Origin of the sequence: Mycobacterium sp. D16Q16 (assembly GCF_002013745.1) — a bacterium.
GTDB lineage: Bacteria > Actinomycetota > Actinomycetes > Mycobacteriales > Mycobacteriaceae > Mycobacterium.
On record NZ_MAEY01000004.1, the window covers coordinates 515,950 to 572,859 of the forward strand.

A 56,910-nucleotide genomic window follows, 5' to 3' on the forward strand; every position below is an offset into this window, starting at 1 on the left:
CAGGCCGGATCTTCCACCACCGGAAGGGCCTTCGCCGCCAAACATGCCGAGGTGGTCTTTACCGGGCAAACCGACATCGACCGCGCCAAGAGCTTCTACCGACAGCTCCACGACGAAGCCCGCGCGTCCGGACGGTCCTCTCTGCCCTTGGTCACCCCCTCCCTCGGTGTCGTTGTCGGCTCCACCGAGGCCGAGGCGCGTGCCGTGGAAAGCACCGTCTATGAGCACTTCATCCCGGAATACCAGGCGGGGTGGCTCCTCGAGGTGGATGTCAACGTCATCGGCGCCGACCTGGACGGCCCGGTGCCGGCGTCCGCATTCCCGGAGAGCACCGAAACCCATCAAACCGCGCTCGCCGGATACAAGCACCTTGCCACCGTGGGGAATCCAACCGTTCGGGAGTTCCTCTACCGTACGTTGAACGCGTTCGGTACGAGGTTTGTCGGTTCCGCCGAGCAGGTGGCCGATCAGATCGAGCTGTGGTTCACCGAGGGCGCCGCCGATGGATTCATTCTGAGCACATCGGGGCTACCGGGCCAATTCGAACTCTTCACCGAACACGTGGTGCCAATCCTGGTGCGTCGCGGTATCTTCCGCGCCGAATACACCGGGTCCACACTGCGCGACCACCTGGCCTTGCCCTGGCCGGCTCCGCAACGCGCGCCGGCCCTCCTTGCCCACTAGGCCTCGGCGGCGACCTCACGCAACGTGCCGTCCTTGACGTCGTAGACGAATCCGCGCACGCTGCCCTTCCGCGGAACAAATGGGTTGGCCTTGATCCTCGCCACCGACTGGCGGACGTCCTCGTCCAAATCGGTGAACGCCTCGGCCGACCACGGCGGTTTGATCCCCGTCTCGTCCTGAATCGAACGCTTGAAGGCATCGTCGGTGAATGTCAGCATGCCGCAGTCGGTGTGATGGATGAGAATGATCTCCTCGGTGCCCAGCAGCCGCTGCGAGATGGCCAACGACCGGATCTCATCCTCGGTGATCACTCCGCCCGCATTGCGAATGACGTGCGCGTCACCTTCGTGAAGGCCAAGCAGACCATACGGATTCAGGCGTGCATCCATGCACGCGACAATCGCGACCTTGCGCCCCGGGGGCAACGGCAGATCGCCCTTGTCGAAGCTGGCCGCATAAGCCTGTGCGTTGTTCAGCAGTTCGTCAGTGGTCGACATGGCGCGAAGGTACGCGTGAGCACATGCCAGGTCAACGGTTACGAGCCCGCTGATCCCAGATGTGATCGCACACCTTCAACAAATATTCGCGGACGCAGCCGTGCGGCGGATACCAGCCACCGCTCGACTCGGACTGTGCATCCCGAACCAGCCCACGAACCTCGCCCTCCGAGTCAACGGCAAGGAGCTCGCCGGGCGCCACGGCGAAGGGCACGGCAGAGCTCGAACCCACTACCTGGATCACCGATAGCGGCTCACGCGTTCGAGGTCCGAACATGGCCACACTCTTACGTTCGAGTTCGTCATGGAACTCTTGCGCACTGAGAATTCCTTCCCGCCAACGAGTCCCGTCAAGGATCTGTTCTATGGACAACACCTCACCGATGTAGCTACTGGTCAACCCGTTGGTGGCTGCCAGGAGTTCCCGATGTTCGGGATGTAATGCCGCACCGAGATGCGCTGTCAGCAAGTTCAATTCGGACTGACTGGCACCGGGACGACGCTGCGCAGGAGCCACGGACTTGACAAGCGACGTCAGCTCAGCGAGCTTAGCGACGATCTCGACCATCGTCGGTGGTGACGGACGGATATCGCGTCCCCAGGTTCGCGCGTGAGGGCCCATCTCCTGTTCGGCCAGGTACATGCCCTGCTCAAGATTCTCGTGATGCAGATAGGAGTACAGGTCCGGCCACATCGTGCGCGAATCGATGTCGAGCGGAAACACGCTTCCGGCTCGCGCTTCATCGGACTGCCCGGTGTACAGATAGAGGCAGCCGGCATAGCCGTTGCCGGTATCGGCGATCGGCGCGAATTGGGTCGAATCGTCGGCGACACCCAGGTCATCGGCGGTATCGGTCTCATCAAACCATTGCGCGATCGTGCGAACGGTCTCGTCCCAACGATCGCCGACACCAATATCGCTGGTGCCCAACAAGTTCGTGCTGAAGTGATAGCTCTCCCAGCCATTAGCGACACCGAGGAACTCACGGTACTGCGGATCCAACGGACGGCCGAGCCGTTCCTCGGTAGCGAGAAGTTGTTCCTCGGTGGCACCAGGATTGGGGTGGGTCACCGGGTACAGGCCGTCATCCAGCGAGGCATGCCGTCGCTTGTTGTCGATCATTGCGTCGAGTAGTTGACGCCAAGCGTGAAGTCCAACTGGTTCCGCCACGTTTCCCCCCTTTACCTCCCAGCGGATTACGGCGGGCCCCCCGGCCCCGCGACAGCTCAGAAGTTGATCATGTGCCCCGCGAGTCCGTGGAACGCCTCCTGCAGCGCCTCGGACAACGTCGGGTGCGTGTGCACGTTGCGGGTCAGTTCGTTGACCGTGAGGTCCCACTTCTGCGCGAGCGTCAGCTCGGGCAGCAGCTCGGAAACATCGGGGCCGATGAGGTGTCCGCCGATCAACTCGCCGTACTTGGCATCGGCGATCAGCTTGACGAAACCAGTCGGATCCGCGAGCCCGTGCGCCTTGCCGTTCGCGGTGAACGGGAACTTGGCCACCTTGACGTCGTATCCCTCGGCACGAGCCTGCTCCTCGGTGAGCCCGAAGCTGGCAACCTGCGGCTGGCAGAACGTCGCCCTGGGCATCATCCGGTAGTCGCCGAGCTCCAGCGTCTCGGCGCCGGCGATGGTCTCGGCGGCAACGACGGCCTGCGCCTCCGCGACGTGCGCCAGCTGCAGCTTGGAGGTGACGTCACCAATGGCGTAGATGTGCGGCACGTTGGTGCGCATCCGCTCGTCAATGGCGATGGCGCCGCGATCGGTGAGCGCGACACCCGTCTTGTCCAAGCCGAAGCCCTCGACGTTCGGGGCAAAACCGATGGCCTGCAACACCTTGTCGGCGACGAGCTCGCTCTCCTGCCCGTCCTTACTTACCTTGACGCGAACGGGACCGCTGCCCCCTTCATCCTGGATCGACTCGACCTTGGTGCCCGTCAGAATCTTGACGCCCAGCTTCTTGTACTGCTTCTCGATCTCCTTGGACACCTCGGCGTCCTCATTGGGCAGCGCGCGTGGCAGGAACTCGACGATGGTGACGTCCACGCCGTAGTTCTTGAGGACGTAGGCGAACTCCATACCGATGGCGCCGGCGCCCGCGATGATGATCGACCCGGGCAGCTCGCGGGTCATGATCTGCTTCTCGTAGGTGACCACGTTCTCCGACAGTGCGGTCCCGGGTACCAGCCGCACGCTGCTACCGGTGGCGATGATCACATTGGCGAAGGTCAGGGTCTCTGTCGAGCCGTCGGCCTTCTTCACGGCCAGCGTGTTGGCATCGGTAAAGGTGCCCACGCCCTCGTACTCGGTGATCTTGTTCTTCTTCATCAAGAAGTGCACACCGGCCACGCGCCCCTCGGCGACCTTGCGACTGCGATCGAACGCGGCACCGAAATCGAAGGTGGCCTCACCACTGATGCCGAATGTCTTGGCTTCCTTGGTAAAGATGTGGGCCAGCTCCGCGTTACGCAGCAGCGCCTTGGACGGGATACACCCGACATTGAGGCAAACCCCGCCCCAATACTTCTCCTCGACGATGGCTGTGGTCAGACCCAACTGGGCTGCGCGAATGGCCGCGACATAGCCACCGGGACCTGCTCCGAGAACGACGACGTCATAGTGTGCAGTCACGTACTCCACCCTAGTAGGACGACGTCAGGCGGGGAGCGTCAAGCCCGGTCTCGGTACTGAATACCCCAACTGCGCAGCGGTTCCGGGCACAGTGACTGAACCCCGGGCACCGAGGGTGCGGTGCACGCCACATAGCCATATTTGACTCCGGCGGCCGCCACCGAGATCGCGGGCGCCGTCAACACGGCAAAAGCGAGGGCGACAACTATCGGGCGCGGTTCCACCATGGCCAGCAGTAGCGCGACCACCACACAGACAAACACCCAGATCAGCACGTAGGTGACCGCGAGCGTCCGGTCGTTCGGCAAGAGGGTCTCGAACCAGTGCTGGTAAAGCAGCAGCCCGACCGCCCCGGCCGGAATCCACACCGCCAGCAGCAGCAACAGCAGCACCCAGCGCTTCAGGAAGGCGGGTTCCCGCTCAGCGGGTACCCGTACCGGCTTCGCCGGCTCGTCGGCGACCACCGGCACCGCGCCGGTATAGGGGTCGGGCGTCATCGATTCGGCCGACGTGACCGGCATCGCGCCGGTGTAGTCGCTGCCCACGTCAAACGCCGCGGTGAGCGGCAACGCATCGGTGTCGATGCGGCCGGTGGTTACCAGGTCTTCGTCATCCTTGAACGCCGAGAACGCGGTGAAGGTGGCGGTATCCAAACCGTCTCTACTTCTGCCGTCGTCGATCGGCACGGCCAGGGGATCGGCAAGGTCGCCCTCGACGATGCTCGGCCTCTCTGTGCCGTCCACGAGCTCGGTCTCGGCGCTCGTCTTCTCGACTGTGTTTTCCGCATTTTTGTCAGACACTGTGAATCACCTGTATCGCCGCAAGAATCCCGAACCATCCGGGAGAAACCGCCAGCACGAATGCCGCCAGCGCCGTCATCCATTTACGCGTGGACGCGATCAAGATAAAGAACCCGATCAGGCTGGGTACCGCGACAACAACGCCAATGAATAGGTCGGGCCGCACTGGTTCGTGCGCGATCAGCACGCTAGACATTCCAGCGACAAGTCCAACTGCTATCCCCAGCAGCATCGCGCTAGCTACAACCTGCGCGCGTGGCAGTGGTATCACGAGAAAACTCCTGCTCGGTGTTCTGTCCGCCCCCGGGCCATCTTCGACCATACTGCGATCACTGGCACACTGGCTCAAATGACGTCGGCGCGCCGCTCCCCGGACCCACATCTCTGGCTCGAAGACATTGGCGGAGACGAACCGCTGAACTGGGTACGGGAACGCAACTCGATAACAACCGGCGAGTTTTCCGGTGAGCGTTTTGAGGATATGCGGGCCGAAGCGCTGGCCATTCTCAACACAGACGCACAGATCCCCTACGTGCGGCGGCGGGGCGAATACCTCTATAACTTCTGGCGCGATGCCAACAACGCCCGCGGCCTTTGGCGCCGAACCACTTTGGACCAGTACCGCCGGGAAGATCCCCAATGGGACGTCATCATCGACGTCGACGCACTGGCGGACACCGAAGAAGAAAACTGGGTCTGGGCGGGCGCGACCGCGTTGCGGCCCGAGTTCCGCCGGGCGCTGGTCAGTCTGTCGCGCGGCGGGTCAGATGCCGTGGTGGTGCGCGAATTCGATCTGGAAACAAGACAGTTCGTGACGGACGGTTTTGCGCTACCCGAGGCCAAGACGCAGATCGGGTGGATCGACGCCGACACCGTTTTCGTGGGCACAGATTTTGGGCCCGACAGTCTCACGGACTCGGGGTATCCCCGTCTGGTGAAACGCTGGAAACGCGGGCAATCTCCCGACGAAGCGGAGCTGGTGTTCAGCGGCGAATCCTCAGACGTGATGGTGGGCGCGAGCTTTGACGACACTCCGGGATTCGAACGCACCCTGATCAGCCGGGCCACCGACTTCTTCAACTCCGAAGTACACCAGCTGGGCGTCGACGGAGAGCTGCTGCGCATAGACGTCCCCACCGATGCGTCGGTATCGGTGCACCGTGAATGGCTCCTCGTCGAGCTCAAGTCGCCGTGGCAACTCGATGGCACCGAATATTCGGCCGGGACGCTGCTGGCCGCTCGCTATGCGGACTTCCTCGCCGGCGATCGCACCGTCACCCCGGTATTCGTTCCCGATGAACACGCGAGTCTGCATCACTACGCGTGGACGCGGGAACGGCTTACCGTCGCGATCCTGCGCGATGTGGTTAGCGAGATCCTGGTCTTCACCCCGGGCACCTGGGACTCAGAACCACTAACAGGTGTGCCGGTCAACACCACGACGCAGATCGTCGCGGTCGATGACCTGGGTGATGAGATTCTCCTCGACACATCAGGTTTCACCCAGCCATCGACGCTGCTGCACGGAGAGGTGAGCGCAGCGGCGGCCTCTGTATCCCCCGTCAAGGCGGCGCCATCGTTCTTCGACGATGCCGACTTTGAGGTAACCCAATACTTCACCCAGTCCGACGACGGGACATCGATTCCGTACTTCGTGGTTCGCCCCAAGGGATCCGATGGTGCGGGACCAACTCTGCTCGGCGGCTATGGGGGCTTTGAGGTCGCCCGGACTCCCGGGTACGACGGTGTGCTGGGCAAGCTGTGGCTGTCCCGCGGCGGCACCTACGTGCTGGCCAATATCCGCGGAGGTGGCGAGTACGGCCCGGTGTGGCACACCCAGGCGATGCGTGAGGGCCGCCATCTGGTGTACGAGGACTTCGCTGCTGTCGCGCGCGACCTGGTGACTCGGGGCATCACCACCGCCGCACAGCTGGGCGCACAGGGCGGAAGCAACGGCGGCCTGCTGATGGGGGTGATGCTCACGGCATACCCGGAGCTGTTCGGCGCCTTGGTGTGCCAAGTTCCACTGCTGGATATGCGGCGCTACCACCTGCTGCTGGCCGGTGCCTCGTGGGTTGCGGAGTATGGCGACCCCGACAATCCCGATGATTGGGAGTTCATCTCCAAATACTCTCCTTACCAAAACATTTCGCCCGAGAAGCGTTATCCACCGGTTCTGGTGACCACCTCGACCCGCGATGACCGCGTTCACCCGGGGCACGCGCGCAAGATGACCGCCGCATTGCAAGAGGCCGGGCAACCGGTCTGGTACTACGAGAACATCGAGGGCGGCCATGGCGGCGCGGCCAACAACGAACAGTCGGCATTCAAGGCGGCGCTGGCCATCGAGTTTCTCTGGCGCCAGCTCGCACCCTGACCCGAAATCTCAGGGCAATCCCCGATGCCGTGACACCATCCGCGACGGACAATGGCCGCATGAGCGAATCCAACACCGTTCCACCGTGGATTAACAAGATGGTCAAGGGCCTGCTCCGCAGCCCGCTGCACCCCGTACTCAGCGGCAACATCGCGCTGTTCACCTTCACCGGCCGCAAGAGCGGCAAGGAATACAACGTCGCCGCCACCTACGTTCGTGACGGCGACGTGTTGACCGTCTTCACCGACAGAGCGTGGGCCAAGAATCTGCGCGACGGCCGGCCCGTCACCGCGTTGGTGCGCGGCAAGCGGCTCGATGGCACCGCCGAGCTGTCCACGGGACCGCAGATCGCTGAGCCGTTAGCCGAGCTGCTGCAGAGGGTGCCGCGAGATGCCAAGTATCACAACGTGCGCCGCAACCCGGACGGCAGCTTCAACCAATCCGATATCGACCGGGCGGCGGCCAGTGAGAGCATGGTGACAGTACGTCTGTCATGACGTACGTCACTCCCGATGGAAACAGTCTCGCAAATCACTTCTCCAGGTCAGCCCATCACGCGGTAACGGCATAGTCACACACATGCAGTTTGCTCGACATGTTTTCAGGCCCGCAAATCGCCATTAACTACCCACCACAAAACCGCAGCTCACAGGTGCTAACTGCTGCAAGCACTGTCTGATCCAAATCTTAATATCCCAGTTCAGGGGCACGTCCATATCGCGGGGTGGCCGCGCTGACAACGGGCTCTGTTACCGAAATCGAGACCGATCCGTAACCGTCGCGGGTTGTTGCCATCGGGTGAGCTCGACTACCTTGGTAGTTAGCTGAATTACTGGCCTTGGCAAAGTTGCCTGGCGGGCCGCAGTTATTGACCGACCGTGACGTGAGCGCATTGATGGGCTTCCGGATAGTCGGTAGTTGGAGCCAGATTGCCGTGAGGTGCACGATGAGAAACGACCTGTTTATCGGGTTGAGCGAGAACGGGTGGGACCGTGCTCCGTGGGATACCGAACCGGAGTTTTCACCCACCGAGCTGGACATCCTGTTGGATCGTCGGCTGTCCGTCAGTGACGCCGCTGAACGTGTCGGATGTGTCGAGCATGACGTGCAGCGCATCCGCGATGCACACGCGGCCTAGCGTTCACGTCAGCGCCGCAGCAGGCCGCCCACCAACCCCGCGGCCACTCCGATCACGATCACCAGGCCCCCGGCGGCCATAGTCAGATTCAGCCAGTGGTGGGCATTGCTCACCGCCTGGGTGACCAGTCCGTCGGCCACATCGCGGAGATTGTCGGCGACGCGGTTCAACGGCCGGTCCAGATAGCGTCGACCGATCTCCAGCCCAGCCCACCCGGCCGCGCCTACCAGTAGTGCCGAAATACCCAGCCCGGCAAGGCCCTTGGCGCGGCTGCGGACCGCCAACTGAGTCAAGCCCGCGAGGATGAGGGTGAGACCGAAGGATATCCAGACCGCAAGTTGGCCGAAGCGTGCCACTGGCACTAAGCGTCCCGGTGTCAATCCCGCCAGATTGTCGTCGGTAACCGAGACCTTCAACGTCTCCGGCGCCTTGATGGAAAGGCCCTGCGGCACCAAGCTCTTGACCATGGGAGCCACGTCGATCTGCCAGCTGCCCTGCGAATCACGCTGCGCTGAGCTCGAATTCGTGAACAACCACTGATGTGTCATCCGATTCACCGCCGCGAAGTCCGCGCGGAACTGCGGCCCACTGGTGTACGCGGCGGTCAACTCCGCGACCTGAGTCTCGTTGACCCGCGAACCCTGCTTCTTACCCAGCGACACGATCTGGGTGGTGAGTTCCTCGGCGATCGCGTGCTGGACCCTCGGATCGGCCGCCGCCGGCCCCGTCAATGCCACGTAGCCGTCCTCATTGACGATCCTGGACTGTGTCCAGGCCGCCGTCACTGTGACGGCCAGCACGGCGGTGGTCAGCAGCCACAACAGGACCGCGAACAAGAATCGCATCCCGCCCAGGTTAGTCGGTGAGCGCGCGTCCCAGGATCAGCGGATCGGCCTGACCGACAACGTCGACATCCTTGTCGTCGTAGTCGAACTTGCCCAGGACATGCCGCATCGCGCTGACGCGGGCCCGCTTCTTGTCGTTGCTCTTCACCACGATCCACGGCGCGTGATCGGTATCGGTCAGCGAGAACATCTCTTCCTTGGCGCGGGTGTAAGCGTCCCACTTGTCCAGCGAGGCCACGTCCATCGGCGAGAGCTTCCACTGCCGTACCGGGTCAACCTGCCGGATCGCGAAACGCGTGCGCTGCTCGGCGGACGACACCGAGAACCACAGCTTGGTCAGACTGATGCCGTCATTGACCAGCATCTGCTCGAAAAGTGGTGCCTGGTGGATGAATTCCGAATGCTGCTCGTCGGAACAGAATCCCATGACGCGCTCGACCCCGGCGCGGTTGTACCAGGAGCGGTCGAAGAACACCATCTCCCCGGCCGCCGGCAGATGCGGAACATACCGCTGGAAGTACCACTGGGTGCGTTCCCGTTCGGTCGGCTTCTCCAGCGCGACGACCCGGGCACCACGTGGGTTGAGGTGTTCCATGAACCGCTTGATGGTGCCACCCTTACCCGCGGCGTCGCGCCCCTCGAAGAGGATGACGTGCCGGGCACCGGTGCGCTTGCTCCAGTTCTGAAGCTTCAGAAGCTCGATCTGCAGCAACCGCTTCTCCAGCTCGTACTGCTGACGGCTCATCCGCTCGTCGTACGGGTAGTTTTCCCGCCAGGTATCCACCGCGACGCCGTCAGGCGCAATGAGCACCGGATCGTCGTCGTCATCATCGTCGACGGTGTAGCCCTGCGCGGCGGCGGTAATGGTCTCGGTCACCAGCGGAAACTATCGCCGGTAACCGTCGCCACCATGGACGGCGGGTGAACGGCGGGTGTCAGCGACGGAAGGGGCGCAAGGCCTTATTCGAGAGCTTGGTGAGGCTCTTGAGAGCGACCGGGGCCAGCCAGCTCGGTCCGCTATACCAAAGCGGCTCACTGGGCAGCGTCACCCGGGTATCGACAATGGCTTCGGTGCGGCAGTACTTGAGCAGACCGCTGGCGCCCCCGAAACGCGAGCCCATCCCGGAGCCCTTCCAGCCACCATGCGGCGCGGTGAGACAGGACAGGTTCATGATCACGTCGTTGATGTTGACCGTGCCGCAATCAAGTTGCAGGGCAATGCGTTCAGCGCGCTTTCGGTCTTTGGACCACACGCTGGCGGAGAGCCCGTACTCGCTGTCATTCGCCAGGGCGATCGCCTTGGACTCCTCGGAGAATCGCATGATCGGCAGTGTCGGGCCAAAGGTCTCCTCCCGCATGCAGTCCATCGAGTGGTCCACGTCGACCAGCACGGTCGGAGCGTAGAAGGTGCCGCCACCGGGGACCCGTGCCCCGCCGGTGAGCGCCCGCGCACCCGCCGAGACCGCCTGGCGCACATGCCGGTCCACAATTTCGAGCTGATTTTCGTCGATCATGGCGCCGACGCTGTGGTCCATCCCGGCGCCGATCTCCAAACTCCGCACCTCGTCGACCACCAGATCGACGAACTGCTCGTAGATCGAGTCGTGCACATATACCCGCTCGACGGATACGCAGGTCTGCCCGGCGTTGAACATGGCGCCCCACACCGCCGCGTGCGCGGCGCGTTTGACGTCGGCGTCCGACAGCACCAGCATCGGGTCTTTGCCGCCGAGTTCCAGGCTGACGGGGGTGAGCCGGCGCGCGGCGCGCTCCATGATCTTCTTGCCGGTCGCCGTCGATCCGGTGAACTGGATGAAGTCCACGTTGTCGATCAGCGCCTCGCCTACTTCGCGGGCGCCATGGACGATCTCGAACACCGGCGGCGCCCCGATTTCCTCCCAGCCACGTGCGATGAGTTCGTCGGAGAGCGGCGTCCGCTCCGAGGGCTTGAGCAGCACCGAGCAACCCGCCAACAGTGCCGGAACTACATCCCAATATCCAAGTGCCACAGGGTAATTCCAGGGGGAGATGACACCCACGACCTTGCGGGGCCGCTGATGCAGCGTGATCTTCTTGGTATTCATGGCGATCGACGACGCCGGACGTGACTCAGGTGCCAAGAACTCGGCGGCACGCGGCGCGTAGTACGCGATGATCGCCAGAATCGACGGAATTTCGATGCCCGCGTCGATTTTCGACTTGCCGGTCTCGGCGATCAGTTGGGCCTCGATACGGGGCGTGTTGTCGGTCAGCCACTGCGCGAAGCGGGCCAGTACCTTGCCACGCCCCTCGGGGCCGAGACGTTCCCACGACGGCTGCGCCTTCGCCAGTTGCGCGGTGATTACGGGGATATCCGAGGGATCGGTCCAGTTCACCTGCCCAACGACCTGCCCGTTCGCGGGATTGCGCACGTCGCGGGCGGCGCTGTGGGCGGCAGTGGCGAGATTTTCAGACGTCGTTGTCATTAGAGGAGTCTAGGCACGAGGTGACCCACGTCGCACCCCTACCAGTTGGTTGGGACGATCCCGCGCAGGTAGGCAGCTTGGCCCAGGTGCTGGGCACAGTCGTCGACGATGCTGACCAACCGGGCACTCGCGGTGACCGGCGGGTCCCAATGCCTGTCGACGACGCGTGCGAGTTCGGAATCGGTAAGACTCTCGACATAGCGCAGCGTCATCTCGTGCACGTCCTGGTAGTAGCCGCTGAGTAGATCGACCGTCGCGACGACCTTGGCCACGTCCGCCGGTGTGTGCCCGTAACCGTTGGAATCGGCGGGCAGGTCGAGGCCGAATCGCGGCTCCCAGCCCCGGGCCGTCCACAGCGGCTCGTCCCCCGTGATGGCACAGATCTGCACATCCTGGCATCGGGCCGAATGCCAGATCAGCCAGGCGATGCTGTTCGCATCCGTGGTGGGGCGATACGCCAATGCGGAATGGGGAAGACCGTCGGTCACCTCGCCGACATGTTCGATGATCCGAGTAAAGCTGTCACGCAACAGTTCCCGCGCCGACGCAGCCGCCAGAGTGTCCGTCATGGTTTGACAGTACGCCCGGGCTTGGGCACCGCCTTCGCGGCAGGTGGGCTCATCGTCAACACGCCCGCAGCACAGCCACAGACAAGCACCGCGAAGATCGGCAGCACCAATGCGGTGTTCAGCGAGAGGGCATCGGCCACCCAGCCGATGAGCGCGGGTCCGCCTAGCACTGCGACGTAACCGGTGCCGACAACCCGCGATAGCACCCGGCCCTCGTGTTGTTCATCGATATTGCCGGCGACGGTGAACACCTGCGGGACGCCACCGGCGAGCCCGAGACCCACCGCAGCCCACCCCGCCAACGTCAGCGGCAGCACCGGCGAAGCGATGACGATCAGCATCCCGACGGCCGCCAGGGCGCAACCCCACCGCAGCACCAGAACCCGCCCGATGCGCTCCACGAGTTTGTCGACGGTGAACCGGCCCACCGTCATCGCGAGCATGAACACCCCGAAGGCGAACGCACCCTGGGAATGAGAGGCGCCCAAATGCTCCTGTGCGTGCAGACTGCTCCAGTCTGTTGCCGACCCCTCGGAAAGCATGAGCAGGAACGCCAATAGGCCGAGCATCACCACCTGGCCCCGTCGGCACGTCATGGGTGGCGGCAGGGTGTACGGCACCGTGTCCGGCGCCTCGACCTCGCCCGCCCGCAGCTTGTCGCGCAGCAGCACGGTGGCCGAGCATGTCAGCAGCGCCAGGCACAGCACCGTGACCCCGAGCACCGTCTCCCAGACCTTGATGTGCAGTGCGAATGCGGCCGAACCGATTCCCGCACCCACCACGTTGCCCACGGAGAACACCCCGTGGAACGAGGCCATGATGGGGCGGCCGTGGAAACGTTCGACATCGACCGCCGCGGCGTTCATCGCGACATCGGTGACACCCACGGCGACGCCGCACAGGACGGCACCGAGTCCGGCGACCCATACGGCGTGGGCTGCCAGCGGGATGTTCACGCCGAGGGCCATCGCCGCACCACCCGCGACCGCGATCGGACCACTTCCGAACCGGTCGACGAGCACACCACTGAGCTGCATGCCCAGCAGCGCGCCGACGCCGAGCCCCAACACCACGAAGCCCAGCACCGTAGACGACATGCCCGTGGCCTGCTTCATGGTCGGCAGGTGCACGGCCCAGGTGGCCACCACGAGCCCGAACGATGCGAATACACCGATTACGGCAATCCGCATACGCAGCGGCTTCGTCAAGAAAAAGTCCTCACCTAGGGCATTGAGCCAACGGTCGCGCGCGCCCACCACGACCTCGGCGAGCAGCACTCACCGGTACCTCTTGACCACAGTACTGATCAGCGCTACGCAAGGCCGAGCCGCCACGTGACGGGTGCATACATTCCTTGACATTCATATGATCGTATGGTGATATTAATTCATGGACGCCTTCATGGTGATCGCCGATCCCACCCGCCGCCGGATCATCGACACCCTGCGCGAGGGCTCAGCCGATGTCACGACATTGATCGAACGGCTCGATCTTTCCCAGTCCCTGGTGTCCAAACATCTCGGCGTCCTGCGCGACGCCGGCACGGTTCGGGTGGAAGTCGCCGGAAAACGGCGGGTCTATCACCTAGCCGACGACCCCCTACCCGCCGTGCTGGCCTGGGTGACCCCGTATCACCGCACGTGGGCAAGCGCGTTCGATCGCCTGACATTCCTCATCGACAACGACTCCGGCACCCAGGACAACAAGAAAGAGGACAACCGTGACTAATCCCCTGGCCGCAACCCTCGCACCGTGTGATGACCACGAGGGCAGATGGGTCCTCACCATGTCCCGCGACGTGAGCCACTCCCCCGAGACTGTGTGGCAATGGCTTATCGACCCCGACAAATTGCGCCAGTGGTCGCCCGCCATACCGGATCGCCGCCTCGATTCCGTGGGAGCGGCCCGGGTTCAGGAGACCGCCGCTGATCCCGTGCTCGACGGCGAGGTGCTCGCCGTCGACCCACCCCGCGAGCTGATCCATCGCTGGGGTCCAGATGACACCCTGCGTTGGCGAATCGAACCCACCGAGAATGGATGCCGGTTGACCCTCGAGCATTCGATGTCCGATCGCGGCAACGCCTCGGGAAATGCCGGCGGTTGGCACATCTGCCTCGACACCCTCACCCTCGCGGTCGAGGGGACTCCACGGGGCCGAGTCGTCGGCCTTGATGCCATGACGCATGACTGGCAAAGCCTCAATGACGGGTACGCGACGATGCTCGGCTGAAGTCTCACAGAATTTGCGGGAACCCTCTCTGCCGCCCTGGGGCCCTCCAGTTAATTTGGGTATGAATCCGCGCCAAAATTGGCCGCTGAACAGGGACTACATATGCAGTAGTCAATGTTCGGACATCGGCCGATTTGGCCGGTTCAGCCATTGGCAGAATTGCTTTGCCCAAATTACTCTCATGCCACTGCATTCGGCATCGGCGCCGAACGCACGGGAGGGGTCCTGATGGCTGCGCAGCATTCGGTTTTGGGGAAACGTCGCTCGCTCAAGCGCTCGATAGCCACCGCTGCCGCGGTAGCGGCAACATGCACAGTCCTGGCACCGGTCGCGATGGAGTCACGAACCATCGCCTCAACGCTCGTGTCTTATGTCATCGGAGTCGGCGGCAACAACGACGGCGCCAGTGCCAATATCCCCGCCAAGATCGGCCATAAGTTCGTCACAGGGTCTGACATCTACAAACCAGTGTCGTATCCGGGCGCCGTCTGGCCGGTCAGCGGTATCACCGCACCCACCTTCAAGACATCAGTAACCGAAGGCAGCGCCAACCTCAACGCGGCGATCGATCAAGCCCCTGCCGGACATGTCACCGTCGTCGCCTACTCGCTGGGTGCGGTGGCGGCCAACAAGTCGTATCGACAGCTCGCAGCGAGCAACCCCGACGCCGACATAGATTTTGTGTTCCTGGGCAGCGCCAATACCCCGAATGGCGGAATCTTCGCCCGATTCCCTTGGCTCAAGGTTCCGCTTGTCGACATCGAGTCCGACGGCGCCCTGGAACCCGGACCATTCGCGTCGACGGTGATCAACACCGAGTACGACACCTACGGAGACTTCCCCGCCTACTTCAATCCACTCGCACTCGCGAATTCGATTGCAGCGCTTCAGTATGCGCATCCCGACAAGTACTACGACGAAGTCGATCCCGCTTCGCTCGACGATCCCGACAAAGTGATCAAGACACAGGTCGGCAGCACCACCTACTACCTGGTTCGTGCCGAACATCTCCCGCTGCTGCAACCGCTGCGCGACCTCACTAACCCGATAGGAGCGTCCTTCGTACTCGATGCGATCGAACCCACGCTTCGGCTCTTCATCGACATGGCCTATGACCGCGAAACCAGCCCGGGCACTGTAAAACCGTTCAGCTTCTTCACCCCGCCGAAGAACATCATCGAGGCATTCAAAAAGCTCCCCGGCGCCATCGAGGAAGGCGCCGAGAACGTCCAGAGCGGACTGCCCGGTGCGACGCCGAAGCAACCCGCACCGGCCGACAAACCCGCCAATTCCCCCGCCTCCCAGGCCGATCCCACGAAGGCCACACCGCCAGCACCGGAGGCTCCCAAGGAAGCAGTCCTCACCCTCACCACACCCGGGCCGACCACTCCGCCGGCACCCGCCAGGATCCCCGATCCCACCGCCATCGCGGTCAGCGCCACAAATCCAGCGACACCGGAAATCGTGAGCTCCGCCCCCGCCCAGGTGACCGAAGCAAAGCCGGCGGCCAAACCCCAGCTCACGCCGGAAGCAAAGCCGGACGAGAAGCCCACATTGACCTCCGTCAAGGACACCACGAAGCCCACCCTGCGGCTACCCAAACTTCCCGCGCCACAGCCCGGGACGACACCGAAGACCGCGAAACTTCCGTCGATCAGAGACAGCCTCAAATCGATTCCCGGTCTGGGCATCAGCAAGGCACCCCGCACCACCACCGGTGGCGGCACCGACACTAGTACCACCAAGGGAACGGGCGACGCCGGAAACACCAGTGGCGCTGGATCCGCCAACCCCAGTGACCACTCCACGTCGGCTGACCACTCGAATTCCGACGGCGGCCACGCAGGGAGCAATGCGGCGTGACAGCGCCTGCAGGCATTACCGCCCCGGCGGCTGTGCCCTGCCCTGCACTGTGGTGGGACGTCCCCTAAAGCAGCTCACCGAGTACGGGTAGTCCTGAGTCATCACGTAGTGATAAGTGTCAACGTCCCTGCCGTCCAGATTCACGGTGCTCGTGATGCCATGACATTCGTCGAGATCGTTGGTGGCGAGGCTGTTTCCGTCTCCCACGCCTGCCCCGGTGATGGGAAATCCGTCAAGCGCGTAGCCGACGACCTCAGCGACATGCGCCTTCGCCAGACACGGGCTGGGCGTGTGGTAGTGGTAGCTGCCCGTCACCTCCGGATGCCCTGAACAGTCGTCCTGCACCTCCCACGCCCCCGCATCGCGCCCCGCCGCGTCAAGGGCGCTGAACAACACCACACCCGACAGCATCACGCCCACCTCGTGGCCGATGCACTGCGGCGGGCCATAGGTGGGCTCAGAGGCCAGCACATACGTCAGCTCTTGCGCGGCGATGGCGTTCGGGTTGCGGTCGTACTGATACGCGGTGTCATCGGTCGCGATCGGGAATCGCCCGGTGGTGTGGTTTCGGGGCAGGTCGTTGGTCTTGATCACCCGGGCGGCCCCGGATGTCGTTTCGGCGAACGCGCCGTCGTGTTGCACATGCCCCTGGACATGCGCCTTCCTCGCCGGGTAGTACCACCTGCCGTCTTCGGAGAACCACGGGCCACGGACTTGTGCACCGACGGCCGGCCCGAAGCTGTGCGCGTACCGCGGGCACGCGAACACGTACCCGGGACGTGGGCCAGCTGTCACGATCTTTCCGTCCCCGACGGGCAGCCTGCCATCAGCGAAAGCGTCACCATAGTTATGGGCGATATCGAGCGTCACGGGCTTAGGGTGCACCCCCGGCGGCGCGGAGCAGGCTCCGGGGATCGCCAGACAAATCAGCCAGATCAAAACCCCCGGGTTCCGCACGGCTCCAAGTCAAACATCAGCCCTCGGGATAGAACAGAAAAAGCACGCAACCCTGCTCGGACTGGGGAATGTGCCAGGACTGCGCAGGTGCATGCAGGAAGGTGCCCGCCGGATAGTCATTGACTCCGTCATTGAGCACCCCGGAAACGACGTACACCTCCTCTGGCCCGGGCCGGTGGTGATCTTCGCCAGCCCACACCGCTCCCGGCGCAATGGTCGTAATCAGGGCTTTCGCGCCGTTCTCACCCTCCCAGAGCGGTTGAATCGTCACCCCGGGGAAGAGTTCGATCGGCGCGACGTCGGCGGCGGCCTTCCACGCGTACCCGGGAGCATGAGGACCGAACTGACCCGGATCTCCTGGGGTGCTCGCCATGCGTGGAGCAACCCCACCCGGGGGTGTGGGCATTCCTCATGTGAGCACTCGGCACCGCGTCGCCTAGAATGGGTGAATGCCAGCCAAGACCGAACCAGCCGCGATCGACGACATCGAGCCGCTGGCCGACGAGACTGCCCACCAGGCGCAGCGCGTCGTCGCCGCCTACGCGAACGATGCCGACGAGTGCCGCATGCTGCTCGCGATGCTGGGTATCGGGCCAACCAAGGTCGACGCGTAACTCGATACGTCTCCTCGCGATTGGTCCTGAGAAACACACATGGTGCCTCCATCGGATGACCGATCACCGGTAGAGGCTGTCGCCGGCAGGTCCGACTTCGTCGTCGTCGCCAACCGCCTCCCAATCGACCTGGTGAAGCTGCCCGACGGCTCCACGACGTGGAAACGCAGCCCTGGCGGGCTCGTCACCGCGATGGAGCCGCTGCTGCGTAAGCGTCGCGGCGCCTGGGTGGGCTGGCCCGGAGTTCCCGATGTCGACGTCGCCCCGGTCTCCGAGGATGACATGGTGCTGTACTCGGTCCGCCTCTCTACCGAGGAGGTCGCCGAGTACTACGAGGGCTTCTCCAACGCCACCTTGTGGCCGCTGTATCACGATGTGATCGTCAAGCCGGAATACCACCGCGAGTGGTGGCAGGCATATGTCGACGTGAATCGTAAGTTCGCAGAGGCAACGGCAGCGGTCGCCGCCGAAGGCGCGACGGTATGGGTCCAGGACTACCAACTGCAGTTGGTACCCAAGATGCTGCGCATGCTGCGGCCGGATCTCACGATCGGCTTCTTCCTGCACATTCCGTTCCCGCCTGTGGAGCTGTTCATGCAGATGCCGTGGCGTACCGAAATCGTGGACGGCCTGCTGGGCGCCGACCTCATCGGATTCCACCTGGCCGGCGGCGCACAGAACTTCATGTACCTGGCGCGAAGGTTGGTGGGTGCCAGTACATCTCGGGCATCGATCGGCGTGCGCTCACGGTTCGGTGAGATCCGGGTGGGCTTCCGCACCGTGAAGGTGGGCGCCTTCCCCATCTCCATCGATTCAACACAGCTCGACAGTGTGTCCCGCAGCAAGCAGATTCGCCAGCGCGCCAAGGAGATTCGCGCCGAGCTCGGCGGACCACGCAAGATCCTGCTGGGCGTCGACAGGCTCGACTACACCAAGGGCATCGACATCCGGCTGCGCGCGTACGAGGAACTACTCGCCGAGGGCCGCGCCAGCAGCAGCGACACCGTCTTCATCCAGCTCGCTACGCCCAGTCGCGAACGCGTCGACAGCTACAAGAAGATGCGTGGCGACGTGGAACAGCAGGTGGGCCACATCAACGGCGAATTCGGCGAGGTCGGACACGCGGTGGTGCATTACCTACACCGCCCGGTGCCCCGCGAGGACCTCATCGCCTTCTTCGTCGCCGCCGATGTCATGTTGGTGACACCGTTGCGCGACGGCATGAACCTGGTGGCCAAGGAGTACGTCGCGTGCCGCAGCGATCTGGGCGGTTCGCTGGTGCTCTCCGAATTCACCGGAGCCGCAGCAGAATTGCGTCAATCTTATCTGGTCAATCCGCACGATATCGATGGCGTGAAGGACGGTATCGAGTCGGCGCTCAACCAGACTCCCGAGGAAGGGCGGCGCCGGATGCGGGCACTGCGCCGTCAGGTGCTCGTTCATGACGTGGATCGGTGGGCGCGCGCCTTCCTGGAAGCGCTAGCGACACCAGCCACCGGTGATTCGATCGCACCGGAGCAGCCCGCGGTGTTGGGCGGCGAACCCCTCTAAAGCGGCGTGATGTAGGAGATCAACCATTTGTCGCCGGAGCGCGTGTAGTCCACCTGAATCGATGATGAGTCGTACACCGGGGTGCGCGACTGGTCGGTGATGGTGCGATTCATGTACACCACCACTTGTGCCGAATCTCTATGCGCGGCAATGATCCCGGTGCCCACGACACTGGTCTGGCTGACGATCTTGCGCTGCTTGGCCTGCGGGACGATCTCCCTGTTCGCCTTGTCTTCGAACTCACGGCGGTACTCGGGGGTCAACCCCGCGTACTGCTCGTCGAGGCTGCGCTCGACGGTCTGGTAGTCGTATCCGAAGATGCTTCCCACCTGCTTACCGGCCTGCTTGATCAGTGTCTCACCCGCGGCCCTACTGGCAACCGTGTCAACCCTGTGCCAGTACATGCCGCCGGCCACGGCGGACAAACCGATCACTGCCAGCACCACAGCCGCAACGAAAGTTCTTGTCAACCAGCGCATCAGCTCTGCCCGTCCGGCCAACGCAGGTCATACGCTGTCATGTTTCCTTGCTGATCCTCGGCGACGATCATCCGCATGCGGTACGACTTGGAGGGCTCGTTGACCCCGGAGTCGGCGTTGGTCAGCGTCACACGCGCGGAGATGAGTATCGATGCCTTCTTACTTACTTCGTCGACGCTCTCCAGGCTCGCCTTCTTGATCACCACCTCGGAGCTGGTCCCGGTTTGGTGGTACAGCGCTTTGAGATTGGCGGTGTTGTCCGGGTTGAACGTGCCCCGCAGCGGTCCGCTGGTGCTGTTGACGAACTGGTCGACGTTCTTGTCGATGCTGTCCTGGCTATAGGTCATCATGTTCGTCACCGTCTGCACGGCGGTGTCGACGAAGCGCTGATCGCGCGCGGCCCGCAGGTCGTCCTGGTGTTGCGCACGCCCCATGAGCGCCAGCGCCAACCCCAGCGCGCCGATGAGCACTACCGCCAGTACGGCCGCCGCCCACGCCACAGCGCGCGTGTTTCCTAGTCGGCGAGAGTCCGCAACGGAAGGCTCGGGCTTCGACCGAACCTCGGTGCGGCCCAAGGACACACTGATGGTCTCGGCACCGATCTCACTGGTCGGCCCGGCCGGCCGGGCCGCCCGGCGCCGCGTTGTCTGTGCCGAGCCGCCCGCGCGAACAGCCTCGGGCTGCGATGACGGGGTCGTCGTGTCTTCTTCTGTCATACCGGCTTCGGCCCCAACATCAGATCCGCCCATGTCTCCGCCTCGCTACCACGATCCAACGCGGGCGCATAGATGCTCGGCTGATTGTTGGCATCAAGAAACACACCATTCTTCGGATCGTAGGCACGTGCCGCCATCGGCTCCGATTTCGCCGCCACCGGCATCACATCCCCACCGGCCGGGGGCGCTTCCGGCGCCGGTGGAGGAGGCGGGGGCAGCGTCGGAGTACCCGGATCCGGCTCGACGCCCGGCGGTATGTTCGGGAATTTGTTGGGCGGCAGAATGTTCCGCGGGTCCTCCACCGGGGTGCCGTACGGAGCAGGCGGGCCGCGCCACGGGTTGCTGCCAATCGGTACATATCCGCGCGGATCGCGGCACAGCTGAATGGTCGGCGCCCGCTTACCGGGGAACTCCTGGCACGGGTAGTTGCGCGCACCGCGCACCGCGCTCGGATCGTTCTGAGCCGTCTTGCAGTACATGTCGCTGGGTAGCTCGCGCAGGGTCTCGTCGGCAGGGGTGCGCATCAGCGGCGCCGGCACGAAACCGGTCAGGCACGGCGGCGGGTCGCCCAGGTTAAGCCGGAAGTCCAACTTCGCGCCCTCGTCCATCGGCGCACCACCGGCGACCGTCAACAACGCCGAGAACAGCGCCGGCAGAATCACCAACGACTGCTCAATCGACTTGTTGTAGATGACGCCGACACGACCCAGATTGGCCAGGCTCGCGGCGAGCACCGGGAACGACGGGCGGATGCCCGCGAACAGTTCGGAGGCTTCCCCAGCGGCGCCCGGAGCCACCGTGAGGAACTGGCGCAGCTGCGGATCGGCCTTGGCGAAATGTTCCGTCAGTGCCGCCAGACTGGAGACGGATCCGCGGATGTTGTCGCCACTGCGAATCTGGGCGTCCAGCAGCGGCCCCACCTGATCGATCAGCTTGGTGGTGCTGTCGTAATTGGCGTTGGCCTCTTGGATCAGCAGCCGCGACGAGTCGATCAGCCGGGAAAGTTCCTGACCGGATCCGTTGAATGCCTTGAACGCCTCGGCCAGCACCTCCCGCAGCCGGGTGTCGGCAATGGTGTTCACGAGGCTGTCTGCCTGGCGCAGCAGAGTGGAGACGTCGGTGGGGATCGAGGTGCGATCGGTACCGATGACATCGCCTTGCCGCAGGCTCCCGGCGGCCCCCGTCGGTGGCGGCACCAGATCTACGTACTGCTCGCCGATGGCGGACACACTCTTGACGACGGCCCGCACATTGCCCGGCACCTTCACGTTGTCGTTGAGCCGCATTCTGGCGGTGACGCCCTCGGGAGTCAGCTCGACATCGGTGACACGGCCGATCTGCACACCGCGATAGGTGACGTTCGCGTTCTGGTACAGACCACCCGTGGCAACGAACTGTGCTTTCACATCATGGTTTCCGATGCCGAGCGCCGTGGGCACCCGCAGGTAGAAGATCGCCATCAGCGCCACGCTGATCACCGTGACTGCCGCGAAGATCGCCAGCTGTATCTTGATCAGCTTTTCCATCAGCGACCACCTCCCTGCGGGGCGGCCGGTGCGGCCGACGCGGGCAGACTGAACGGGCTGGTCTCCTTGCCGTTCAGGTTGGCCATGGAACCGATGAGCCATTCCGGCGGATTCACCACGTCGTTGAAGTGCTGCATGTTCGGATCGAAGAACGATGTGGTGAAGAGCGTTTCACCTATGCGCCGCGCGGTCAGATCAAACGTCACGAAGACGTTCAGGTAGTCCCCACGCACCGCGTTCCGCAGGTACTTGGTGCTGAACGGGAATGTCGGCAGGAGATCAAGGCTGTCGATCAAAACGTCACGGTTTTCTGCCAGTGCCCGAACCACCGGGTACAACCCCTTGAGATCGGCGACGATGTCTTCCTTGGTGGTCCGCAGCACCCGGTCGGTGATCTTCGCGAGGTTCCCCACCGATCGGAACGCCTCGATGATGTTGGCGCGATTCTCGTTGAGCACCTTCAGCGCAGGTTCGATCGAATCGATGGCGCGCCCAAGGCTTTCCTTGTGCTCGGCCAGAACCCGCGAAAACTTGTCGATGCCCTCGATGGCCGAGATGATGTCGTTCCGCTGAGAGTTCAGCGACGAGATCAGCGTGGCGAGCTTGGGCAACACCTGGGTCAGGTTTCCGGTGCGTCCCTTGAACAAGTTGTAGGTCTCGTCGGTAATGTCTTGTATCGCACCGAGATTGCCCTTGTTGACCACCACAGATAGCGCAGACAACACCTCTTCGGTGCTGGGGTATTTTCCGGTCCGGCTCAGCGGGATGGTGTCTCCGCCGGCCAACCGGCCCACCGCGGGTTCCCCGGTGGGTGCGGCCAGCTCGATGTGCTGTGAGCCGAGCAGGCTGGTCTGGGCGACCTTCGCGACGGCGTTAGCCGGCAGCCGCACCTCCGGACCCAGCGACACCTTGACTCCGGCATACCAAGAACCATCTGGCTTTTGGAACGCGTCGATACCCGACACACTGCCCACGGTCACATCGTCCACCATGACCGGAGAGTTTTGCGGCAGCGTGGTGACATCGGGCAGCTCGACGGTGATCGTGTAGGACCGTGAGCCATGGCCCGCCGTCCCCGGCAGGTTCAGCGAGTTGAGCCCATTGAACTGACATCCACTCGTCACGACGGCGACACCGACACCGATCGCCATCCCGCGCAGTATGTTCCGACTCATCGCGGTCCTCCCGCAGTAGCGGGGGGCGCTGGCTCGTCCGCAGCGGCGGGGAAGCCCGGCGGCACCGGACCCGGCTCGGCAGGGCGCAGCTCCGTGCCCGGGGGTGGCGGGGCGTTGATCTCCTCGGGCCCGAGCATCAACGCACTGAGGTCCTGCGGCGACGGCTTCGGCGGCGGCGGTGCGCCATTGGGCCGGACCCACACCAGGTCCTCGCGAGGTGCCTCGGATTTCGCCTCCGTCTCGGGAGTGTCGTAGATGATCTGTCCCTTGTACGCCGAAATCTGGTTGATCGGGTGTAGCAGTATCGGGGCGTAGTTGAAGGTCGCGCGGCGCAACACGGGCCCCATGCGTTCGCGGCAGATCTCAGCCCGCTTCAAATACTCGGTCTTGGTACCGGTTTCGAACACACCACCACAGATGAACTGCACCGGGTTGGCCAAGTTCGGAATCGAGAGCATGCCGTTCAACGTGCCTGCCGCCGGGTTGTAGATGTTGTAAAAGTTGGCCAGACCGTTGGGTGCGACATGCAGGATCTGTTCGACGTCGTCGCTCTGGTCGGAGAAGATCTTCACAAAGTCGCTCAGCTTGTTCACCGAATCAATGAGCGCAGAGTTGGTGTCTCCCAGGAAACTTCGCACATCGGTGAGTGCCTGATTGAGTGCTCCCAGGGTGGCGCCGAGGTTCTCGGTGCTAGCTGCCAGGACCTTCGACACCGAGGCCAAATGGGTGCTGAACTGCACTATCTGCTCGTTGGAGTTCGCCAACGCGTCCACCAGCACCTGCAGGTTCTTGATGGTGCCGAATAGGTCCGTGCGCGAGTCGCCGAGCCGCCCGGCCGCCTGTGAAAGCTCTCGCACCGCGTTCCGGAACGAATCACCGTTACCGTCGAAAGTACTTGCCGCCTGGTTGATGAAATCGCTTACCGGGCCCTTGGATTCACCCTGTGGACCCAGGCTGTCGCTGAGCTTGGCGAGCTCGGTCTTGACCTCATCCCATTCGATCGGGACGGCGGTCTTGTCCAGACCCAACGAGGCACCGTCGGCGAGAGCTTGTCCCTCGGTGTAGGCCGGGGTCAGCTGAACAAACCTGGCGGTCACCAGATTTGGGGCCATGATGATCGCTTGCGCGCCCTCGGGCACTTTGAACTTGTCCGGGAGCTCCATGGTGACCTTCACGTCACCCTCGCGCGGCTCGACGGCGCTGATATGGCCGGCCTTCACACCGAGAATCCGAACGTCATCACCCGGATACAACCCGACGGCCGACGCGAAATGCCCGACGATCTTGTAGGTTCCGCGGCTGGGCCACACCCAATACAGCAAGCCACCCACGAGTGTCACGGCGAGCATCGCGTAGGCGCTCTTCCGGATCCAGGGTGTAAAACGGTTCGGCTGTGTTGTCATGGCGATTTCGGCCTCATGACTTGGCGTTCGCCGATCAGACCATTCAGGTAGTCCGAGAGGCTGGCGGGCAGCTTGCCGGGCTGGAAGTAGGTGTCGAACATGACGGCGGTCAGTGTCGCGGGCGGGAAGCCGTAGACGTTGACGTGGAAGCCCGGCCCCGAGGACACAACCTCGCCGAGAGCGGTGCCGTATCCGGGCAGACGCTTGAGCGCCTCACTGATATGCGCCTTACGGTCCAAGAGGTCATCGAGCACGACATTCAGTTTCTCCATGGTGGGCCGGAACTCTTGGCGGTTGTCGGCCACGAATCCACTGAGCTGCTGTGAGAGTCCCTGCACACGATTGATCAGCTCGCTGATGGCCAGACGCCGCTCGTCGAGCGCGGCGAATAGCTGATTGCCATCGGTGACAAGCTTGTTCACCTGCCCGGCACGCTCGGAGAGAATCCCACTCACCGACTTGGCACGGTTCAACAGCTGCTCGAGGGCGGCATCACGGTCATTCAGCGTGCGTGAGAGCGAGGCGACTCCGTCTAGGGCACCGCGCAGCTGCGGGGTGGCGTCACGCATCGCATCCGTGATGACTTGCAGCGACTGGTCGAGTTGCGCCTTGTCGATCCCGCCCGCCGACGCGCCCAGGTCGCTCAGCGCACTGTTGAGCGTGTACGGAGTTCTGGTGCGGCCCAACGGAATCTCGGTGATGCGGCCAGCTCCCGCCGGTGTCACCGATAGCGATTTCTCACCCAACACGGTAGTGGTCCTGATGGCGGCCAGCGACTGGTCACCCAGACGGATCGAGCGATCCACGGTGAAGTCCACGCGAACCGTGTTGCCCGCCAAGGACACATCCTTGACCTGACCCACCTTGATACCCGAGACGAAGACGTTACCGCCCGGCTCCAGGCCACCGGAGTCCGCGAAGAATCCGGTGTACTGCCTGCCCTGCGGCCAGAACGGAAGACCCGTATAGCCGAACGCGACCAGCACCAGCATCGCCACCACGGCGATGCCGAAGATTCCGGTGCGTACCGGATCTTTCTCCTGTAAGTCACTCATTTTTGAAGGCACACCTGCCCTTCGATGGGTCGGGTGGTCCACCAAACGGGATCAGCCAGTCGGTTCCGACGGGTCCATTGACCTTGATCCGGATGGAGCAGTAATAGATGTTGAAGAACGATCCGTAGGCGCCAAGAGCGTTGAGCCGCAGGTAGTTCTCCGCCAGGTTCTCCACGACGACGTTGATATCGGCCTTACGCTCATCCATCCGGGTTGCCAGTTGGCGCGTCTGTTCGATGGTGCCCTTGATGTACGGGCGAGTGTCCTTGAGCACGGGCTCCAGCGATGAGGCCGTTGAGGCGAGTGGCGGCAGCGCTCCGGCGACCACATCGCGCTGTTGCGCCAGCCCCGAGACGAGCTGCTGTAGCTGATCGACGCTCGATGAGAATTGGCTGCTCTTCGAGTCAACGGTGCCGAGCACGTCGTTGAGGTGATTGATCACATCGCCGATCAGCTGATCGCGTTCGGCCAATCCCGAGGTGAACGAGGATGTATCGCCGAGCAATTGGGAGAGCGTTCCCCCTTGCCCCTGCAGAATCTGAATGAACGCGTTGCTGATCTCGTTGACCTTCGCGGCGTCGAATCCCTTGAGCACGGGCCGAAGTCCGCCAAGCAGTGCATCCAGATCGAGAGCGGGCTGGGTGTGCTCCTTATCCAGCGTTCCTCCGTCGGGCAGCTTACGCAGCTCTCCGGGGCCCGACGAGATCTCCAGATACCGGTCACCGACCAGGTTCTCGTACCTGACAATCGCCCGGCTGGAGCTGTAGAGCTGGTACTTGGAGTCGACGTCGAAGGTGACCTCGACCGTGTTGTCCGGATTGAGCGAGACGTCCTTGACGCGACCGACCGGCACGCCGGCGATGCGGACCTTCTGACCGGACCGCAAGTCGGATGCCGTGGTGAAGATCGCGTGGTACCGCTTGCCGGAACCGAATCGGAACTCACCGAAGGTGATGATCAGTCCCGCCGCCACCAGCAGCATCACCACGGTGAAGACGATGACCTTGATCTGTGTACCGCGCAGCATCAGAACTCACTTCGCTTCGCGAAGGCACCGTTGTAGAGGTACTGCAGAGTGTCAGGAGCGTTGACTTGCAGCTCCTCCAACGGCTTGTACGGGATATACGCGTTATCGGTCACCAGGAAGGGCGATCGGTACCACGACCCGTTTTGCGCCTTGGTGGGAATATTCGGGAGGCCACGGCAATTGGGGCCACCGGAGCCGTTCACGATGGGCAGGCTATCCGGATAGGTATAGACCGGTGCGCCGAGCGGAAAGCTGTTGCTCAGGAATAGACCGGGCCGCACACCGCCGATGAGCGGGGTGAAGGTCACCAATGCCTTGGAGATCGCCTGCAGCGTGCAGGGAATCTCCGGCGAGTATCTACCGAGCAGCGTGATGGGGGCGCGCAGTCGTTGCAGCGCCGCGGTGAGGTCCTTCTCGGCCGGAGCCAGGGTTTCGTATCCGTTGTTACCCAGTCCAATTGCCGCAAGCAGTGTGGCCTTGAGATCCTGCTGTTGATCCACGATAGTGCGGCTCAGTGTCGGCAGATTGTCGAGGATGCGCACGATATCCGGAGCGGCATCGCCATAGATCTGCCCTACCTGACCAGCCTTCTGAAAATCCTGTTGCAGGGCAGGAAGTTTGGGATTCAGTTGATCCAGGTATTGATCGAGCTCGACGAGACCCTGCCCGAAATTGTCTCCGTTGCCGCGCAACCCTTCACCGACGGCGGTCAGGGTGGCGTTGAGATTGACCGGATCGATCTTTCCGAGCAGTCGCGTCAGGTTCTCGAACACCGTGTTGACTTCCAGGGCCACCGCCTCGGCGGTTACCGTCGCCCCCGCTCGCAGCGGCGAGCTCGACGGCTGTTGCGGGGCAAGAAATTCCACCGACTTCGCACCAAAGATGGTGGTACCCGCGATACGCACCGTGGCATTGGACGGAATCAGCCGCAGATCTTTGGCATTGACCGCGAGCTCCAACTTGGCCTGTTCGTTGGCATAGGAGATCGACTTGACCTTGCCAATCTGCAGTCCGTGGAACTTGACCTTGCCGCCCTCTTCCATCACCAGGCCCGCGCGGGGCGAGACGACAGTGATGGGCTTGGTGTCGGAGAAGGCGTCGTTGTACGCCAGGTAGGTCAACACAGTCAGCGCCACCAACACGGCGGCGAGCACCGTGCCGGCTAGCCGGACGGACCGGCGCGACGAGTCTCCTGACATGTGGTTCCTAGCCCGAGAGATTGAAGTTGCCGGACCCGCCGTAGACGGCAAGTGAGATGAACAGGGTGACAAGCACAACCACGATGAGGGAGGTGCGTACGGCCTGACCGACCGCGACACCCACACCCACCGGGCCGCCGGAGGCATTGAATCCGTAACTGGTGTGCACCAGCATCACGACCACCGACATGACGATCGCCTGCAGAAACGACCACAGCAGATCGGTGGGCACCAAGAAGGTGTTGAAGTAGTGGTCGTACACACCCGGGGACTGGCCGTTGATCATCACTGTCGTGGCGCGCGATGCGAAGAACGCCGCCAGCACCGACAGCGAATACAGCGGGACGATGGCGATAAGCCCGGCCACCAAACGGGTGGATACCAGATACGAAACCGCGTGGACCGCCATCGTTTCCAGGGCGTCGATCTCCTCCGAGACGCGCATGGCGCCGAGCTGGGCGGTCGTTCCGGCACCGATCGTCGCCGCCATCGCGATGCCCGCCACCACCGGAGCGATGATGCGCACGTTCAGGAACGCAGACAGGAAGCCGGTGAGCGCCTCGATGCCGATATTGCCCAGCGAGGAGTAGCCCTGTACCGCGATGACGCCACCGGACGCCAGGGTAAGGAACACGGCGACGCCGACCGTGCCCCCGATCATCACCAGCGCACCGGTGCCCATGGTGATCTCTGCGAGCACCCGGATGGTTTCCTTGCGGTATTTCGTCAGCGCCGCGGGGATGTAGCTCAGCGACTGCGCGTAGAAAAGTGCCTGCTCGCCGAATTTGTCGAACGAGCGTCCCAGACCACGCATATACCGAACGGTATAGGAGGTCACGGTGTGCGTCGAAAGATACGGTCCGGTCACTAGTGCTTCACCAGGACCCGCACGCCAATGGCCGTCATGACCACGTTGATGACGAACAAACAAATGAAGGCGTAGACGACGGTCTCGTTGACCGCATCGCCGACGCCCTTGGGTCCGCCCTTGACGGTGAGCCCGCGATAACAGCCAACAAGGCCGGCGAAGATGCCGAACAGGAAGGCCTTGATCTCCGAGATCATCAGCTCGCCCAGGCCGGTCAGCACCGTCAGGCCGTTGATGAAGGCGCCCGGGTTAACTCCCTGCAGGAACACCGAGAACACGTAGCCGCCGACCATGCCAATGGCGCATACGAGGCCGTTCAGCAGCAGCGCGACGAAGGTCGACGCCAGCACCCGCGGTACCACGAGCCGCTGGATCGGATCGATGCCCAGCACCTGCATCGCGTCGATCTCCTCGCGGATGGTGCGGGCACCCAGGTCGGCGCAGATCGCCGTGGCGCCGGCGCCCGCGACAACGAGCACCGTCACCACCGGACCGAGCTGTGTCACGGTGCCGAAGGCGGTGGCTGCACCGGAGAGGTCGGCCGCACCGATCTCGCGCAGCAGGATGTTGAGCGTGAAGGCGACCAGGACCGTGAACGGGACGGCGACCAAGAGCGTCGGCAACAACGAGACCCGCGCGATGAACCACGTCTGATCCAGGAATTCCTGACCCTGGAACGGGCGGCGGAACATGTTACGGAACGTGGCCAACGACATGGAGACGAAGCCGCCGACGGCGCGCGCCGGCGCCGCGAGCTGCTGCTTCAACCTTTGCTCCTGTCTCACACATCCCGGTACTGCCGAAGACTCGCCCCTATGATCCGGTTAACGATCGACGTGTACCTACCACGCTGTGAGGCGCATCATATTAACGAGAAAAAATTCTTAGTGTCAATTCATGTCCGGGCAGGCAAATCGCACGCCACGTCCACTTTATGCTGGGATTTTGGTGCGATAAATAGAACCGGTTCTAATCTTGGCCGTGCCCCGTACCGTAACGCTTGTTAACCTTCAGACATCAGCGCGGTCGCCGAGAACGTTCGCTTGGGGTCATGTCCAGCAAAGAAATCGGCCAGCGCCGAATTCAGTGCCGGCGGATCCCACGCATCCAACTCCGCAGTGAACTTCGCTTCCACTGTAGGCGCTGCCAACAACGTCACGGTGGGTCCGTACACGATGAACAGCTGACCGTTCACCGCCTCGGCCGCGGGCGAGGCCAGGTAGCGCACCAAAGTCACGACGTGTTCGGGGGAAAGTGGATCGATCGAGTCCTCGGGTGCGTCACCAAAGACATCGGCGGTCATCGCCGTACGGGCGCGTGGGGCGATGGCATTGGCCCGCACCCCGTAGCGTCCGAGGGCACGCGCGGCCGACAGCGTCAGCGCGGTGATACCGGCCTTGGCGGCGCCGTAGTTGGCCTGCCCTTCCGGCCCCAGCAGGCCGGCTTCAGACGACGTGTTGATGAGGCGGCCGTACACCGGGGCTCCCGCGACCTTCGACGCTCCACGCCAGTAGGTGGCGGCGTTGCGAGTCAGCAGGAAGTGTCCGCGCAAGTGCACGTGGATAACGGCGTCGAACTCCTCATCCGACATGTTGAAGAGCATCCGGTCGCGCGTGATGCCCGCGTTGTTGACCACGACATGCAGGCCACCGAGCGATTCGGCGGTGGAGATCAGCTCGTCGGCGGTCGCGCGCTCACCGATGTCACCGGCGACCGTCACACCCTTGGATCCCACAGCGGCGATCTCGTCGAGCACATCGCTGCGCTCCAGAGCGGGCGCGATGTCGTTGACGATGACTGTCGCTCCGGATCGGGCCAGACCGATCGCCTCGGCGCGGCCGAGTCCCGCCGCGGCTCCGGTGACAATGGCGACGCGGCCACTCAGGTCGGCATCAGCAATCGCGCTCATACAAATTTCCCTTCAGTCCCATGCTTGCGACGCACCCCCATCCCGCCGGCCCCGCGCCGCCGAGTGCGGACGGGCCGGTGATTTACGAATGCCTCTAGTCTTTGCGAATCAAAGCGGCGCGCGGGCACTCCGCAATCGCCTGCTCGACCAGATCTTCCTGATCGGCCGGTACTTCCTCTTGCAGAATGACGACATAGTCGTCGTCATCGACGTCGAACACCTCTGGAGCGATCCCGAGACATACCAAGTTGCCTTCACAACGGTCAGGAACTACACCGACACGCATTGGAAACCTCTTTCCGGCGCTGTATGACTCGGCGAGCCGACGTCATCGTCTATTTGGGCTGTATCGCCAGACTACGACACGTGACCCACGACACAACCCTGGTAACACCAGGATCTCTGGGCTGAGTTTGTGCCGTGGCGCCGCATCTGGACTCCCTAGACTAGAACGTGTTACAACTCTTGTGTCAACGTGGGTCACACCTGAGGGCTCACGACAGCCGACGGGCAGCAGAAGGAACACACATGCATATCGCCTACACGCCCGAGCAGGAAGAGCTGCGCCGCGAACTACGCGCGTACTTCGACAAACTGCTGACCCCGGAGCGACGCGAGGCCTTGGCCTCGAATCAGGGTGAATACGGCACCGGCAACGTCTACCGCGAGACCGTCGAGCAGATGGGTGCCGATGGCTGGCTGGCCCTGGGCTGGCCCAAGGAGTTCGGGGGCCAGGACCGTTCGGTGATGGATCAGCTGATCTTCACCGACGAGGCAGCGATCGCCGGTGCTCCGGTGCCGTTCCTGACCATCAACAGCGTCGCGCCGACGATCATGCACTACGGCTCCGACGAGCAGAAGAAGTTCTTCCTGCCCAAGATCGCCGCGGGCAAGCTGCACTTCTCCATTGGCTACTCCGAGCCGGGCGCCGGTACCGACCTCGCTTCGCTGCGTACTTCGGCCGTCCGTGACGGCGATGACTACGTCATCAATGGCCAGAAGATGTGGACCAGCCTCATCGAGTACGCCGACTACATCTGGCTGGCGGTGCGTACCAACACCGAGGTGAAGAAGCACCGCGGCATTTCCATGCTCATCGTGCCCACCATCGCCGAGGGCTTCTCGTACACCAAGGTCCGCACCATGGCCGGGCCCGGCACCAGCGCCACCTATTACCAGGATGTGCGTGTTCCGGTGTCGAGCCGAGTCGGTGAGGAGAACGCGGGCTGGAAGCTGGTGACCAACCAGCTGAATCATGAGCGAGTGGCCCTGGTTTCCTCGGCGCCGATCATCACGGCGCTGCGCGAGGTACGCGAGTGGGCACAGAACACCAAGGGCCCGGGCGGCCGGATCATCGATTCCGAATGGGTTCAGCTGAACCTGGCCCGCGTGCACGCCAAGGTCGAGTACCTCAAGCTCATCAACTGGGAGCTGGCCTCCAACACCGATGCCGCTCCCTCCCCCGCCGACGCCTCCGCCACGAAGGTCTTCGGCACCGAGTTGGCCACCGAGGCCTACCGTCTTCTCATGGAGGTTCTGGGGACGGCGGCAACGCTGCGTCAGGGCTCCCCCGGCGCGCAGCTGCGCGGCCGCGTCGAGCGGATGCACCGGGCCTGCTTGATCCTCACATTCGGCGGCGGCACCAACGAGGTTCAACGCGACATCATCGCGATGACCGCCCTCGGCCAGCCTGCCGCGACACGCTAGAAGGGACTGCACTGCAATGGATTTCTCCCTTACCGAGGCACAGACCGATCTCGCCGGTCTGACCCGCACCATCGCGTCGGCGATCAGCACGCCGGAACGTCAGAAGGAACTCGACAAGCAGGACAGCCGGTTCGACTGGCAGCTGTGGACCAAGCTCGTCGAGGCCGACATCCTGTCCACCGCGGCACCCGAGTCGGTGGGCGGTGGGGGGTTCGGCGTCCTCGAGCAGTCCTCTATCCTCGTCGAGCTGGGCCGTGAATTGGGCGCCGTCCCGTACCTGGAGTCGGTGGTGCTCGCGGCGGGTGCACTTGCGGCGTTCGGTTCCGAGGCGCTGCAGAATGATTGGGCCGCACCGGCTGTCGCCGGCAAGAAGGTCCTCACCATTGCGCTCGAGGGTGAGCCGGGCGAGGGACCGGTGGCCGCCCGTACCGAAGGCGCCGGCTATGTCCTGACCGGTAATCGTGTCCTGGTGCCGTTCGGCGTCGAGGCCGATGCCTACCTGGTGTCTGCCGAGACCGAGACCGGCACCGCGGTATTTCTGGTGGCGGCCGACGACGCCGGCGTCACCCAGGAAACGTTGCACACCACCGGTAAGGACAGCTCCGCTGAGCTGATCCTCTCCGAGGTTCCCGTTCCGGCCGACCGCAAGGTCGGCGGCGTGGAGGTTGTGGAGTGGCTGCGGCTGCGGGAGTCCTTGGGCCACAGTGCCTATCAACTCGGAGTGCTGGAGCGGGCGCTGGAGCTGACTGCCGACTACGCACGCACCCGTGAGCAGTTCGGCAAGCCGATCGGCGGCTTCCAGGCGGTCGCTCAGCGGCTGGCCGACGGGTACATCGACGTCAAGGGCTTGCGCCTCACCTTGTGGCAGGCCGCATGGCGGGTCTCGGAAGATCTACCCGCCGATGTCGATGTCGCGACGGCCAAGTTCTGGGCCTCAGATGCCGGTCACCGTGTCGCGCACACCGCGGTTCACGTGCACGGCGGCGTGGGCATCGACGAAGACCACCCGGTGCATCGCTACTTCCTGGCCGCCAAGCGGGGCGAGTTCGCCTCCGGCAGCGCGACGGAGCAGCTGCGCCGTATCGGGCGCGAGCTCGCCAACACGCCTGCCTAGTATCTGGTTGTGAGCACCCCGGAAGACGCAACGGTCACTCAGCTGCTGATGAACCTGGCCGATGTCGAGGACCGGGGGCTGCACTTCGAAGGTTCATTCACGTCATGGCGAGATCATGTGGCTGAAAGTCGCCGCCTGGCATCAGTATTGCGCGCACGTCTGGATCTCTCGAAGCCCCCTCATATCGGAGTTCTGCTGGAAAACACCCCGGCCTTCTCCCATCTGTTGGGCGCCGCCGCGCTCGGCGGCCTGGTCTTGGTGGGCCTCAACCCCACTCGGCGGGGTACGGCGCTGCAGCGAGATATCGACTTGGCCGACTGCCAGTTGATACTCACCGACTCCGCGAGCGCATCCCTGCTGGATGGGGTCGACTACGTCGATATCGATTCTCTCGCTGGACAGTCCGCGGCTGCGGTGGATGTTCCCGAGGTGCGGCCGGATGACCTGTTCATGCTCATCTTCACCTCGGGTACCAGCGGCGACCCCAAGGCCGTCCAGATCACCCACGCCAAGGTTGCCTCTGCGGGAATCATGCTGTCCACACGCTTCGGCCTCGGCACCGCGGATGTCTGCTACCTCTCGATGCCGATGTTCCATTCCAATGCGGTGCTCGCGGGCTGGTCGGTTGCCCTCGCCGCGGGAGCGTCGATTGCACTGCGGCGCAAATTCTCCGCGTCGGGCTTCATCGAGGACGTCCGCACGTACGGAGCGACATACGCCAACTACGTGGGCAAACCCATGTCGTACGTGCTGGCGACACCCGAGCAGCCCGATGATGCCGAGAACCCGCTGAAGATCATGTACGGCAATGAAGCCGCTGCCGGGGACACCGATCGATTCGCGCAACGATTCGGCGCATTTGTCATTGACGGATTTGGATCGACCGAGGGCGGCGTCGCACTGGGGTGGGCACCCGGCACTCCCCCGGGTGCCATCGGGCCACTCACGCCGGAGGTCCGCATCCTGGACATCGAGACCGGAGAGCCCTGTCCCCCGGCAATTTTCGACGGCAGCGGCAAGTTGGTGAATGCCGCACAGGCCACCGGTGAGCTGGTGAACATCACCGGGCCCGGGCGATTCACCGGCTACTACAAGAACCCCGAGGCCGATGCCGAACGCATGGTCGAGGGCAAGTACCGTAGCGGCGATCTCGCCTACGCCGACGAAGACGGATACGTGTACTTCGCCGGGCGCCTGGGCGATTGGCTGCGCGTCGACGGCGAGAACCTGGGCACCGCCCCCATTGAGCGGGTACTACTGCGTCATCCGGATATCACCGAGGTGGCGGTCTACGGCATCCCCGACCCCACCGTGGGTGACCGGGTGATGGCGGCGCTGGTGGTACGCAACGGATTCAAGGCATCCGAACTCGGCGGATTCCTTGCCGCCCAAGAGGATCTCGGCCCCAAACAATGGCCCTCATTTGTGAGGGTGAGTCAGACTCTGCCACGTACCGCGACGTTCAAGGTGATCAAGCGACAGTTGTCCGCCGAGGCGTTGGAGACCAGCGACCCGCTGTGGCGGTTCGCTGGGGGCACCTACGTGCAACCCTGACGCCGAGTGAGTGGCAGGTAAAAGCTAGCCGCGGATCTGGTTCAGCCTGTCGACCGTGCTCTCGAAACCTGCCACCAGATCGGCCACGATCGCCGCGGTGGGCCGAATCTCATTCATCCGCCCGACAATCTGTCCCGCCGGGAAGCAGACCGTCTCCGGGTCGTGCGCACGATTCATCCGCTCATGGGCCCCGCTGACGAGAATGTTCTGCAGCGGCATGGGCAGCGGTGTCGGTGCGTCCTCGGCGTCCCAGGCCTGCGTCCACTTGGTCTTCAGCAGCCGCGCGGGTTTCCCGGTGTAGATGCGGGTGCGCACGGTGTCGCTGGAGGTCGCCTTCAACAGCGCCTGCTGCACCACCGAATCGCCACCGGCGGTGACGGTTCCCAGGTCGTACTCGGCAGCCGTCAGCCAGATCGAGCCGGTCCACACGCCCGAGGCGCCCAGCGCCAGGGCCGCAGCGGCCTGCCTGCCGCTTCCGATGCCGCCGGCCGCCAGCACCGGGGCGCTGCCGTCAAGCGCGTCCACGATCTCCGGCCACAGCACCATGGATGCCACATCACCGGTGTGTCCTCCGGCCTCATAGCCCTGGGCGACCACGATATCGACGCCGTTTTCGACATGGCGCCTGGCATGTTCGGCCTTACCTGCCAACGCTGCCACCGGCACGCCATGCTCATGCGCCTGGTCGATCACGTCCTTCGGCGGAGACCCGAGTGCATTGGCGATCAGTTTGATCGGATGCTTGAGCGCCACCTCCACATGCGAGCGTGCCACCGAATGCAGCCAGCCCAGCACACCGGCCGACTCGCGTTCACCCGGCAGTGGGGGCACGCCTAGGTCGGCAAGCGTCTTTTCCACGAAGTCCTTGTGCGCCTGCGGAATCAGCTTGTCGATATCCACCGCGGTGCCCTCGGTGGGCACCTTGGCAGGCATCACGATGTCGACACCGTATGGCTTGCCGTCGGTGTTCTCGTCCATCCAGTTCAGGATCGCGTCCAACTCATCGGGATCGTTGAAGCGGACACAACCGAGCACACCCATGCCGCCCGCGCGAGTGATGGCCGCGGCGACCTTTTCCGATGGTGTGAAACCGAATATCGGGTAACGGATTCCAAACCGCTCGCAGAGATCGGTATGCATGGCTCAGGCCCCCGTGTTGACGTGCTTGGTGTTCACGAGGTCTACCTTCTCGGTTTCCGAGACCTCCTTGGCCCAGCGGTAATCGGCCTTGCCCGCCGGGTTGCGCTTGACCGTGTCGACGATCCAGACGCTGCGCGGCACCTTGTATCCGGCGATCTCCTTGCGCGCGTGGCTGTCCAGATCCTCGAAGGTAAGCGGCACGCCGTCGCGCACCGCGATCACGGCTCCCACATGCTGGCCCCACTTTTCGTCGGGCACCCCGACCACAACCGCGTCGAACACCGCGGGGTGGCCCTTCAGAACGCTCTCCACCTCTTCGGGGAACACCTTCTCGCCGCCGGTGTTGATGGACACCGATCCGCGTCCGAGCATCGTGACGGTGCCGTCGGCTTCGACAGTGGCCCAGTCGCCCGGGATCGCATATCGCACACCGTTGAACGTTTTGAACGTCTCGGCGGTCTTCTTCTCGTCCTTGAAGTATCCGACCGGAATGTGGCCACTCTTGGCGATCAGGCCGCGCACCCCGGAACCGGGCTCGATCGGATTGCCATCCTCATCGAGAACCGTTGTGGTGGAACTGATTTTGACAGTCGGACCACCGGGGTGCATCTGCCCCTTGGTGACGGTGGACAGGCCGCCGGTGCCGGTCTCGGAGGCGCCGATCGCATCGGTGATCACCCGGTTGGGCAGCAGCTCCAGGTAGCGCTCCTTGACCGTCTGTGAGAACAGTGCGGCACTACTGGCCAGCACCCACAGTGAGGACAGATCGCGTGCGCGGCCCGTCTCGGTATCCAGAGCGTCGATGAGCGGTCGGCCAATGGCATCGCCCGCGAAGAACAGCATGTTGATCTTGTGCTTTTCGATGAGTTCCCACACCTCTTCGGGGTTGAACTCAGGTGCGAGCACCGTGGTCCGGCCCTGGAACAGGGCCATGAAGGTCGCCGCCTGGGTGGCACCGTGGATCATCGGCGGGATCGGGAAACCGATGAACGGTGCCGCCTCAGCACCCTGCTTGGCCAGATCCCATTCGCCTTCGATGTACTCGCCGGTGACGTAGTTGATGCCGCCGAACAGCGAGCGGTAGATGTCCTCGTGCCGCCACATCACGCCCTTGGGGAAGCCCGTGGTTCCTCCGGTGTAAATCAGGAAGATGTCATCGGGGCTGCGCTCTTCGAAATCGCGTTCCGGGGCCCCCTGGGCGAGAGCGTCCGCGAACGCGACGCCGCCGTACGACGAGTAATCCAGGTCTGTTCCGTCCTCCACCACGATCGCGGTCTTGACGTTCGGCGTGCTCGGCAGGACGTTGGCGACCTTGTCGCTGTAGCGGCGCTCGTGCACGAGGGCCGCCATATCGGAGTTCTCGAACAGGTAGTGCAACTCGGCTTCGACGTACCGGTAGTTCACGTTGACCGAGATCGCGCGGATCTTGACGATGGCGGTAAGCGCAACGACGATCTCGATACCGTTCCGGCAGTACAGGCCCACCTTGTCGCCAGGGCCCACGCCCTGGCTCTGCAGGTAGTGCCCCAACCGATTGGACTGCTCTTCAAGCTCGGCATATGTCAGCTTTCGATCGCCAGAAATGATGGCAACACGATCGGGCATAGTGTCGACTGAATGCTCAATGAGGTCGGCAATGTTAAGGGCCATGTCCATAAATTAGAACGTGTTACATTTTTAGACAAGCCCCGGCCCCGCTGAAGGGGTTCCTCTTGGACGGAAACACGGAGGAAAGACCATGACTGAGACAGTGACCGAGCAAGACGCACCCCACGCTCTGGTGGAGTTACGCGACCATGTGTTGATCGTGACGATGAACCGCCCGCACGCGCGTAACGCCCTCTCCGGGGAAATGCTGGAGATCATGACGCAGGCCTGGGACCGCGTCGACAACGATCCCGAGGTTCGCGTCTGCATCCTGACCGGCGCCGGCGGCTACTTCTGCGCGGGGGCCGACCTCAAGGCCATGAACAAGCGCGCCCCAGGTGATCAGTTCTCGGACGGCAGCTACGACCCCTCGGTCATCCCCGGGCTTCTCAAGGGCCGCCGCCTGACCAAGCCGCTGATCGCCGCGGTGGAGGGACCCGCGATCGCCGGCGGCACCGAGATTCTGCAGGCCACGGACATCCGCGTCGCCGGAGAGAGCGCCAAATTCGGTGTCTCCGAGGTGAAGTGGAGCCTGTACCCGATGGGTGGATCGGCAGTGCGCCTCCCCCGCCAGATCCCGTACACCGTTGCCGCCGACATTCTGCTGACCGGACGGCACATCAAGGCTCCCGAGGCCAAGGAAATCGGACTCATCGGGCATGTGGTGCCCGATGGGCAGGCACTGGAGAAGGCCCTGGAGCTGGCAGCGATGATCGCGGCGAACGGACCCGTCGCCGTGCAGGCCGTGCTCAAGACCATCCGCGATTCGGAGGGCCTGCACGAGAACGAGGCGTTCAAGGCCGATACCAAGGTGGGCATCGGCGTCTTCACCAGTAACGACGCCAAAGAGGGCCCACGCGCCTTCGCCGAGAAGCGCGCCCCCAACTTCACCGGGACGTAAGACACCACGCATAGTGTGGGCGGGTGACGCCCATGTTCCCGCTGCAGTCGGTACTGCTGCCCGGCGAGCCGCTGCCGCTGCGCATCTTCGAGCCGCGCTATGTCGCCCTGGTCCGCGACGTCATGGCTGCCGACCACACCTTCGGTGTCGTTCTGATCGCCCGCGGCCGGGAGGTCGGTGGTGGAGACATCCGGCATGACATAGGAACCGCCGCCCGGGTCCTCGACTGCGAGTCACTCGGGGCAGAGCGCTTCGCGTTGCGCTGCGAGGGCGCACATCGGATACGAATCACCCAGTGGCTCGATGACGATCCGTATCCGCGCGCCGAAACCGAACCCTGGCCCGATGAACTCGATGAACGGGTACTGCCGTTGAGCGCCATCAATGAGGTGCAGGCACGTATCGAGAACCTGCTGCGCCGGGTCGCAACCGCACAGCAGGTCCGGCTCCCCCGCCGCTGGTCAATCGCCACTGGACTACCGAGTGGTGCTGAAAAGCGGTTGTACGCATTAGCATCTCGCGTGCCGATGGGTCAGGCCGACCGGCATGCCGTACTGGCCGCACCGACTCTGGCGACGCGGGTCACCGCGCTGAACGAGGCCGTCGACACCGTCAACGCGATGCTCGACTTCCGCGAGGTTCAGCGCTAGAGCTGTTACGTCAGCGCCGACAGTTGCTTGACGTGCTCGACGCTGCGGCAGCCGACCACCAGCATGGTGACCCCTGCGGCCTCCCACGCCCTGATCTGCTCACGCACCTCCGCCTCCGTTCCGACGATCGTGGTGTCGAGCACCAGCTCGTCCGGAATCGCTTCGGCCGCTTTGTCCTTGCGATTGGTGCGGAACAGCTCGGTGACCTCATCGACCACCTCGCCGTAACCCATGCGCCGATACACCTCGGCGTGGAAGTTCAGTTCGACCGCGCCCATGCCGCCGATGTACAAGGCGGAAAACGGCTTCAGCTGATCAAGCACCGAACGGCGATCGTCGGTGACGATGACCTGCGCGGTGGCCGCAATCTCGAAATCCGCACGGCTGCGCCGGGCGCCGGGACGCGCGAAACCCTCGTCGAGCCATTCGTTGTACATGTCGGCGAGCCGCGGAGCGTAGAACATGGGCAGCCAGCCGTCGGCGATCTCAGCGGTCAGCGCGACGTTCTTCGGCCCCTCGGCCCCGAGGAAGATCGGGATGTCGGAGCGCAGCGGGTGCACGATCGGCTTGAGAGGCTTGCCAAGCCCGGTGGCCTTGTCCCCGGTCAGCGGCAGCGGATAGTGCGGGCCGGCGCTGCGCACGGGCGCCTCACGGGCCAGCACCTGCCTGATGATGTCGATGTACTCACGAGTGCGAGCCAGGGGTTTGGGGAATGGCTGCCCGTACCAGCCCTCGACCACCTGGGGTCCCGATACGCCCAGCCCAAGGATGTGGCGGCCACCGGAGAGGTGATCCAGAGTCAGGGCCGCCATGGCGCACGCCGTCGGCGTTCGTGCCGAAAGCTGAATGACCGAGGTGCCCAACCGGATACGGCTGGTGTCCGATCCCCACCAGGCCAGCGGGGTGTACGCGTCGGAACCCCAGGCCTCGGCCGTGAAGACGGCATCGAATCCACCCTCTTCGGCGGCGGCCACCAGTTCAGCCGCATTGTCCGGCGGGGAGGCCGACCAGTACCCCAGCTGCAATCCGAATTTCATGGCCCGACTGTAACCGGCCGGATATGCCGCGACCACCACCCTTGCGAAAAAAACTAGAACTTGTTCTACTCGGAGGTGTGACAGTCAGCCAAAGCAGCACAACCGGGCTTACCTCCCCACTGCCGCTCCTCTCAGCCCCCCTCGAACTGTCTTTTGATTACACCCGTTCGGTGGGACCGACCCTCTCCAAGTTCTTCACCGCCCTGCGCGATCGGCAGATTGTCGGCACCCGCGGCAGCGACGGCCGGGTTCACGTACCCGCGGCCGAATACGACCCGGTGACGTACGCGCCACTGACTGAGGTGGTGCCGGTGTCGAGCGTGGGCACGGTTCAGTCCTGGTCGTGGCAGCCCGAACCACTGGAGGGCCAGCCGCTGGCCAAGCCGTTCGCCTGGGCTCTCATCACACTGGACGGTGCGGACACCGCACTGCTGCACGCCGTGGATACCGGGGCGGCGGGTTCCGCCGGAATCGAGACGGGTGCCCGCGTACACGCGGTGTGGGCGGACGAAACCGTCGGCGCGATCACCGATATCGCCTACTTCGCACTCGGAGATCGGCCGGTTGACGTTCCGGCCCCCGCATCGGACCAGGAGCCGGTGACCATGCAGGTCACTCCCATCCGGCTGGAAGTTCAGCACATCACCTCCCCCGAAGAAAGCGCCTACCTGCGCGCGCTGGCCGAGGGCAAGCTCCTCGGCGGCCGCACCGGCGCGGGTGGACGGGTCTACTTCCCGGCTCGTGGTGCCGACCCCCTGACCGGTGAGCCCACCTCCGATCTGGTGCAGGTGGCCGACAAGGGCGTCGTGACCACCTTCGCGATTATCAACATCCCGTTCCCCGGCCAGCGCATCAAGCCGCCGTATGTGGCCGCGTATGTGCTGCTCGACGGTGCCGATATTCCGTTCCTGCACCTCGTCTACGACATCGACCCGGCGGACGTCCGCATGGGCATGCGGGTCGAGGCCGTGTGGAAACCCAAGGAGGAGTGGGGATACGGGATCGACAACATCCAGTACTTCCGCCCCACCGGTGAACCCGACGCCGACTACGAGACCTACAAGGATCGGATCTGATGAGTTCCGCTGCCCCCGCAGTAGCAGTTGTGGGCTTCGCCCATTCCCCACACGTGCGCAGCACCGAGGGCACCACCAACGGTGTCGAGATGCTGGTGCCCTGTTTCCGTCAGATCTACGCCGATCTCGGAATCACCAAGTCAGATATCGGTTTCTGGTGCTCCGGGTCGTCCGACTATCTGGCCGGGCGCGCCTTCTCGTTCATCTCCGCGATCGATTCGATCGGTGCGGTGCCGCCCATCAACGAGTCCCATGTGGAAATGGACGCGGCATGGGCGCTGTACGAGGCCTACATCAAGATCCTCACCGGACAGGTCGAGACCGCGCTCGTCTACGGATTCGGAAAGTCCTCTGCCGGCACTCTGCGCAGAGCCCTGGCCTTGCAAACTGATCCATACACCGTCGCGCCGCTGTGGCCCGATTCGGTGTCCATGGCAGCACTGCAGGCGCGACTCGGCCTGGATTCGGGCAAGTGGACCAAGGAGCAGATGGCACAGGTTGCCCTCGACGCCTTCGGCCACGCGACGCGCGTGGACTTCGAGGCCCCGGCATCGAGCGTCGACGAGCTGCTGGCACGCGATTACTTTGCCGATCCACTGCACAAACATGACATCGCGCCCATCTCTGATGGCGCCTCGATCATGGTGTTGGCCTCGGCTGACCGTGCCCGCGAGCTGCGCGAAAACCCCGCCTGGATCACCGGATTCGAGCATCGCATCGAGACACCGATACTCGGCGCCCGTGACCTGACGGCTTCTCCGTCGACAGCCGCGTCAGCGGCCGCCGCGACCGGCGGCGATACCGGCTCCATCGAGGTGGCCGAGTTGTATGCGCCGTTCAGCCACCAGCAGCTGATCCTCGCCGAGGCCATCGGCCTCAAGGACTCCACGACCATCAACCCTTCGGGTGGCGCGCTGGTGGCCAACCCGATGTTCTCAGCCGGGTTGGAGCGGATCGGCTTTGCCGCACAACATATCTGGAATGGTTCGGCACAGCGGGTGCTAGCTCACGCGACCAGCGGGCCCGTACTTCAGCAGAACCTCGTCGCCGTGCTGGAGGGTAAGTAATCGTGGGTGCATCCAAGAACCTCGCTGCCGTCATCGGCACCGGGCAGACCAAGTACGTCGCCAAGCGCCACGATGTCTCGATGAATGGCCTTGTCCGCGAGGCGATTGATCGGGCGATGGCCGATGCTGGTGTCGGCTGGGACGATATCGACGCTGTTGTCGTAGGTAAGGCCCCCGACTTCTTCGAGGGCGTGATGATGCCCGAGCTGTTCATGGCGGACGCGATTGGCGCGACCGGAAAGCCCATGATCCGGGTGCACACCGCCGGTTCGGTCGGTGGATCCACCGGTGTGGTCGCGGCCAGCCTGGTGCAGTCGGGCAAGTACCGCAGAGTCCTCGCGCTGGCGTGGGAGAAGCAGTCCGAATCGAATGCCATGTGGGCGTTGTCGATTCCGGTGCCATTCTCCGTGCCGGTGGGTGCTGGTGCAGGCGGCTACTTCGCCCCGCATGTGCGCGCATACATCGAGCGTTCCAAGGCCCCACTGGACACCGGAGCCATCGTGGCGGTCAAGGACCGGCTCAACGCGGCGAAGAACCCGCTGGCGCACCTGCAGCAGCCCGATATCACCGTCGAGAAGGTGATGGCCTCCCCGATGCTGTGGGACCCGATCCGCTTCGACGAGACCTGCCCGTCCTCGGACGGCGCATGCGCAATCGTCGTGGGAGACGAAGCGACTGCCGATCGCCGTATCACCGACGGCCATACGGTCGCCTGGGTGCACGCCACCGCGCTGCGCACCGAGCCGCTCGACTACACCGGGCGCGACCGGGTGAACCCCCAAGCCGGGCGGGATGCTGCGGCAGCGCTGTGGCGCGACGCCGGAATCACCAGCCCGATCGACGAGATTGACGCCGCGGAGATCTATGTGCCGTTCTCATGGTTCGAGCCGATGTGGCTGGAGAACCTGGGATTCGCGGCCGAGGGTGAGGGTTGGAAGCTGACCCAAGCCGGTGAGACCGCCATCGGCGGCAAGATCCCCGTCAACGCCTCCGGCGGCGTGCTCTCCTCCAACCCGATTGGCGCCTCCGGACTTATCCGGTTCGCCGAGGCCGCCATCCAGGTGATGGGCAAGGCCGGTGACCATCAGGTGTCGAACGCCAAGAAGGCATTGGGTCACGCGTACGGCGGTGGCTCGCAGTACTACTCGATGTGGGTCGTAGGGGCAGAGAAGCCCGTAGTGAATGGGAGCAAGGCATGAGCCTCGCAGACGAAGCGGGCAAGCGGTCCCGCGCGGCCGTCGAAGCCCGCGACAAGCAGGCCTGGGTCGACAACTTCGCCGAGGACGGCGTGGTGCAGGATCCGGTGGGTCCGTCGCCATTCGATCCAGAGGGCAAGGGACATCGCGGCAAGGAGGCCATTTCGGCCTTCTGGGACAACATCATCGCCCCCACCGAGAATCTCGACTTCATCTTTGATGCCACCTACGATTGCGGCACCCATCAGGCCAACGTGGGCCGGATCGTCACCACGATGAACGGTTACCAGATGACGGCCGAGGGTGTTTTCACCTACGAGGCCAATGACGAGGGCAAGCTCGTCGTGTTGCGCGCCTATTGGGAATTCGACAAGGTCGCCGGGACCGCGCGCAAGATCTAAGTCCGCAGATCCACATAAAGACCCCCGCGCTCGTAGCGACGGGGGCCTTTATGTCTTCGCGCTAAGAGGCCTGGCGCCCGGCGCTGATCATCTCCTCGCGCGGTACCACTTTGATGCGTTCGCGGCCCTGTTCCTCGCCGAGGGCTACCTCGTGAGCATCGAGCCGTTCCCACTCCTCCCAGGTGGTGTAGTCAATCCCGCTGCCCCGTAGATGCGCGAAAATCGCATCAGGGTCGGAGATTTCGGCGGGTTGAATACCCGGGAGGTCTGCGAGGAGGCTGGCAATCGTCTCGGCGGCATCGGATTTGGTGTGTCCGATCAACCCCACGGGTCCGCGCTTGACCCAGCCCGTGACGTAGGTCGATTCGACCGGAATTCCGTCGATATCGAGCACCCGCCCGGCATCGTGCGGGACAACCCCGGCGTGGTGGTCGAACGGCAGATCCGCCAGATGCGAGGAGATGTACCCGACGGCCCGGTAGACCGCCTGCACCGGCCAATCGGTGTATTCGCCTGTTCCCCTGACCGTTCCGTCGCCGATGAGCTCAGTGCGCTCGGTGCGCAGGGCTTCCACCCTGTCGATTCCCAGCACCGCCGCGGGCGACTGGCACAGGTGAATGTGAATGCGATGCGGAGCGCCGGTGGGCTCCTGATCGAGGTACTTCATCATGGTGTCGACGACAAGCTTGGTGGCCTTACTGGAATTGATGGCCTGCTGGCTGCCCTCGTCAATCTCAAACCCCTCCGGGTGCACGATGACGTCCACACTCGGCGAGTGGGACAGCTCGCGAAACTCCATGGGGCTGAACTTGATCTGAGCCGGACCGCGCCGCACGAAGACGTGCACATCGGTCGCCTGGTTGAGCGCCAGACCCTGATAGACGTTGGCGGGGATCTCGGTGCCGAGCTGTTCATCGGCGGGCTTGGCCAGCATGCGCGCGATATCCAGGGCCACGTTTCCGGCACCCAGCACGGCGACGCTCTTGGCGGTCAGCGGCCAGTCCCGTGGGACATCGGGATGACCGTCGTACCAGGAGACGAAGTCGGCGGCCCCGTAGCTTTCCGGAAGGTCGATGCCGGGGATCTCGAGCTCACGGTCCGCACGCGCACCGGTCGAGAAGATCACCGCGTCATAGAAGCGCCGCAGATCCGAGAGCTTGATGTCGGTGCCGTAGTGGACATTGCCGATGAACCGAATCTCGTCACGGGAGAGCACCCGGCGCAGCGCCTTGATGATCTCCTTGATCCGGGGATGGTCAGGAGCCACGCCATAGCGCACCAGGCCATAGGGCGCGGGCAGCCGGTCGAACACATCGACCTGGGCCTGCTCGTACTCCTTGGTGAGGATGTCGGCGGCGTAGATACCGGCCGGACCTGCGCCGATAACCGCGACTCGGATCTTCCTCATGCCATCCCCTTTTGATTCGGACATCGATTAGGTAAGGCAAGCCTAAAAATAATGGGAGAGAAAGTGGGACGCACGTCCAGAGATCCCGGTCACACCCCGGTCGGATCTCAGTAACCTGGCCATGTGGTCATCGCGCTGATCGTCGCCGGTGCCGTCCTCGCGGTGCCCCTCGCCCTGTTCGCCCTGCTCGTCGCGGGCATCCGCCTGCAGATCCGCCCGATTCTCAACGCAATCCGGCGATTCAACCGCGCCGTGACCAACCCGAAGGTCATGTCCGCCGCCGGAACCGATGCCACCTCCACGGCCGTCATCCGGCACAACGGCAGGCGCAGCGGCCAGGCCTACGAAACGCCAGTGGAGGCCTTCGACGCCGCGGACAGCACGGTGCTGATCCTTCTGCCCTATGGACAGTCGGCCGACTGGGTGCGCAATGTGACCGCCCAGGGCGGCGCTGAATTACTCCGCGCAGGCGAGCGACTCACGCTGGCCAACCCTCGGGTGGTCCCCACCGCGCAGGTGCGGTCGCAGCTCCCGGCCAAGGAGCTACGGATGATGCGCGTGTTCAACGTGCCCGAATGCCTGCAGCTGACCAAGACACCGGGGCGGGCGTAACGCCGCTACGTGTCCAAACCGGCCAAATAACGCGTTCCCAGCGCCTGGTAAGCGGCCGGAACGCCCTTAGTCAGGAACTCTGCCGCAGTGCCCGCGACAGGCCCCTTGACCTTCGCGGGTGAACCCATGACCAGCACATCCTCAGGGATCTGAGTGCCGCCGAGCACCAACGAACCCGCGGCCACCATGCTGCGCGAGCCGATGGAGGCGCCGTCGAGCACCGTCGCGTGATTTCCGATCAGGGCGCCGTCACCCACGGTGCAGCTGTGCACCAGACACATATGCGCCACTGTCGCGCCCTCACCGATGTCTACCGGCATCCCGGGATCGCTGTGCAGCACCGACCCGTCCTGAATGTTGGCTCCCGCCCGGATCACAATCGGGGCGTAATCGGCGCGGATGACCGTGTTGAACCAGATCGAAGCGCCGGCTTCCACTGTGACGTCTCCGATAAGACAGGCGGTCGGCGCGACGAACGCCTCCGGGTGGACGCTCGGGCTTTTTCCGTCGAGTGAGTACAAAGGCATCGAAATACCCTAGCGACCCTTCCTAAAGGACCTTATTTCCGCTTGTGGCAGGCATATTTCTTGCGCTCCGGGGGGCCAAAACTGTAACCTGTTCTAGTTGAAGATGGTCGCCACAGCGGCCAGCATCGAAACACTGGAGGCAGCCCCGCCATGAGCACAGATACCGCAGGAATCGGCGTTCGCGAGATCGACGTCGGCGAGCTTCCGACGCGCTATGCCCGTGGTTGGCACTGCCTCGGCGTCGCAGAGTCGTTCAGGGACGGGGAGCCGCACGCCATCGACGCGTTCGGCACCAAGCTGGTCGTATTCGCCGATACCCAGGGCGATATCAAGGTGCTCGACGGCTACTGCCGCCACATGGGCGGCGACCTGTCCCAGGGAACCGTCAAGGGCGACAACGTCGCCTGCCCGTTCCATGATTGGCGGTGGGGCGGAGACGGCAAGTGCAAGCTCGTCCCTTACGCCAAGCGCACGCCCAAGCTGGCCCGCACCCGCAGCTGGACCACCGACGTGAAAAGCGGTCTGCTGTTCGTTTGGCATGACGCCGAGGGCAACGGTCCGACGGATGACGTTGAGATTCCGGAGGTTCCGGAGTTCGCGGACGACGGCTGGACCACCTGGGACTGGAACACCATCGTTATCGAGGGTTCCAACTGCCGCGAAATCGTGGACAACGTCACCGATATGGCGCACTTTTATTACATCCACTTCGGATTCCCGACGTTCTTCAAGAACGTCTTCGAGGGTCACATCGCCTCGCAGTATCTGCGTACCGTCGGCCGTCCCGACGTGCAGTTGGGCGGTTCCTCGCAGTACACCGGTGAACAGATCCTTGATTCGGAGGCCTCGTACTTCGGGCCGTCCTTCATGATCAACTGGCTGCACAACAACTATGGCGGCTACAAGGCAGAGTCGATCCTGATCAACTGCCACTACCCGATCGACCAGAATTCGTTTGTCCTGCAGTACGGCGTCATCGTCCAGAAGCCCGAGGGCATGGACGAGAAGATGACCGGCAAGCTCTCGCGCGCGATGACCAAGGGTGTGGGACAAGGCTTCCTGCAAGACGTCGAGATCTGGAAGAACAAGACCCGCATCGACAACCCGCTGCTGGTCGAGGAGGACGGCGCCGTCTACCAGATGCGCCGCTGGTACTCGCAGTTCTACGTCAACAAGGCCGACGTCACTCCGGAGATGACGGACCGCTTCGAGCTCGAGATCGACACCACCAAGGCCAACGAGTTCTGGCATGGTGAGGTCGACGAGAACCTGAAGCGCCAAGCGGACGAAAAGGCCGCGGCCGAGGCCGAAGCTCCCGCCGAGGCGACGCAAAGCTAGTGCGATGACCGAAGTTTCAGCAGGGTCTTCCTTGACTGAGAAAAATACCAGCCCTCCGAGCGTGGAGGAGCTGGCTCAGTCGATGCTGGCACTGCATGGCGCCCATGGGGAAGACGAGGCTCATGAATCCGCTGGATCGGGGCGCTCGAATGGCCACTGGTCGAAGGCGCCGGCATTCGACCACGATCCGGAGCGGGCCGCGCAGCTGCATGAGGCCACCGAGGGCGACAAGCAGCGGTACCTGACCTCCGGCCTTCAGGAAGTCGACTGCCGGTTCTGCCATGGCTCGGTGATGGTGAAGAAGCTCAGTCTCAATCACACTGCTGTGCAATGGAATACCGCGGCGGCCGGGCGGTGCGCCTTCTTCGCGCAGATGCGTGAGGAGGGCACCAACACGGCGCGGGTGCGCGGGTGCCCCCGCCTGTCCGACAGCATTGCGCATGCAGTCGCCGAGGGCTGCCTCGACCAGATCTGCACGGCAGCACCGCCCGGGGACGGCTGATCTACAGCTCCAACAGCACGGTCACCGGACCGTCGTTGATCAGTTCAACCTGCATGTGCGCGCCGAAGACCCCCACCTCCACGTGTGCACCGAAGTTCCGCAGGGCGTCCGCGAACGCCGCCACGACAGGTTCGGCGACATTTCCGGGCGCAGCCGCGTTCCACGCCGGACGACGCCCCTTCTTCGTGTTGGCATACAGCGTGAATTGACTGACCACCAGTATCGGAGCACCGAGGTCGGCAGCGGACTTCTCATCGTCGAGAATGCGCAGTTGCCACAGTTTTTCTGCGAGTTGCGCGGCCATGCCGGCGTCGTCATCGTGGGTGACGCCCACGAGCGCCAGCAGTCCTTGACCTTCGGGGCGGATCGCGCCGACCACCGCCCCGTCCACGGACACTGACGCCGAGACAACTCGCTGCACCAGAACACGCACGTTACGACCCTATCAGCGCCGCCAATCGCTCCGCCTGCGCCCTGATCTCCGCGAATGCCGTTGTTTCCCAGAGATTTCCGCGCCGCAGCGGACCGAGTGTCCACATCGGCACCACCGCAGGAAGAAGCCGTCCTTCGGCGTCGGTGTCCAACCCCAGGTTCAGTGGCCCGGGTCTCACCAAGCCGTCGGCAAGGAGTTGGCTCCACAGCGGATCGGCGGCGGCGGTGATGTCGTATTGCGGGCCGGTGCAATTGATCACCGCACCTATGTCGAGGACCCGGCCCGTCGACAACGTCGCCCGGACTCCGGTGCCTGCGGCAACGGTATTCACCAACTCCGCACAATAGAGCCGCAACCCCCCGTCGCCGAGGTACCGATCGACCTGAGCGGCGGTCCGCGGCGCCATCCGGTGGCGGTGAATATCCCACAGCCTGCGGTACTTTCGCAGGAAATGAGACCGCTCCTCGTCGGTCATGGCCATCCAGAGCGCACCGGCATGCGGGCGCAGCGCGTCCACCGCAACACACGCGTCGCCACCCTGGGCGATCACGTCCTGGACATAGCGCACAGAACGCTCCAGCACCTGCCCACGATCGATAGTGAAGGCAGGTGCGGGCACCCGCGACGACGGATCCTGACGATGCGCTCGTGGCAGCAGCCCGCTGCGGGAGATCGCGTGCACGACACGATCCGGCCGCCGCAGTGTGCAGGTGAGGTCGGCCATCGTCAGACCTGTTCCGATGAGCAGTAAATCGCCGTCCTCCGGAAGGCCGTCGAGTGCACCCGGGCGCCAGGGGTCGCTCACGAAGAGTGCACTATCACGCAACCATTTTGGCGCCCAAGACGTTCCGGGAGTATTAGGCCCGGCCGCGAGAATCACGGCGTCAGCGCGCACCCTTTCGCCATTGCACAGGGTGATCGCGAGTCCGTGGCCGTGCGTGGCTACCGCAACAGCGTGGCGATGAACACGGGTCACCCGATCGCCGCGCGCCCCGTCGAAGGCGCTGGAGAGATAACGTCCGAACAGCCCCCGGGGAACGAAATCCTCGGGACCCGCGCCCGATAGACCATTGCCGCCCAACCAGGCCACGAAATCCAGGGGCTCGCTGGCGTCGGCGCTGAGCTTGCCAGCAGGAACATTCAGGAGATGACGCGGATCGGTGGTGCGATAGGGAACTCCTGGCCCGGTACTCGCGTCGGGGTCGATCACGGTCAGACGCAGCGCCCTGGAGTCCCTGCGCCGCAGTAGATGTAGGGCAGCCATTGTTCCCGCCGCGCCGGCACCGACGACGGCGACATGTGTCATGGACAAGCCACGGGCGCGAAGACCAACATCACAGCCCCGCGAAGCGCTCCACCACCGCTTCCTTGCTCAGCCCATAGTCAGCCAGCGAGTAGACGTGCTTGGGTGCGCGCGGGCCCTTTTGGCTCTCATCGTTCATCTTCTGCATCTCGACCAGCGCGGACGCCGACAGCTCCAGTCCGAAGTGTCGGTAGATGGATTCGACAGTGCCAATCGGGTCTGAGATGAAGTCGAAGTAGTCGACATCGCAGAACTGTGCCTCGTCATACTTGGTACGCGCGGACTTGAACGACTCCAGGCCGCGGGCCCACGTGTCCAGCTGATCAGCGCCGAGAGTGGCACCCACGAAGGTCTCCGACCAGCCCGCCGTCGCATGCTCGTTGAGCGAGCAGACCGAGGCAATGATGGTCTCGGCCGGGCGATGTGTCTGGATAACCAATGCGTCCGGGTATACCTCCATGAGCGCATCGAGAGCGAAAAGATGACTCGGATTCTTGAGTACCCAACGCTTTTCGATGTCGTTGAGACCGATCAGCTGCAAGTTGGCCTTGTAACGCCGGTACGCCGGTGTCCAGTCCTGTTGAGACAGCCACTGGGCGTAGGTGGGCACGTGCGCAAGACATTCATAGGACACCGAATGCACCGACTGCCGCAACAGCTGCCAGCATTCCTCGACCTCGCTGGCCGACATGTAATGCAGGCCCATGAATTCCGGGTTCTCCACATGGTGCTTGGAGAACTGCGCCTCCAGCTGCTGGTACACGGGGTTGGTGTCCCAGGTGTCGCGGGCCGGCCGGGGCTGCGGGAAGTCGGCCAGCCACATCTCCAGCCCCTGATGCATCGGGTCGGCGTTGAGGAGGCGATGCAGCGCGGTGGTGCCGGTACGAGGCAGGCCGGTGACGAAGATGGGCCGATCGATCGCTACCTGTGCATGATCGGGATGTGCCTTGAACGCAGCCTCGCTGAGCAGCCGTGCCCCCAATGCGCCGCGCAGGAAGACCCGAGACATCTTGGAGCCCAACGGAGTCAGCCCGGCCTCGCTGTGATAGGAGTCCAGTAGCACCCCTAGCGCTTCGCGATAGTTGTCGACAGACTCGTCCCCGAAGTCATCCAGACCGATGAGCCGGGTGGCCGATTCGTGTAGGTCGTCCACGGTGCCGACGCTGGTGCGCTGCGCGTTCGATTCAGAGTTCTCGTCAAAACTCATACTGATCTCCTTGAGGCTAGGCGTGGAATTCGCCGCAGTTGACATCGAGGGCCTGGCCGGTAATGCCGCTCGCCAGGTCGGACGCGAGGAACAGCACGGCGTTTGCCACCTCGTCAGTGGTCGGCAGCCGCTTGAGATCGGAGTTCGCCGCTGTGTACTCGTAGATCTGTTCGACGGTGCCGCCGTACTTCTTGGCCTGATGTTCGAAGTAGCCCTTGAGGTTTTCACCCCACATGTAACCGGGCACAACTGAATTGACCCGAACTCCCTGCGGCCCAAGCTCTGTAGCCAGCGATTGGGACATGGCCAGCAGCGCTGCCTTGGCGATCTTGTAACTGCCATAGCGGATCTGCGAGTGCCGGATGACCATCGAATTGATGTTGACCACCGCACCGTTCGATTGGGCGAGCACTGCGGCCAATTTCTGCGTCAGCCGCAGCGTACCGACCACGGTGAGTTCGACGCTATCGCGAATATGCTGGTAGTCCGTCTTCTCCAGGGATTTCATCGACGGGATGCTGAAGGCGTTGTTGACGAGAACATCAACGCCGCCGAAGGTCTCGGTCGCGCGTTCGACAAGATTGGCGACGCTGGCCTCGTCGGTGATGTCCGTGGCCACGGTGAGGGCCCTGCGTCCGGTAGCGGTGATCTGTTCGGCCACCTCGTCGAGGCGTGATTGCGTACGTGCCGCGAGAACGACATCCGCGCCGGCCGCCGCGAACTTGGTGGCCAATGTGGCGCCGAGACCGGGGCCGATGCCGGACACGACGACAACCTTGCCGGCGAAATCAAGGAGACTCATCAGCCCAACATCCTTGCGCCGATCGCGGTCTGGCGCTCGGCGATACGGCTGCGCCAGCCCTCCGCGCTGATCTGATTCAGTGCGTAGTGCGGCAGTTTCGCGGGGACATCGCCAATCGCGACCACCTCGACCGTCGGGCCGTCGTCAGCCGTGAGCTGCCGGTCGGCGCGCTGCCACCGGAACTGAAGGTACGCACGGCGGTGCCCCAGGGTCTCAATCCAGTTGGTCACACCGGGATTGGCACTACTCACCACCATCCGGATGTTGCCGTCCGGGTCGACCTGAGCCTGGCTCGAGTTCAGCGAGGTCTGATGGTTGATGTAATCGAGCGAGATGTACCAGAGGCTTCCGAGCTGGAAACCTTGGTACGGCGCATCTGATTTGGGAACGGTGATGATCATCGCCTGATCGTCGGCCAGGTCATAGTGACCCACCGAGGAGAATTGAGTGGCCAAACCACCGGGAGTGAGCCGCGGCTCCGTCATGGTGTTGACAGGCAAGTTGTCGTAGAACCATTTGGGGAACTGCAGCCACGTCTTGACTCGGTTGACCAGCTGCTTACCCGCACTCGCATAACGCTTTTCGATCTGTTCCTTCGTCAGCGGGGCCGGCGCTGTGCCTGCCGTATCCACCCGCGCGATGGCAAGACTGCCGCGTTGCTCACGCCAGTCGCTGTACACCTCGCGCATGACCAGTTGCGCCGGCCCCGGCCCGAGGGTGAAGTAGTTGGGCCGCGACTCGCTGACCGGCCCTGGCCCAAAACGAACCTCGAAGCTACCGTCACTCTCGATGTGGATTTGGCGATCATCGAAGGCGACGGCGCTGCCGGGCACATTCTTGTCGGTGTAGTCGCCGCCGCCAAGCACCTGGAAGCTCAAATCGGTAGTGGTACCACGCTTTCCGGTGACCACGTATTCGTGTTCACCGTTGACACGAGCACCGAAGTAGAGGGTGTCGGGGTTATCCAATCCCATCTTCGTGAACGGCCCGGTGCCGGAAAGCAGGAACGGATGATCACGGTCGGTGTGAAACGCCATATGGGTGCAGGCCGCAATCCCCTGCGCCAGATACTGGAGCCCCTCAAGCAGATCGGCTTCGGTGTCGATGTGGGGTGCCGCGACGATCAGCTCCTCGGCTTCCGCAATCGCGGACGTGAATGCCTCGCTGTACATGGCGCTCCTGACTGGTACAAATTTGTACCGCAGTGGTAGAATGCCCTCCGACAGTAGAGCGCTGCGCCCGGGTACGTCAAGAATGCCAGGAACCGCACAGCGGCACAGGAGGTTTCACGTTGGCCGAAGATCGAGGCAGGACGTCCCCACCCACCGAACGCGTCATGGCCGTACTCAACTTCATGGCGCAGCACCGCACCGAACGCTTCGGGCTCTCCGAATTGGCACGTCGCCTCGACCTCAGTAAGCCCACCTGCCTGGGCATCGTGGCCACCCTTACCGACGCCGGGTACCTCATCAGGGACGACCGCGATAAGACGTACAGCCTGGGTCCCGCGCTTATCCGCGTCGGTAGAGCGGCGCAAGAGTCGCTGCGCGCGAAACCGGCGAGCCGGGATCAATTGCTCACGCTTACGCGAGAATTCGGACATACCGCGGCCTTGTCCGCGGTAGTCAGCGATCGGGTGACCGTGCTGGAAGTAGTCAGCGACCCCGATCACCCCGTGCGGGTCGAGGTCGGCCAGAGCTATCCGTTCACTCCGCCGGTCGGCCTGATGTTCGTGCTCTGGGATACCGATGACACCATCACCTCCTGGCTGGCCAAGGACCCGACCGCGCCCGGCCGCGCGGCGGATGACCGGCTACGCAAGGTCATCGAAGAATGCCGCGCCGACGGCTATCTCGTCGAACTACTGACACCCGCCGGCCGACAGCTGTATTCACTCATGGCCGGAGTGCCCGGTGACATCCCCAACGAGTTGCGCGCCCTGCTCGGGGAGATCGTGTCGGGCATCGGCGAGCGGGTGTACCTGCGCAGCGAGAATTACACCGTCGGGTCGGGGGCAAAGGTGCGCCACCGGGTGAATGTCATGTCGGCGCCGGTCTACGACCACAACGGCAAGCAGGCAATGGTCGCGAGCCTTTACATCGGCGACGACCTCACCGACGCGGAGATCACCGCCCGGGCCAGGGCGCTCGTGCGCACCGCGGACGGAATCACCGAACACATCGGCGGCATCAAACCCGCCTGACGTCGGCCCTCTCGCCGTCCCTCACCTCCCGCCGAGTGTGCGCACCACTGCCCACACTCGGCGGTTTTGTATGTGCATCCCATTGACACCCAACGAGAACACGTTCTACTCTGGGCTGGACCGAATACGAACCGATACGGTACATATTTGGACCGAATGGAGTTGTGGAAATGCCGACATCGCCAGGTGTTCTTCGCCCAAGAGGCTCATCACCAGCCAAGTCATACGAGTTATCGCACGTGAACGCCCTGGAAGCCGAGGCGGTCTATATATTCCGCGAAGTTGCGGCAACCTTTGAAAGACCCGTCCTGCTGTTCTCCGGCGGCAAGGATTCGGTAGTCATGCTGCACGTCGCAGCCAAGGCATTCTGGCCATCCCCGCTGCCCTTCCCCGTCATGCACATCGACACCGGGCACAATTTCGACGAGGTCATCGCCTTCCGCGATGAAACCGTCAGCCGCTACAGCCTGCGTCTGGAGGTCGGCAGCGTGCAGGACGACATCGACTCCGGCGCCGTCGTCGAGGAGACCGGACCAGGCGCCACTCGTAACCGTCTGCAGACCGCGACCCTGTTGCGCAGCATCAACGAGCACCGCTTCGATGCCGTGTTCGGCGGCGCGCGCCGCGACGAGGAGAAGGCCCGCGCCAAGGAGCGGGTGTTCAGCTTCCGCGATGAATTCGGCCAGTGGGACCCCCGCGCCCAGCGCCCAGAACTCTGGAACATCTACAACGGCCGCCACCGCAAGGGTGAACACATCCGGGTGTTCCCGCTGTCGAACTGGACCGAGCTAGACATCTGGCAGTACATCGAACTCGAGAACATCACGCTACCGCCGCTGTATTACGCGCACAGGCGCAACGTGGTGGAGCGCGACGGAATGCTGTTGGCAGACACCAAGTTCCTTACTCTGCAACCAGGCGAGGAGCTTATCGAGAAGTCGGTTCGGTTCCGGACCATCGGCGATGCCACCTGCACGGGAGCCGTCGAATCCATCGCGACGACCGCCAGCGCGGTAGTGGAAGAGGTTGCCGCCACCCGCATCACCGAGCGGGGAGCCACCCGTGCCGACGATCGGATCTCCGAGGCCGGTATGGAAGACCGCAAGAAAGAAGGCTACTTCTGATGTCCGTGCATGCCATCGAAACCACCGAGCCGGCCCAGGAGCTCATCCGCATCGCCACCGCGGGCAGCGTCGACGACGGCAAGTCCACCCTCATCGGCCGCCTGCTGTACGACTCGAAGTCGATCTTCGCCGATCAGCTTGCCGCCGTGGAGGCCAGCAGCAAAGCCAAGGGCGAAACACACACCAACCTGGCACTGCTGACCGACGGCCTGCGCGCCGAACGTGAGCAGGGCATCACGATCGATGTCGCACACCGCTATTTCTCCACGCCCGTGCGTAAATTCATCATCGCCGACACACCCGGGCACGAGCAGTACACCCGCAACATGGTGACCGGCGCGTCGACCGCTGACCTGGCCATCATTCTTGTCGATGCCCGTAACGGCCTCACCCAGCAGACCCGCCGGCACGCGTTCATCACCTCACTACTCGGTGTGGAGCACGTGGTGTTGTGCATCAACAAGATGGATCTGGTCGACTGGTCACCCCAGCGATTCGACGAAATCAAAGAGGAGTTCCGCAGATTCGCCACCAAACTGGAGCTGCATGACCTCACGGTCATTCCCGTGTCGGCGTTGCTCGGCGACAACATCGTCACCCGGTCTACCAACACACCGTGGTACGAGGGCCCGTCGTTGTTGCATCATATTGAGCAGGTACATATTTCGTCGGACCGCAACCTCATCGACGCACGATTCCCCATCCAATACGTCATCCGCCCTCAGGGCGGTGCGGCGGCACGCGGTGCCGATCAGATCACCGATCTGCACGACTTCCGGGCCGTGGCCGGAACGGTCGCCAGCGGTGTGTTCAAACCCGGCGATGAGATCGTCGCGCTGCCATCTGGTTTCACCTCAACGGTGTCGGCGATCTGGGGTCCTGGCGGATCCGTTGTAGACGAGGCATTCGCCGGCAGCGCGGTGAGCGTGCAACTGGCGGACCAGCTGGACCTGGGCCGCGGCGACATGCTCTGCCGTCCCAACAACCGGCCGCTGGTCGGCGCGCAGATCGATGCCATGGTGTGCTGGTTCACGGATGTGTCCACGCTGTCCGAGGGATCGCGCTTTGTGCTGCAGCATGCCAATTCGACCGTGAAGGCGACTATCGCCGGGCTTGACTACCGGCTCGATGTGAACAGCCTGCATCGCGACCAGGAGGCAAAGGAGCTGAAACTCAACGAGATCGGACGCGTGCAGCTACGGCTGCAACGGCCGATCATGTTCGACCCCTACCGGCGCAACCGGACCACGGGCAGCTTCATCCTGGTCGACGAGGCCACCAACAACACGGTGGCGGCGGGCATGATCTCCGGCCCGACACTGCACCAATCCAAGGTGGTCTGGCACTCGTCCGCGGTTTCACGCGACGAACGCTCCACCAAGG

General features: G+C 63.6%; 57 protein-coding genes and 1 pseudogene (2 of these 58 cut by a window edge). 24 read left to right on the plus strand and 34 right to left on the minus strand.

What is annotated here, in order from left to right:
• On the plus strand, positions 1-684 hold the 3' portion of the coding sequence (locus B4394_RS07030) for an NtaA/DmoA family FMN-dependent monooxygenase (protein WP_078307965.1). The gene continues 675 nt to the left of window position 1, outside the view; the window shows 684 of its 1,359 coding nt (coding positions 676-1,359); the start codon falls outside the window, past its left edge; it ends in the stop codon at positions 682-684.
• Here the strand turns inward: B4394_RS07030 and B4394_RS07035 are convergent.
• Genes B4394_RS07035 through B4394_RS07055 form a run of 5 tightly spaced genes read right to left on the minus strand, consistent with a single transcriptional unit; the run spans position 681 to position 4,883 of the window.
• The gene (locus tag B4394_RS07035; RefSeq protein WP_078307962.1) at positions 681-1,181 is read right to left on the minus strand and encodes a beta-class carbonic anhydrase; all 501 of its coding nucleotides are present in this window, start codon (positions 1,179-1,181) and stop codon (positions 681-683) included. The genes B4394_RS07030 and B4394_RS07035 overlap by 4 nt on opposite strands.
• A gap of 31 nt (positions 1,182-1,212) precedes the next feature.
• Positions 1,213-2,352: an SMI1/KNR4 family protein gene (locus B4394_RS07040; protein WP_139359983.1), complete on the minus strand. Its 1,140-nt coding sequence runs from the start codon at positions 2,350-2,352 to the stop codon at positions 1,213-1,215.
• Positions 2,353-2,408: 56 nt separating this feature from the next.
• Positions 2,409-3,812, minus strand: a complete 1,404-nt coding sequence (gene lpdA, locus B4394_RS07045; RefSeq protein ID WP_078308516.1) for a dihydrolipoyl dehydrogenase — start codon at positions 3,810-3,812, stop codon at positions 2,409-2,411.
• Positions 3,813-3,850: 38 nt separating this feature from the next.
• Complete coding sequence (locus tag B4394_RS07050) at positions 3,851-4,612, minus strand: hypothetical protein (protein ID WP_078314570.1); 762 nt, start codon at positions 4,610-4,612, stop codon at positions 3,851-3,853.
• Complete coding sequence (locus B4394_RS07055) at positions 4,605-4,883, minus strand: putative holin (RefSeq protein WP_139359984.1); 279 nt, start codon at positions 4,881-4,883, stop codon at positions 4,605-4,607. Before B4394_RS07055 ends, B4394_RS07050 begins: the two co-directional genes overlap by 8 nt.
• A 78-nt stretch (positions 4,884-4,961) precedes the next feature.
• Between B4394_RS07055 and B4394_RS07060 the strand changes: the two genes are divergently transcribed.
• From B4394_RS07060 to B4394_RS07070, 3 genes are all read left to right on the plus strand, one after another.
• On the plus strand, positions 4,962-6,989 hold the full coding sequence (locus B4394_RS07060) for a prolyl oligopeptidase family serine peptidase (protein ID WP_078314571.1): 2,028 nt from the start codon (positions 4,962-4,964) through the stop codon (positions 6,987-6,989).
• Positions 6,990-7,048: 59 nt separating this feature from the next.
• Positions 7,049-7,486, plus strand: coding sequence for a nitroreductase/quinone reductase family protein (locus B4394_RS07065; protein ID WP_078308515.1), 438 nt, complete (start codon positions 7,049-7,051; stop codon positions 7,484-7,486).
• Positions 7,487-7,935: 449 nt separating this feature from the next.
• Positions 7,936-8,127: a hypothetical protein gene (locus B4394_RS07070; RefSeq protein WP_046256038.1), complete on the plus strand. Its 192-nt coding sequence runs from the start codon at positions 7,936-7,938 to the stop codon at positions 8,125-8,127.
• Positions 8,128-8,135: 8 nt separating this feature from the next.
• Here B4394_RS07070 and B4394_RS07075 read toward each other — a convergent pair whose 3' ends face one another.
• Genes B4394_RS07075 through B4394_RS07095 form a run of 5 tightly spaced genes read right to left on the minus strand, consistent with a single transcriptional unit; the run spans position 8,136 to position 13,283 of the window.
• Positions 8,136-8,972 carry a hypothetical protein gene (locus B4394_RS07075; protein ID WP_078314572.1) on the minus strand — a complete coding sequence of 279 codons (837 nt, stop codon included), beginning with the start codon at positions 8,970-8,972 and terminating at the stop codon, positions 8,136-8,138.
• A 10-nt stretch (positions 8,973-8,982) separates the two neighbouring features.
• Entirely contained in the window at positions 8,983-9,849 is an 867-nt protein-coding gene (gene ppk2, locus B4394_RS07080) for a polyphosphate kinase 2 (RefSeq protein WP_078314573.1), read from the minus strand.
• A gap of 58 nt (positions 9,850-9,907) precedes the next feature.
• Positions 9,908-11,437 carry an aldehyde dehydrogenase family protein gene (locus tag B4394_RS07085; RefSeq protein ID WP_078314574.1) on the minus strand — a complete coding sequence of 510 codons (1,530 nt, stop codon included), beginning with the start codon at positions 11,435-11,437 and terminating at the stop codon, positions 9,908-9,910.
• 38 nt (positions 11,438-11,475) lie between these two features.
• Entirely contained in the window at positions 11,476-12,006 is a 531-nt protein-coding gene (locus tag B4394_RS07090) for a mycothiol transferase (RefSeq protein WP_078307942.1), read from the minus strand.
• Positions 12,003-13,283: an MFS transporter gene (locus B4394_RS07095; RefSeq protein WP_078307940.1), complete on the minus strand. Its 1,281-nt coding sequence runs from the start codon at positions 13,281-13,283 to the stop codon at positions 12,003-12,005. The genes B4394_RS07090 and B4394_RS07095 overlap by 4 nt, the downstream gene beginning before the upstream one ends.
• A gap of 112 nt (positions 13,284-13,395) precedes the next feature.
• Here B4394_RS07095 and B4394_RS07100 point away from each other — a divergent pair, with 112 nt between their 5' ends.
• The 3 genes and pseudogenes from B4394_RS07100 to B4394_RS07110 form a co-directional block, all read left to right on the plus strand.
• A complete protein-coding gene (locus B4394_RS07100; RefSeq protein WP_078307938.1) occupies positions 13,396-13,734 on the plus strand; it encodes an ArsR/SmtB family transcription factor in 339 nt (112 codons plus the stop codon).
• A gap of 58 nt (positions 13,735-13,792) precedes the next feature.
• Positions 13,793-14,236: an SRPBCC family protein gene (locus B4394_RS07105; RefSeq protein WP_078314575.1), complete on the plus strand. Its 444-nt coding sequence runs from the start codon at positions 13,793-13,795 to the stop codon at positions 14,234-14,236.
• 228 nt (positions 14,237-14,464) lie between these two features.
• A pseudogene (locus tag B4394_RS07110) lies at positions 14,465-16,024 on the plus strand (PE-PPE domain-containing protein); the annotation flags it as partial.
• A 90-nt stretch (positions 16,025-16,114) separates the two neighbouring features.
• Here the strand turns inward: B4394_RS07110 and B4394_RS07115 are convergent.
• Positions 16,115-17,056 carry a YHYH protein gene (locus tag B4394_RS07115; protein WP_078314577.1) on the minus strand — a complete coding sequence of 314 codons (942 nt, stop codon included), beginning with the start codon at positions 17,054-17,056 and terminating at the stop codon, positions 16,115-16,117.
• A 16-nt stretch (positions 17,057-17,072) separates the two neighbouring features.
• Positions 17,073-17,429 carry a cupin domain-containing protein gene (locus B4394_RS07120; RefSeq protein ID WP_078307931.1) on the minus strand — a complete coding sequence of 119 codons (357 nt, stop codon included), beginning with the start codon at positions 17,427-17,429 and terminating at the stop codon, positions 17,073-17,075.
• A gap of 76 nt (positions 17,430-17,505) precedes the next feature.
• Here B4394_RS07120 and B4394_RS25050 point away from each other — a divergent pair, with 76 nt between their 5' ends.
• Positions 17,506-17,670, plus strand: a complete 165-nt coding sequence (locus tag B4394_RS25050) for a hypothetical protein (RefSeq protein WP_109555886.1) — start codon at positions 17,506-17,508, stop codon at positions 17,668-17,670.
• 39 nt (positions 17,671-17,709) lie between these two features.
• Positions 17,710-19,221 carry an alpha,alpha-trehalose-phosphate synthase (UDP-forming) gene (locus B4394_RS07125; RefSeq protein WP_078307929.1) on the plus strand — a complete coding sequence of 504 codons (1,512 nt, stop codon included), beginning with the start codon at positions 17,710-17,712 and terminating at the stop codon, positions 19,219-19,221.
• Here B4394_RS07125 and B4394_RS07130 read toward each other — a convergent pair.
• The 12 genes from B4394_RS07130 to B4394_RS07185 all read right to left on the minus strand — a co-directional run bounded on the left by B4394_RS07130 (position 19,218) and on the right by B4394_RS07185 (position 30,864).
• The gene (locus B4394_RS07130) at positions 19,218-19,721 is read right to left on the minus strand and encodes an Rv1363c family protein (protein WP_078314578.1); all 504 of its coding nucleotides are present in this window, start codon (positions 19,719-19,721) and stop codon (positions 19,218-19,220) included. The genes B4394_RS07125 and B4394_RS07130 overlap by 4 nt on opposite strands.
• A complete protein-coding gene (locus tag B4394_RS07135) occupies positions 19,700-20,416 on the minus strand; it encodes an Rv1363c family protein (protein ID WP_078314579.1) in 717 nt (238 codons plus the stop codon). The genes B4394_RS07130 and B4394_RS07135 overlap by 22 nt, the downstream gene beginning before the upstream one ends.
• Positions 20,413-21,942 (minus strand): MCE family protein, encoded by a 1,530-nt coding sequence (locus tag B4394_RS07140; RefSeq protein ID WP_078314580.1) that lies wholly within the window; start codon positions 21,940-21,942, stop codon positions 20,413-20,415. Before B4394_RS07140 ends, B4394_RS07135 begins: the two co-directional genes overlap by 4 nt.
• A complete protein-coding gene (locus B4394_RS07145; RefSeq protein WP_078314581.1) occupies positions 21,942-23,117 on the minus strand; it encodes an MCE family protein in 1,176 nt (391 codons plus the stop codon). The genes B4394_RS07140 and B4394_RS07145 overlap by 1 nt, the downstream gene beginning before the upstream one ends.
• Positions 23,114-24,520, minus strand: a complete 1,407-nt coding sequence (locus B4394_RS07150) for an MCE family protein (RefSeq protein WP_078314582.1) — start codon at positions 24,518-24,520, stop codon at positions 23,114-23,116. Before B4394_RS07150 ends, B4394_RS07145 begins: the two co-directional genes overlap by 4 nt.
• Complete coding sequence (locus tag B4394_RS07155) at positions 24,517-25,575, minus strand: MCE family protein (protein ID WP_078307915.1); 1,059 nt, start codon at positions 25,573-25,575, stop codon at positions 24,517-24,519. The genes B4394_RS07150 and B4394_RS07155 overlap by 4 nt, the downstream gene beginning before the upstream one ends.
• The gene (locus B4394_RS07160) at positions 25,568-26,602 is read right to left on the minus strand and encodes an MCE family protein (RefSeq protein ID WP_078314583.1); all 1,035 of its coding nucleotides are present in this window, start codon (positions 26,600-26,602) and stop codon (positions 25,568-25,570) included. The genes B4394_RS07155 and B4394_RS07160 overlap by 8 nt, the downstream gene beginning before the upstream one ends.
• Complete coding sequence (locus tag B4394_RS07165; protein WP_078307912.1) at positions 26,602-27,801, minus strand: MCE family protein; 1,200 nt, start codon at positions 27,799-27,801, stop codon at positions 26,602-26,604. The genes B4394_RS07160 and B4394_RS07165 overlap by 1 nt, the downstream gene beginning before the upstream one ends.
• A 7-nt stretch (positions 27,802-27,808) precedes the next feature.
• A complete protein-coding gene (locus B4394_RS07170; RefSeq protein ID WP_078290273.1) occupies positions 27,809-28,615 on the minus strand; it encodes an MlaE family ABC transporter permease in 807 nt (268 codons plus the stop codon).
• A 53-nt stretch (positions 28,616-28,668) separates the two neighbouring features.
• Positions 28,669-29,436 (minus strand): MlaE family ABC transporter permease, encoded by a 768-nt coding sequence (locus tag B4394_RS07175; RefSeq protein WP_078290254.1) that lies wholly within the window; start codon positions 29,434-29,436, stop codon positions 28,669-28,671.
• A 236-nt stretch (positions 29,437-29,672) separates the two neighbouring features.
• Positions 29,673-30,578 carry a 3-oxoacyl-ACP reductase gene (locus B4394_RS07180; protein ID WP_078314584.1) on the minus strand — a complete coding sequence of 302 codons (906 nt, stop codon included), beginning with the start codon at positions 30,576-30,578 and terminating at the stop codon, positions 29,673-29,675.
• 94 nt (positions 30,579-30,672) lie between these two features.
• Complete coding sequence (locus B4394_RS07185) at positions 30,673-30,864, minus strand: ferredoxin (RefSeq protein WP_005062259.1); 192 nt, start codon at positions 30,862-30,864, stop codon at positions 30,673-30,675.
• Positions 30,865-31,106: 242 nt separating this feature from the next.
• Between B4394_RS07185 and B4394_RS07190 the strand changes: the two genes are divergently transcribed.
• From B4394_RS07190 to B4394_RS07200, 3 genes are read left to right on the plus strand one after another with little or no spacing between them, the layout of a single operon-like run.
• Positions 31,107-32,285, plus strand: coding sequence for an acyl-CoA dehydrogenase family protein (locus B4394_RS07190; protein ID WP_078314585.1), 1,179 nt, complete (start codon positions 31,107-31,109; stop codon positions 32,283-32,285).
• A 16-nt stretch (positions 32,286-32,301) separates the two neighbouring features.
• Positions 32,302-33,399 carry an acyl-CoA dehydrogenase family protein gene (locus B4394_RS07195; protein WP_078307906.1) on the plus strand — a complete coding sequence of 366 codons (1,098 nt, stop codon included), beginning with the start codon at positions 32,302-32,304 and terminating at the stop codon, positions 33,397-33,399.
• 9 nt (positions 33,400-33,408) lie between these two features.
• Complete coding sequence (locus tag B4394_RS07200) at positions 33,409-34,953, plus strand: long-chain-fatty-acid--CoA ligase (RefSeq protein ID WP_078314586.1); 1,545 nt, start codon at positions 33,409-33,411, stop codon at positions 34,951-34,953.
• Positions 34,954-34,977: 24 nt separating this feature from the next.
• Here B4394_RS07200 and B4394_RS07205 read toward each other — a convergent pair whose 3' ends face one another.
• Both B4394_RS07205 and B4394_RS07210 read right to left on the minus strand, forming a co-directional pair.
• Positions 34,978-36,093: an NAD(P)H-dependent flavin oxidoreductase gene (locus B4394_RS07205; protein ID WP_078307902.1), complete on the minus strand. Its 1,116-nt coding sequence runs from the start codon at positions 36,091-36,093 to the stop codon at positions 34,978-34,980.
• Between the two features lie 3 nt (positions 36,094-36,096).
• Positions 36,097-37,749 carry an acyl-CoA synthetase gene (locus B4394_RS07210; RefSeq protein ID WP_078307901.1) on the minus strand — a complete coding sequence of 551 codons (1,653 nt, stop codon included), beginning with the start codon at positions 37,747-37,749 and terminating at the stop codon, positions 36,097-36,099.
• 82 nt (positions 37,750-37,831) lie between these two features.
• Here B4394_RS07210 and B4394_RS07215 point away from each other — a divergent pair, with 82 nt between their 5' ends.
• Entirely contained in the window at positions 37,832-38,641 is an 810-nt protein-coding gene (locus B4394_RS07215) for a crotonase/enoyl-CoA hydratase family protein (RefSeq protein ID WP_078290246.1), read from the plus strand.
• A 32-nt stretch (positions 38,642-38,673) separates the two neighbouring features.
• Complete coding sequence (locus tag B4394_RS07220; RefSeq protein ID WP_078314587.1) at positions 38,674-39,291, plus strand: LON peptidase substrate-binding domain-containing protein; 618 nt, start codon at positions 38,674-38,676, stop codon at positions 39,289-39,291.
• 5 nt (positions 39,292-39,296) lie between these two features.
• Here the strand turns inward: B4394_RS07220 and B4394_RS07225 are convergent, their stop codons facing one another.
• Positions 39,297-40,328 (minus strand): LLM class F420-dependent oxidoreductase, encoded by a 1,032-nt coding sequence (locus B4394_RS07225; RefSeq protein ID WP_078314632.1) that lies wholly within the window; start codon positions 40,326-40,328, stop codon positions 39,297-39,299.
• Positions 40,329-40,405: 77 nt separating this feature from the next.
• On the opposite strand from B4394_RS07225, the gene B4394_RS07230 reads away from it, so the two are divergent.
• From B4394_RS07230 to B4394_RS07245, 4 genes are read left to right on the plus strand one after another with little or no spacing between them, the layout of a single operon-like run.
• Positions 40,406-41,404 (plus strand): Zn-ribbon domain-containing OB-fold protein, encoded by a 999-nt coding sequence (locus B4394_RS07230; protein ID WP_139359990.1) that lies wholly within the window; start codon positions 40,406-40,408, stop codon positions 41,402-41,404.
• Positions 41,404-42,471 carry a thiolase family protein gene (locus B4394_RS07235; RefSeq protein ID WP_078314588.1) on the plus strand — a complete coding sequence of 356 codons (1,068 nt, stop codon included), beginning with the start codon at positions 41,404-41,406 and terminating at the stop codon, positions 42,469-42,471. The genes B4394_RS07230 and B4394_RS07235 overlap by 1 nt, the downstream gene beginning before the upstream one ends.
• 2 nt (positions 42,472-42,473) lie before the next feature.
• Positions 42,474-43,670: a thiolase family protein gene (locus B4394_RS07240; protein ID WP_139359991.1), complete on the plus strand. Its 1,197-nt coding sequence runs from the start codon at positions 42,474-42,476 to the stop codon at positions 43,668-43,670.
• On the plus strand, positions 43,667-44,068 hold the full coding sequence (locus tag B4394_RS07245) for a nuclear transport factor 2 family protein (RefSeq protein ID WP_078307891.1): 402 nt from the start codon (positions 43,667-43,669) through the stop codon (positions 44,066-44,068). The genes B4394_RS07240 and B4394_RS07245 overlap by 4 nt, the downstream gene beginning before the upstream one ends.
• Before the next feature lie 61 nt (positions 44,069-44,129).
• On the opposite strand, the gene B4394_RS07250 is transcribed toward B4394_RS07245, so the two are convergent.
• Entirely contained in the window at positions 44,130-45,476 is a 1,347-nt protein-coding gene (locus B4394_RS07250) for an FAD-dependent oxidoreductase (RefSeq protein WP_078307888.1), read from the minus strand.
• Between the two features lie 123 nt (positions 45,477-45,599).
• Here B4394_RS07250 and B4394_RS07255 point away from each other — a divergent pair, with 123 nt between their 5' ends.
• Positions 45,600-46,088: a nitroreductase family deazaflavin-dependent oxidoreductase gene (locus B4394_RS07255; RefSeq protein WP_078314590.1), complete on the plus strand. Its 489-nt coding sequence runs from the start codon at positions 45,600-45,602 to the stop codon at positions 46,086-46,088.
• Positions 46,089-46,093: 5 nt separating this feature from the next.
• Here the strand turns inward: B4394_RS07255 and B4394_RS07260 are convergent, their stop codons facing one another.
• A complete protein-coding gene (locus tag B4394_RS07260) occupies positions 46,094-46,615 on the minus strand; it encodes a gamma carbonic anhydrase family protein (protein WP_078290238.1) in 522 nt (173 codons plus the stop codon).
• 150 nt (positions 46,616-46,765) lie between these two features.
• Between B4394_RS07260 and B4394_RS07265 the strand changes: the two genes are divergently transcribed.
• The gene (locus tag B4394_RS07265) at positions 46,766-47,953 is read left to right on the plus strand and encodes a 3-ketosteroid-9-alpha-monooxygenase, oxygenase component (RefSeq protein WP_078307883.1); all 1,188 of its coding nucleotides are present in this window, start codon (positions 46,766-46,768) and stop codon (positions 47,951-47,953) included.
• Positions 47,954-48,014: 61 nt separating this feature from the next.
• Entirely contained in the window at positions 48,015-48,455 is a 441-nt protein-coding gene (locus B4394_RS07270; RefSeq protein WP_078314591.1) for a hypothetical protein, read from the plus strand.
• Between the two features lies 1 nt (position 48,456).
• Here B4394_RS07270 and dtd read toward each other — a convergent pair whose 3' ends face one another.
• The 5 genes from dtd to B4394_RS07295 are packed head-to-tail and all read right to left on the minus strand — an operon-like array spanning position 48,457 to position 53,372.
• Positions 48,457-48,888 (minus strand): D-aminoacyl-tRNA deacylase, encoded by a 432-nt coding sequence (gene dtd / locus B4394_RS07275; RefSeq protein WP_078307877.1) that lies wholly within the window; start codon positions 48,886-48,888, stop codon positions 48,457-48,459.
• A 1-nt stretch (position 48,889) separates the two neighbouring features.
• A complete protein-coding gene (locus B4394_RS07280) occupies positions 48,890-50,194 on the minus strand; it encodes an FAD/NAD(P)-binding protein (protein WP_078314592.1) in 1,305 nt (434 codons plus the stop codon).
• 28 nt (positions 50,195-50,222) lie between these two features.
• Entirely contained in the window at positions 50,223-51,398 is a 1,176-nt protein-coding gene (locus B4394_RS07285; protein WP_078307872.1) for a sulfotransferase family protein, read from the minus strand.
• A 16-nt stretch (positions 51,399-51,414) separates the two neighbouring features.
• Entirely contained in the window at positions 51,415-52,200 is a 786-nt protein-coding gene (locus B4394_RS07290) for an SDR family oxidoreductase (RefSeq protein WP_078307869.1), read from the minus strand.
• Positions 52,200-53,372: a DUF1214 domain-containing protein gene (locus B4394_RS07295; protein WP_078314593.1), complete on the minus strand. Its 1,173-nt coding sequence runs from the start codon at positions 53,370-53,372 to the stop codon at positions 52,200-52,202. The genes B4394_RS07290 and B4394_RS07295 overlap by 1 nt, the downstream gene beginning before the upstream one ends.
• Positions 53,373-53,491: 119 nt before the next feature.
• Here B4394_RS07295 and B4394_RS07300 point away from each other — a divergent pair, with 119 nt between their 5' ends.
• From B4394_RS07300 to cysC, 3 genes are all read left to right on the plus strand, one after another.
• Positions 53,492-54,403 (plus strand): helix-turn-helix domain-containing protein, encoded by a 912-nt coding sequence (locus tag B4394_RS07300; protein WP_078307864.1) that lies wholly within the window; start codon positions 53,492-53,494, stop codon positions 54,401-54,403.
• Between the two features lie 170 nt (positions 54,404-54,573).
• Entirely contained in the window at positions 54,574-55,527 is a 954-nt protein-coding gene (gene cysD / locus B4394_RS07305; protein ID WP_078307861.1) for a sulfate adenylyltransferase subunit CysD, read from the plus strand.
• On the plus strand, positions 55,527-56,910 hold the 5' portion of the coding sequence (gene cysC, locus B4394_RS07310) for an adenylyl-sulfate kinase (protein WP_078314594.1). It continues 527 nt past the right edge of the window; only the first 1,384 of its 1,911 coding nucleotides appear in the window; it begins with the start codon at positions 55,527-55,529; its stop codon lies beyond the right edge, outside the window. Before cysD ends, cysC begins: the two co-directional genes overlap by 1 nt.

Excerpts from the sequence above, each read along its gene's own strand:
- cysD (WP_078307861.1), top strand. The coding sequence starts at position 54,574 with ATGCCGACATCGCCAGGTGTTCTTCGCCCAAGAGGCTCATCACCAGCC.
- B4394_RS07135 (WP_078314579.1), bottom strand. The coding sequence starts at position 20,416 with ATGACAGAAGAAGACACGACGACCCCGTCATCGCAGCCCGAGGCTGTT.
- B4394_RS07090 (WP_078307942.1), bottom strand. The coding sequence starts at position 12,006 with ATGACGGACACTCTGGCGGCTGCGTCGGCGCGGGAACTGTTGCGTGAC.
- B4394_RS07140 (WP_078314580.1), bottom strand. The coding sequence starts at position 21,942 with ATGGAAAAGCTGATCAAGATACAGCTGGCGATCTTCGCGGCAGTCACG.
- B4394_RS07225 (WP_078314632.1), bottom strand. The coding sequence starts at position 40,328 with ATGAAATTCGGATTGCAGCTGGGGTACTGGTCGGCCTCCCCGCCGGAC.
- B4394_RS07210 (WP_078307901.1), bottom strand. The coding sequence starts at position 37,749 with ATGGACATGGCCCTTAACATTGCCGACCTCATTGAGCATTCAGTCGAC.
- B4394_RS07235 (WP_078314588.1), top strand. The coding sequence starts at position 41,404 with ATGAGTTCCGCTGCCCCCGCAGTAGCAGTTGTGGGCTTCGCCCATTCC.
- B4394_RS07265 (WP_078307883.1), top strand. The coding sequence starts at position 46,766 with ATGAGCACAGATACCGCAGGAATCGGCGTTCGCGAGATCGACGTCGGC.
- B4394_RS07245 (WP_078307891.1), top strand. The coding sequence starts at position 43,667 with ATGAGCCTCGCAGACGAAGCGGGCAAGCGGTCCCGCGCGGCCGTCGAA.
- B4394_RS07105 (WP_078314575.1), top strand. The coding sequence starts at position 13,793 with ATGTCCCGCGACGTGAGCCACTCCCCCGAGACTGTGTGGCAATGGCTT.
- B4394_RS07165 (WP_078307912.1), bottom strand. The coding sequence starts at position 27,801 with ATGTCAGGAGACTCGTCGCGCCGGTCCGTCCGGCTAGCCGGCACGGTG.
- B4394_RS07085 (WP_078314574.1), bottom strand. The coding sequence starts at position 11,437 with ATGACAACGACGTCTGAAAATCTCGCCACTGCCGCCCACAGCGCCGCC.
- B4394_RS07250 (WP_078307888.1), bottom strand. The coding sequence starts at position 45,476 with ATGAGGAAGATCCGAGTCGCGGTTATCGGCGCAGGTCCGGCCGGTATC.
- B4394_RS07285 (WP_078307872.1), bottom strand. The coding sequence starts at position 51,398 with ATGAGTTTTGACGAGAACTCTGAATCGAACGCGCAGCGCACCAGCGTC.
- B4394_RS07280 (WP_078314592.1), bottom strand. The coding sequence starts at position 50,194 with ATGACACATGTCGCCGTCGTCGGTGCCGGCGCGGCGGGAACAATGGCT.
- B4394_RS07195 (WP_078307906.1), top strand. The coding sequence starts at position 32,302 with ATGGATTTCTCCCTTACCGAGGCACAGACCGATCTCGCCGGTCTGACC.
- B4394_RS07205 (WP_078307902.1), bottom strand. The coding sequence starts at position 36,093 with ATGCATACCGATCTCTGCGAGCGGTTTGGAATCCGTTACCCGATATTC.
- B4394_RS07145 (WP_078314581.1), bottom strand. The coding sequence starts at position 23,117 with ATGAGTCGGAACATACTGCGCGGGATGGCGATCGGTGTCGGTGTCGCC.
- B4394_RS25050 (WP_109555886.1), top strand. The coding sequence starts at position 17,506 with ATGCCAGCCAAGACCGAACCAGCCGCGATCGACGACATCGAGCCGCTG.
- B4394_RS07180 (WP_078314584.1), bottom strand. The coding sequence starts at position 30,578 with ATGAGCGCGATTGCTGATGCCGACCTGAGTGGCCGCGTCGCCATTGTC.
- B4394_RS07100 (WP_078307938.1), top strand. The coding sequence starts at position 13,396 with ATGGACGCCTTCATGGTGATCGCCGATCCCACCCGCCGCCGGATCATC.
- B4394_RS07065 (WP_078308515.1), top strand. The coding sequence starts at position 7,049 with ATGAGCGAATCCAACACCGTTCCACCGTGGATTAACAAGATGGTCAAG.
- B4394_RS07215 (WP_078290246.1), top strand. The coding sequence starts at position 37,832 with ATGACTGAGACAGTGACCGAGCAAGACGCACCCCACGCTCTGGTGGAG.
- B4394_RS07150 (WP_078314582.1), bottom strand. The coding sequence starts at position 24,520 with ATGACAACACAGCCGAACCGTTTTACACCCTGGATCCGGAAGAGCGCC.
- B4394_RS07295 (WP_078314593.1), bottom strand. The coding sequence starts at position 53,372 with ATGTACAGCGAGGCATTCACGTCCGCGATTGCGGAAGCCGAGGAGCTG.
- B4394_RS07290 (WP_078307869.1), bottom strand. The coding sequence starts at position 52,200 with ATGAGTCTCCTTGATTTCGCCGGCAAGGTTGTCGTCGTGTCCGGCATC.
- B4394_RS07160 (WP_078314583.1), bottom strand. The coding sequence starts at position 26,602 with ATGCTGCGCGGTACACAGATCAAGGTCATCGTCTTCACCGTGGTGATG.
- B4394_RS07190 (WP_078314585.1), top strand. The coding sequence starts at position 31,107 with ATGCATATCGCCTACACGCCCGAGCAGGAAGAGCTGCGCCGCGAACTA.
- B4394_RS07035 (WP_078307962.1), bottom strand. The coding sequence starts at position 1,181 with ATGTCGACCACTGACGAACTGCTGAACAACGCACAGGCTTATGCGGCC.
- B4394_RS07260 (WP_078290238.1), bottom strand. The coding sequence starts at position 46,615 with ATGCCTTTGTACTCACTCGACGGAAAAAGCCCGAGCGTCCACCCGGAG.
- B4394_RS07120 (WP_078307931.1), bottom strand. The coding sequence starts at position 17,429 with ATGGCGAGCACCCCAGGAGATCCGGGTCAGTTCGGTCCTCATGCTCCC.
- B4394_RS07220 (WP_078314587.1), top strand. The coding sequence starts at position 38,674 with ATGTTCCCGCTGCAGTCGGTACTGCTGCCCGGCGAGCCGCTGCCGCTG.
- B4394_RS07070 (WP_046256038.1), top strand. The coding sequence starts at position 7,936 with ATGAGAAACGACCTGTTTATCGGGTTGAGCGAGAACGGGTGGGACCGT.
- B4394_RS07170 (WP_078290273.1), bottom strand. The coding sequence starts at position 28,615 with ATGCGTGGTCTGGGACGCTCGTTCGACAAATTCGGCGAGCAGGCACTT.
- B4394_RS07155 (WP_078307915.1), bottom strand. The coding sequence starts at position 25,575 with ATGAGTGACTTACAGGAGAAAGATCCGGTACGCACCGGAATCTTCGGC.
- B4394_RS07060 (WP_078314571.1), top strand. The coding sequence starts at position 4,962 with ATGACGTCGGCGCGCCGCTCCCCGGACCCACATCTCTGGCTCGAAGAC.
- B4394_RS07185 (WP_005062259.1), bottom strand. The coding sequence starts at position 30,864 with ATGCGTGTCGGTGTAGTTCCTGACCGTTGTGAAGGCAACTTGGTATGT.
- B4394_RS07125 (WP_078307929.1), top strand. The coding sequence starts at position 17,710 with ATGGTGCCTCCATCGGATGACCGATCACCGGTAGAGGCTGTCGCCGGC.
- B4394_RS07075 (WP_078314572.1), bottom strand. The coding sequence starts at position 8,972 with ATGCGATTCTTGTTCGCGGTCCTGTTGTGGCTGCTGACCACCGCCGTG.